The organism is Geomesophilobacter sediminis (assembly GCF_016458275.1).
In the GTDB taxonomy this organism is placed as follows: Bacteria; Desulfobacterota; Desulfuromonadia; order Geobacterales; family Geobacteraceae; genus Geomesophilobacter; species Geomesophilobacter sediminis.
This window is the reverse complement of the sequence record NZ_JAEMHM010000017.1, coordinates 1-56,968: the sequence shown is the minus strand read 5'-3', so window position 1 is coordinate 56,968 and position 56,968 is coordinate 1. Positions and strand designations below refer to the sequence as shown.

At 61.6% G+C, this 56,968-nt stretch carries 52 protein-coding genes, 1 tRNA gene and 1 pseudogene (1 of these 54 cut by a window edge); 22 read left to right on the top strand and 32 right to left on the bottom strand.

The features are described from left to right. Positions 1-45 carry the 5' portion of a cobalamin B12-binding domain-containing protein gene (locus JFN93_RS18925; RefSeq protein ID WP_199385699.1) on the bottom strand. The gene continues 363 nt to the left of window position 1, outside the view, so the window shows 45 of its 408 coding nt (coding positions 1-45); the start codon lies at positions 43-45; its stop codon lies beyond the left edge, outside the window. Positions 46-251: 206 nt separating this feature from the next. Then, positions 252-782 carry a cob(I)yrinic acid a,c-diamide adenosyltransferase gene (gene cobO / locus JFN93_RS18920; protein ID WP_199385698.1) on the bottom strand — a complete coding sequence of 177 codons (531 nt, stop codon included), beginning with the start codon at positions 780-782 and terminating at the stop codon, positions 252-254. Positions 783-1,009: 227 nt separating this feature from the next. Here cobO and JFN93_RS18915 point away from each other — a divergent pair. The 3 genes from JFN93_RS18915 (at position 1,010) to JFN93_RS18905 (ending at position 4,638) form a co-directional block, all read left to right on the top strand. Then, positions 1,010-1,084, top strand: a tRNA-Val gene (locus JFN93_RS18915). A 488-nt stretch (positions 1,085-1,572) separates the two neighbouring features. Beyond that, positions 1,573-4,176, top strand: coding sequence for a hybrid sensor histidine kinase/response regulator (locus JFN93_RS18910; RefSeq protein WP_199385697.1), 2,604 nt, complete (start codon positions 1,573-1,575; stop codon positions 4,174-4,176). Between the two features lie 213 nt (positions 4,177-4,389). Next, positions 4,390-4,638 (top strand): helix-turn-helix transcriptional regulator, encoded by a 249-nt coding sequence (locus JFN93_RS18905; protein WP_199385696.1) that lies wholly within the window; start codon positions 4,390-4,392, stop codon positions 4,636-4,638. Positions 4,639-4,804: 166 nt separating this feature from the next. Here the strand turns inward: JFN93_RS18905 and JFN93_RS18900 are convergent, their stop codons facing one another. From JFN93_RS18900 to JFN93_RS18890, 3 genes are all read right to left on the bottom strand, one after another. Then, complete coding sequence (locus JFN93_RS18900) at positions 4,805-5,365, bottom strand: FlgO family outer membrane protein (RefSeq protein WP_199385695.1); 561 nt, start codon at positions 5,363-5,365, stop codon at positions 4,805-4,807. Next, positions 5,355-6,029: a FlgO family outer membrane protein gene (locus JFN93_RS18895; protein ID WP_199385694.1), complete on the bottom strand. Its 675-nt coding sequence runs from the start codon at positions 6,027-6,029 to the stop codon at positions 5,355-5,357. Before JFN93_RS18895 ends, JFN93_RS18900 begins: the two co-directional genes overlap by 11 nt. 647 nt (positions 6,030-6,676) lie before the next feature. After that, positions 6,677-7,396 carry a ChaN family lipoprotein gene (locus tag JFN93_RS18890; protein WP_236021828.1) on the bottom strand — a complete coding sequence of 240 codons (720 nt, stop codon included), beginning with the start codon at positions 7,394-7,396 and terminating at the stop codon, positions 6,677-6,679. Between the two features lie 322 nt (positions 7,397-7,718). Between JFN93_RS18890 and JFN93_RS18885 the strand changes: the two genes are divergently transcribed. The 3 genes from JFN93_RS18885 to JFN93_RS18875 all read left to right on the top strand — a co-directional run bounded on the left by JFN93_RS18885 (position 7,719) and on the right by JFN93_RS18875 (position 11,092). Further along, entirely contained in the window at positions 7,719-9,773 is a 2,055-nt protein-coding gene (locus tag JFN93_RS18885; protein WP_328754325.1) for a M1 family metallopeptidase, read from the top strand. A gap of 110 nt (positions 9,774-9,883) precedes the next feature. Next, on the top strand, positions 9,884-10,468 hold the full coding sequence (locus tag JFN93_RS18880) for a hypothetical protein (protein ID WP_199385691.1): 585 nt from the start codon (positions 9,884-9,886) through the stop codon (positions 10,466-10,468). A gap of 78 nt (positions 10,469-10,546) precedes the next feature. Beyond that, a complete protein-coding gene (locus JFN93_RS18875) occupies positions 10,547-11,092 on the top strand; it encodes a hypothetical protein (RefSeq protein WP_199385690.1) in 546 nt (181 codons plus the stop codon). Between the two features lie 170 nt (positions 11,093-11,262). Here the strand turns inward: JFN93_RS18875 and JFN93_RS18870 are convergent, their stop codons facing one another. The 4 genes and pseudogenes from JFN93_RS18870 to JFN93_RS18855 form a co-directional block, all read right to left on the bottom strand. Further along, positions 11,263-11,559: an MTH1187 family thiamine-binding protein gene (locus tag JFN93_RS18870; RefSeq protein WP_199385689.1), complete on the bottom strand. Its 297-nt coding sequence runs from the start codon at positions 11,557-11,559 to the stop codon at positions 11,263-11,265. Positions 11,560-11,578: 19 nt separating this feature from the next. Beyond that, a pseudogene (locus JFN93_RS18865) lies at positions 11,579-12,124 on the bottom strand (DsbA family oxidoreductase); the annotation flags it as partial. A 275-nt stretch (positions 12,125-12,399) separates the two neighbouring features. Continuing rightward, positions 12,400-13,566, bottom strand: a complete 1,167-nt coding sequence (locus tag JFN93_RS18860) for a M24 family metallopeptidase (RefSeq protein ID WP_199385687.1) — start codon at positions 13,564-13,566, stop codon at positions 12,400-12,402. Further along, positions 13,560-14,093, bottom strand: a complete 534-nt coding sequence (locus JFN93_RS18855) for a nitroreductase family protein (protein WP_199385686.1) — start codon at positions 14,091-14,093, stop codon at positions 13,560-13,562. Before JFN93_RS18855 ends, JFN93_RS18860 begins: the two co-directional genes overlap by 7 nt. Positions 14,094-14,386: 293 nt before the next feature. Between JFN93_RS18855 and JFN93_RS18850 the strand changes: the two genes are divergently transcribed. The 4 genes from JFN93_RS18850 to JFN93_RS18835 all read left to right on the top strand — a co-directional run bounded on the left by JFN93_RS18850 (position 14,387) and on the right by JFN93_RS18835 (position 18,636). Further along, positions 14,387-14,800 carry a helix-turn-helix domain-containing protein gene (locus tag JFN93_RS18850; RefSeq protein ID WP_199385685.1) on the top strand — a complete coding sequence of 138 codons (414 nt, stop codon included), beginning with the start codon at positions 14,387-14,389 and terminating at the stop codon, positions 14,798-14,800. 288 nt (positions 14,801-15,088) lie between these two features. After that, the gene (locus JFN93_RS18845) at positions 15,089-16,780 is read left to right on the top strand and encodes a methyl-accepting chemotaxis protein (protein ID WP_199385684.1); all 1,692 of its coding nucleotides are present in this window, start codon (positions 15,089-15,091) and stop codon (positions 16,778-16,780) included. Between the two features lie 73 nt (positions 16,781-16,853). Continuing rightward, positions 16,854-17,153 (top strand): PilZ domain-containing protein, encoded by a 300-nt coding sequence (locus JFN93_RS18840; protein WP_199385683.1) that lies wholly within the window; start codon positions 16,854-16,856, stop codon positions 17,151-17,153. A 256-nt stretch (positions 17,154-17,409) separates the two neighbouring features. Continuing rightward, a complete protein-coding gene (locus JFN93_RS18835; protein ID WP_199385682.1) occupies positions 17,410-18,636 on the top strand; it encodes an endonuclease Q family protein in 1,227 nt (408 codons plus the stop codon). Between the two features lie 294 nt (positions 18,637-18,930). Here the strand turns inward: JFN93_RS18835 and JFN93_RS18830 are convergent, their stop codons facing one another. The 3 genes from JFN93_RS18830 to JFN93_RS18820 form a co-directional block, all read right to left on the bottom strand. After that, positions 18,931-19,641 carry a DsbC family protein gene (locus tag JFN93_RS18830; protein ID WP_199385681.1) on the bottom strand — a complete coding sequence of 237 codons (711 nt, stop codon included), beginning with the start codon at positions 19,639-19,641 and terminating at the stop codon, positions 18,931-18,933. Positions 19,642-19,715: 74 nt separating this feature from the next. Continuing rightward, the gene (locus JFN93_RS18825) at positions 19,716-20,657 is read right to left on the bottom strand and encodes an ROK family protein (RefSeq protein WP_199385680.1); all 942 of its coding nucleotides are present in this window, start codon (positions 20,655-20,657) and stop codon (positions 19,716-19,718) included. Next, a complete protein-coding gene (locus JFN93_RS18820) occupies positions 20,654-21,142 on the bottom strand; it encodes an HIT family protein (RefSeq protein WP_199385679.1) in 489 nt (162 codons plus the stop codon). The genes JFN93_RS18825 and JFN93_RS18820 overlap by 4 nt, the downstream gene beginning before the upstream one ends. A gap of 354 nt (positions 21,143-21,496) precedes the next feature. Here JFN93_RS18820 and JFN93_RS18815 point away from each other — a divergent pair, with 354 nt between their 5' ends. Further along, positions 21,497-23,737 carry an NADP-dependent malic enzyme gene (locus tag JFN93_RS18815; RefSeq protein WP_199385678.1) on the top strand — a complete coding sequence of 747 codons (2,241 nt, stop codon included), beginning with the start codon at positions 21,497-21,499 and terminating at the stop codon, positions 23,735-23,737. 508 nt (positions 23,738-24,245) lie between these two features. Then, positions 24,246-24,974 carry an energy transducer TonB gene (locus JFN93_RS18810; protein WP_199385677.1) on the top strand — a complete coding sequence of 243 codons (729 nt, stop codon included), beginning with the start codon at positions 24,246-24,248 and terminating at the stop codon, positions 24,972-24,974. A gap of 121 nt (positions 24,975-25,095) precedes the next feature. On the opposite strand, the gene JFN93_RS18805 is transcribed toward JFN93_RS18810, so the two are convergent. From JFN93_RS18805 to queD, 6 genes are all read right to left on the bottom strand, one after another. Further along, positions 25,096-27,000, bottom strand: a complete 1,905-nt coding sequence (locus JFN93_RS18805; RefSeq protein WP_199385676.1) for a tetratricopeptide repeat protein — start codon at positions 26,998-27,000, stop codon at positions 25,096-25,098. Between the two features lie 53 nt (positions 27,001-27,053). Further along, positions 27,054-28,946, bottom strand: coding sequence for a transglutaminase family protein (locus tag JFN93_RS18800; protein ID WP_199385675.1), 1,893 nt, complete (start codon positions 28,944-28,946; stop codon positions 27,054-27,056). Next, a complete protein-coding gene (locus JFN93_RS18795; protein ID WP_328754319.1) occupies positions 28,933-29,736 on the bottom strand; it encodes a DUF58 domain-containing protein in 804 nt (267 codons plus the stop codon). Before JFN93_RS18795 ends, JFN93_RS18800 begins: the two co-directional genes overlap by 14 nt. A 59-nt stretch (positions 29,737-29,795) precedes the next feature. Then, positions 29,796-30,734 carry an AAA family ATPase gene (locus tag JFN93_RS18790; protein WP_199385674.1) on the bottom strand — a complete coding sequence of 313 codons (939 nt, stop codon included), beginning with the start codon at positions 30,732-30,734 and terminating at the stop codon, positions 29,796-29,798. A 310-nt stretch (positions 30,735-31,044) separates the two neighbouring features. Continuing rightward, the gene (locus tag JFN93_RS18785; RefSeq protein ID WP_199385673.1) at positions 31,045-31,806 is read right to left on the bottom strand and encodes a 7-carboxy-7-deazaguanine synthase QueE; all 762 of its coding nucleotides are present in this window, start codon (positions 31,804-31,806) and stop codon (positions 31,045-31,047) included. Further along, positions 31,799-32,167 carry a 6-carboxytetrahydropterin synthase QueD gene (gene queD, locus JFN93_RS18780; RefSeq protein WP_199385672.1) on the bottom strand — a complete coding sequence of 123 codons (369 nt, stop codon included), beginning with the start codon at positions 32,165-32,167 and terminating at the stop codon, positions 31,799-31,801. Before queD ends, JFN93_RS18785 begins: the two co-directional genes overlap by 8 nt. Positions 32,168-32,586: 419 nt before the next feature. Between queD and JFN93_RS18775 the strand changes: the two genes are divergently transcribed. Further along, positions 32,587-33,426, top strand: a complete 840-nt coding sequence (locus JFN93_RS18775; protein ID WP_199385671.1) for a hypothetical protein — start codon at positions 32,587-32,589, stop codon at positions 33,424-33,426. A 103-nt stretch (positions 33,427-33,529) separates the two neighbouring features. Here JFN93_RS18775 and JFN93_RS18770 read toward each other — a convergent pair whose 3' ends face one another. From JFN93_RS18770 to rimP, 14 genes are all read right to left on the bottom strand, one after another. Then, entirely contained in the window at positions 33,530-33,883 is a 354-nt protein-coding gene (locus JFN93_RS18770; RefSeq protein WP_199385670.1) for a hypothetical protein, read from the bottom strand. A 23-nt stretch (positions 33,884-33,906) separates the two neighbouring features. Beyond that, positions 33,907-34,515 (bottom strand): L-threonylcarbamoyladenylate synthase, encoded by a 609-nt coding sequence (locus JFN93_RS18765; RefSeq protein WP_199385669.1) that lies wholly within the window; start codon positions 34,513-34,515, stop codon positions 33,907-33,909. A 15-nt stretch (positions 34,516-34,530) separates the two neighbouring features. After that, positions 34,531-35,628 (bottom strand): aminopeptidase, encoded by a 1,098-nt coding sequence (locus tag JFN93_RS18760; protein ID WP_199385668.1) that lies wholly within the window; start codon positions 35,626-35,628, stop codon positions 34,531-34,533. 195 nt (positions 35,629-35,823) lie between these two features. Continuing rightward, positions 35,824-36,270, bottom strand: coding sequence for a dUTP diphosphatase (dut, locus tag JFN93_RS18755; protein WP_199385667.1), 447 nt, complete (start codon positions 36,268-36,270; stop codon positions 35,824-35,826). Position 36,271: 1 nt separating this feature from the next. After that, a complete protein-coding gene (locus JFN93_RS18750) occupies positions 36,272-37,528 on the bottom strand; it encodes a M16 family metallopeptidase (RefSeq protein ID WP_199385666.1) in 1,257 nt (418 codons plus the stop codon). Between the two features lie 49 nt (positions 37,529-37,577). Further along, positions 37,578-39,668, bottom strand: coding sequence for a polyribonucleotide nucleotidyltransferase (gene pnp, locus JFN93_RS18745; RefSeq protein ID WP_199385665.1), 2,091 nt, complete (start codon positions 39,666-39,668; stop codon positions 37,578-37,580). A gap of 172 nt (positions 39,669-39,840) precedes the next feature. Next, complete coding sequence (rpsO, locus tag JFN93_RS18740) at positions 39,841-40,107, bottom strand: 30S ribosomal protein S15 (protein WP_199385664.1); 267 nt, start codon at positions 40,105-40,107, stop codon at positions 39,841-39,843. 116 nt (positions 40,108-40,223) lie between these two features. Continuing rightward, entirely contained in the window at positions 40,224-41,102 is an 879-nt protein-coding gene (gene truB / locus JFN93_RS18735; protein WP_199385663.1) for a tRNA pseudouridine(55) synthase TruB, read from the bottom strand. 3 nt (positions 41,103-41,105) lie between these two features. Beyond that, a complete protein-coding gene (locus tag JFN93_RS18730; RefSeq protein ID WP_199385662.1) occupies positions 41,106-42,065 on the bottom strand; it encodes a DHH family phosphoesterase in 960 nt (319 codons plus the stop codon). Beyond that, positions 42,046-42,405: a ribosome-binding factor A gene (locus JFN93_RS18725; RefSeq protein WP_199385661.1), complete on the bottom strand. Its 360-nt coding sequence runs from the start codon at positions 42,403-42,405 to the stop codon at positions 42,046-42,048. Before JFN93_RS18725 ends, JFN93_RS18730 begins: the two co-directional genes overlap by 20 nt. A gap of 106 nt (positions 42,406-42,511) precedes the next feature. Next, a complete protein-coding gene (gene infB / locus JFN93_RS18720) occupies positions 42,512-45,424 on the bottom strand; it encodes a translation initiation factor IF-2 (RefSeq protein ID WP_199385660.1) in 2,913 nt (970 codons plus the stop codon). Further along, complete coding sequence (locus JFN93_RS18715; protein WP_199385659.1) at positions 45,425-46,015, bottom strand: DUF448 domain-containing protein; 591 nt, start codon at positions 46,013-46,015, stop codon at positions 45,425-45,427. A 3-nt stretch (positions 46,016-46,018) separates the two neighbouring features. Continuing rightward, a complete protein-coding gene (nusA, locus tag JFN93_RS18710; protein WP_199385658.1) occupies positions 46,019-47,164 on the bottom strand; it encodes a transcription termination factor NusA in 1,146 nt (381 codons plus the stop codon). A gap of 50 nt (positions 47,165-47,214) precedes the next feature. Beyond that, positions 47,215-47,694: a ribosome maturation factor RimP gene (gene rimP, locus JFN93_RS18705; protein ID WP_199385657.1), complete on the bottom strand. Its 480-nt coding sequence runs from the start codon at positions 47,692-47,694 to the stop codon at positions 47,215-47,217. A gap of 437 nt (positions 47,695-48,131) precedes the next feature. On the opposite strand from rimP, the gene JFN93_RS18700 reads away from it, so the two are divergent. The 9 genes from JFN93_RS18700 to JFN93_RS18660 form a co-directional block, all read left to right on the top strand. Further along, positions 48,132-49,718: a transglutaminase family protein gene (locus JFN93_RS18700; protein WP_236021821.1), complete on the top strand. Its 1,587-nt coding sequence runs from the start codon at positions 48,132-48,134 to the stop codon at positions 49,716-49,718. Continuing rightward, positions 49,715-50,473 (top strand): MBL fold metallo-hydrolase, encoded by a 759-nt coding sequence (locus JFN93_RS18695; protein ID WP_199385656.1) that lies wholly within the window; start codon positions 49,715-49,717, stop codon positions 50,471-50,473. The genes JFN93_RS18700 and JFN93_RS18695 overlap by 4 nt, the downstream gene beginning before the upstream one ends. 49 nt (positions 50,474-50,522) lie before the next feature. After that, complete coding sequence (locus tag JFN93_RS18690; RefSeq protein WP_328754312.1) at positions 50,523-51,251, top strand: ABC transporter permease; 729 nt, start codon at positions 50,523-50,525, stop codon at positions 51,249-51,251. Continuing rightward, positions 51,248-51,919 (top strand): ATP-binding cassette domain-containing protein, encoded by a 672-nt coding sequence (locus JFN93_RS18685; RefSeq protein WP_199385655.1) that lies wholly within the window; start codon positions 51,248-51,250, stop codon positions 51,917-51,919. The genes JFN93_RS18690 and JFN93_RS18685 overlap by 4 nt, the downstream gene beginning before the upstream one ends. Continuing rightward, the gene (locus JFN93_RS18680) at positions 51,916-52,908 is read left to right on the top strand and encodes an MlaD family protein (protein ID WP_199385654.1); all 993 of its coding nucleotides are present in this window, start codon (positions 51,916-51,918) and stop codon (positions 52,906-52,908) included. The genes JFN93_RS18685 and JFN93_RS18680 overlap by 4 nt, the downstream gene beginning before the upstream one ends. Next, the gene (locus JFN93_RS18675; RefSeq protein ID WP_199385653.1) at positions 52,901-53,821 is read left to right on the top strand and encodes a tetratricopeptide repeat protein; all 921 of its coding nucleotides are present in this window, start codon (positions 52,901-52,903) and stop codon (positions 53,819-53,821) included. Before JFN93_RS18680 ends, JFN93_RS18675 begins: the two co-directional genes overlap by 8 nt. Before the next feature lies 1 nt (position 53,822). Then, complete coding sequence (locus tag JFN93_RS18670) at positions 53,823-54,872, top strand: FecR domain-containing protein (RefSeq protein WP_236021820.1); 1,050 nt, start codon at positions 53,823-53,825, stop codon at positions 54,870-54,872. Positions 54,873-55,002: 130 nt separating this feature from the next. Then, a complete protein-coding gene (thrC, locus tag JFN93_RS18665) occupies positions 55,003-56,391 on the top strand; it encodes a threonine synthase (RefSeq protein WP_199385652.1) in 1,389 nt (462 codons plus the stop codon). Then, positions 56,391-56,968: HAD family hydrolase (locus JFN93_RS18660; protein WP_199385651.1), on the top strand; the 578-nt coding region annotated here is incomplete at its 3' end. The genes thrC and JFN93_RS18660, both read left to right, overlap by 1 nt.

Genomic DNA, 56,968 nt, shown 5'->3' with positions numbered 1-56,968 from the left:
CAATCCGGGCTTGCCAACAAGTACACGCAGTCTTCTTTCGGTCATAACATCCTCCTCAGGTATCTTTGATTGGTATCGCGAACCATTTTACGTAAAGGGAATAACGGGGGTCTGGGGTCCGGGGTCCGGGGTCGGGGAAAAATCAATCCCAACGTAGCTCCGTTTTCCCCGAAGAAGAGCAAAGCCGAGCACGATCTTGGGGTAGGCCGAGGACACCGGTTCTATCCGCGACCTCCAGATTCCTGCCTCCCCTACTTCTCTATCCCCACCCGGGCCGGTACGCCCGCTTTGTAGTAGTGTTTGACCTCGCGCATCTCGGTCACGAGATCGGCGGCCTCGATCACCTTTTCATGGGCATTGCGGCCGGTCAGCACCAATTCCACCCGGGCCGGCTTTTCCTGCATCAGCGAAAGCAGGTCTTCGACCGGCAAAAGGCCCATGGATACGGCCCCGTTCGCCTCGTCGAGGATGACCAGGTCGTACTCGCCGCTGGTCAGCTTCTCGCGCGCCAGGGCCAGCGCCTCGCGGGCCAGCTCCTTGTCCTTTTCGTGCGGGTTGTCCTTGTTCACCCAGCCGGGACGCCCGGTCTGAACGATGGTCAGAAGCGGCGCCAGCCGTTCGGCCGCCATCTGCTCGCCGTAAGGGCCGCCGCCTTTCATGAACTGGATCATGCAGACCTTGAGGCCGCGCCCGACCGCACGGAAGGCAAGTCCCAGCGATGCCGTCGTCTTTCCTTTGCCGTTCCCCGTATAGACCTGGATGAGACCCTGTTCCAGCGCCATCATTGCCTCCCTCAAAACTGCCGCACTATAGCAACAGGCCAACAAAAGTGTCAAGGCGAAACCGTATACATTAAAACGGCGTTTACTGAGGATTGACCAAAGGTATGGCACGAATAAACAGGACCTACGGGGACCAAAGTGAAGTCAAAGAGGATGTTGCTCCACCGGCACGAGCCAACAACGTGCTTGACATCGGAAAAGGCATCTGTTATTACTCTTTGACCATTGGGCGATTAACTCAGCGGGAGAGTGCTACCTTCACACGGTAGAAGTCACTGGTTCGATCCCAGTATCGCCCACCAAATAGATCTCTTAGAAGGGCTGCCTCGATTCTCGAGACAGCCCTTTTTCGTTGCTGAGACTTTTCCCGCCCCCACCCTCCCGACTGCAAATACTTTTCTTCACTAGCTGAGCCCTGTCCTCCATTTCTCATTCACAAGAAGTATGTTATAGTCATTCCACTTTCCAGTCTGAGCTTCGCGATGAGTGCAGTGCAGTAGAGAACCAGTGTCAGTGTGGCAACTGAAGTACCAGCCGAGACCCTGCGATCCAGATACTGCAATGACGGAGGGCTCGTTTCAATGCCACAGCTGTACCGACTGCTTCAATTCATCCTTACCCCGTCACTGCCAGGACCGCTCCCCTCCTTCGACCGCGGCATTGCCTGCCCTTGGCCCATCGCTTCCGTTTCCCCCTCCGACCGAAACGCCACTCGCTGCCGATTCGGCACCAAACCCGGCCTTCTGCATCTGACCACCTACCGGGCCGCGCGCCCCCATCGGGATCAACCATGAGCATCCGGCCCCGATCCATATCCAATTACCTGGCGGTGGTGCTCCTCACGGTCATAACCCTGATCCTGCTGGCCTACTGCTACGTGGACTACATCAACGCCCGCGCCCACCACATGTCACACCTGAGAGAGCAGCTGAAGGTCACCGCGGTCCAGGTGACGACCGGACTCGAGGTCCCGCTGGGAAATCGGGACCACCGCCAGGTCGACACCTTTCTGGACGGGATCATGGCAGACCCCACCATCGCCTACATCGACGTGACCGGTGCCGACACGGTTTTCCAGCGCGGCCGCAACGACAAGTGGGAAGTGATCGGCCGGGCGCTACCCATGACGGAGCCGGTGTTGGAGATCCAGCAGCCGATCACCTACTCGGGGAAAAAGGTCGGCGCGGTCCGTATCGGTCTCACGACCAGGTACGTAAAGGAAGAACTGGTCAACGGCGCGGTCACCACCCTGGTCCTGATCCTGTTTCTCGATGCCGCCACCTGCGGCATCTTGTACCTGATCCTCTCCCGGAAACTCCTTTCCCCCCTGGAGCAGCTCAACGAATTCGCCGGCTCGGTGATCCGCGGTGAACCGCAGGAGGCGGCGGTCTCCGAGGCGCCGCTGCTGGACGAGCTGGAAAATCTCCGTTCCTCCCTGGTCACCATGGTCGAGGTCCTCAGCACCCGGATGGAGGAACAGAAAAAGGCCGAGGAGGAATTGCGCCGCAACCGCAACATGCTTTCCACCATCGTGGACACCATTCCCCAGGCGGTCTTCTGGAAGGACCGGGCTTACCGGTATCTCGGCTGCAACCGTAGGTTCGCGGCCGATGCGGGGGTCGGCTCGCCCGAAGAGATCGTCGGCAAGACTGACCTGGACCTGTGGTGGCTCCCCGAGGACGTCGCCACCTACCGCACCGACGACCGGGAGGTGATGTCCCAAAACCGGAGCAAGCTGCACATCATCGAGCCGTTGCAAAAGGGGACCACCCGCGCCTGGCTGGACACCTCCAAGCTGCCGCTGGTCGACGGTTCGGGGCGGGTTTACGCGGTGCTGGGGGTGTACGAGGACATCACGGAGCGGAAGCGTTCCGAGGAGGAGCTAAAAGCGGAAAAGGAGCGGGCCGAGCTCTACCTTGAGATCGTCGAGGTCGTCCTGGTCGCCCTCGACATCAAAGGGCAGGTCACCATGCTCAACCGGAAGGGGTACGAGGTCCTGGGGTACCGGGAGGGGGAACTGCTCGGGAAGGACTGGTTCATGCACTGCGTACCCGCGGACGACTACGACGACGCATCCTCCATGTTCGAGCGGGTCCTTTCCGGCCGGCACGCGGAATACAGCGAAAACCGCATCGTTACCAAAAGCGGCGAACAGCGGCTGATCGCCTGGCACAACACCCTGCTCAGAAATGCCGCGGGAACCGTCATCGGAACCTTGAGCTCAGGGGAGGACATTACCAGCCGGAAGCTGCTGGAAGAACAGCTGCACCACTCGCAAAAGATGGAGTCGATCGGCCGTCTGGCCGGAGGGGTGGCCCACGACTTCAACAACATGCTCAGCGTCATCATCGGCGCGGCCAGCCTGGCCCAGGGTCTCACTCCCACCGATGACCCGATCACCACCCTTTTGGCCCAGATCCTCAAGGCTGCCGAGCGCTCCAGCACCATCACCCGGCAGCTCCTGGCCTTTTCCCGCAAGCAGGTCACGGCGCCGAAGCCGATCAACCTCAACGCACTGCTGCTCGAGTCGGAGAAGGTGCTTTCCCGGCTGATCAGCGAAGACATCAAGCTGACCTTCCAGCCGTCCCTCGGGCTTTGGACGGTGCTGATCGACCCCTCGCAGGTGGACCAGATCCTGATGAACCTCTGCGTCAACGCACGCGACGCGATGCCCCACGGGGGCACCCTCACCATGCACACCGGCAACACCCACATCGACGAGGGATACACCCACACCCACATCGACGCCCGTCCCGGCGATTACGTCATGCTTACCGTGAGCGACACCGGCATCGGCATGACGCGGGAGGTGCAGGAACACATTTTCGAGCCCTTTTTCACCACGAAGCCGATCGGCGAGGGAACCGGCCTGGGCCTGGCCACGGTGTACGGGATCGTCACCCAGAACAACGGGTTCATCAACGTCTACAGCGAGCTGGGCCAGGGAACCGTCTTCCGGATTTACCTGCCCCGCTACCTGGCGGACGCCAAAGCGCCGGAGAGCCAGGGCAGAATTCCACTGGAGGGCACGGGCACCATTCTTCTCGTGGAAGACGAGGAAATGCTCCTCTGGACGACCACGAAGATGCTGGAACAGATCGGCTATACCGTCATCCAGGCGGCCACCCCGGAAGAGGCCATCGCCATCTGCAGCACCGCTGAGCCGGTGGATCTCATCCTCACCGACGTGGTCATGCCCGGGATGAACGGCCGCGAGATGGTGGACGAGGTCAAAAAGATCCGCCGGGGCGTGAAGGTCCTCTTCATGTCGGGGTACACGGCGGAAATCGTAGCCAAACGGGGCGTCGTCGAGGAGGGGATGCACTACATCCAAAAGCCCCTCGACCTGCGGAGCCTCCACGAGAAAATCCGTTCCCTGATCCACCCGCGGTAGCCACCTGTCGCATTTCCTTACAAACGCCCCCCTTCCCTGTCGCCTCCCTTTACATTTTCGCGCTCGATTTCCGACGGCCCGATCCCGATTCGGCAATGGAATGAGGCATATCGGGAAAGGGTATGCTTCTTGCTATATCCATTGGAATAACAGCAACTTAATTCCACTCCGCCAGCGCCGTCCTCCGCGATCCGGCCTAAAGGAGGAGAGATCATGGCAACGACTCCTTCAATACCCCCGCTGCAATCGCCCCTTCCGGTGTATCAGCAGCAACAGAAACCGGCGCAGGCCGCGCCGGCGCCCCAGCCCGCCGCGACCGGCAAGGACACCATCGCCATCTCGCCGCAGGCGCGCGCCATGACCATGAACCTGCAAGGGATGACGGTCGACGAGATCGCCCATTCGCTCGGGATCACGGTGAAAACGGTCGAATCGTATCTGTCCCTAAAGCAGGAGTCCTAACGGCCGAAGCTTGCCCCGTAGCTTGCGGCAGTGGACAGTTTCAACACAAAAGGCTTGGCGATAGACGCCAAGCCTTTTTCTGTTTGGGTTAAACCCCACCCTCCCTTTGAAGGGAAGGGGACAAATGGCTCATCCATCCTTAGCCGGGCCGTAAAAGAACCGCCCCCTACCGGACGCTGTAGTCGGTCCCCCAGTCGGTGCAGCTGAAGACGATTTCCTTGCTGCTCATCTTGGTGATCACGTTGCCGTTGAGATTGAACTTCTTGGCGAACAGGACCAGCTTGTCGGCCGACTGGCTGAAGGTTCCGACCACGATGTCGGCATTTTTCACCTCGTCTTTGCGGATCGCCTCCCCACGTCGGGTCAGGACCGCGAGGCCGTTGGCGCCGAGGGTGAAATACCGGCCGAACTCCGCCTGCTGGATGTCGTACCCGCAGACCGAACTCAGGCTTGAGCGCATCCATTCTCCCATGAGGATTCCGGAGGCGTTGGGGGCCAGCGACTCCAGATCGACGAAGTCGGTAACCAGCACGGTTCCGTAGCTGTCCCGGGAGCCGCAGAGGTCCTGGGCGAGGTCTGCGAATACCTGCTTGGCCTGGATCGCCTTGAGCTGGCTGTCGAGGTCTTTCGGGCATTTCGTGCCGTACCCGGCTCCGGAATGCAGCGAGGAGCATCCGGAAAGAAGGGACACCAGCAGGGACACCGTCACCAGGGCCTTAGCGCGCATTGTAGTCCCCCACGATTTTCATGATGGTCCTCTCCCCGGCGCCGCCGGTCAGGAGATTCTCGGCAAAAGCGTTCATCGGGAGGTGGATCTGGCCGGCCGATACCACCAACCCGGAGTCCAGATTGATCACCCTGGCATTGAGGATGATGCTGGTGCGGTTGACCGAATAGGTTCCGACGACGATCCCGGAGACCTTGTAGCTTTCCCGGATCTTTTTGAGGTCGCGGCTTAAGGAAAACTCGCCGCTGTCGTTGACGATGAGGTCTTTGGTGAGGCGGATGTCGAAGAGCTTCCAGCTGCGGACCTGAAGCTCATGCACCAGGTTCTCGGCAACCAGCCGGCCGAAGGGGGTGGTCTCGCTCAATTTGTCGAGATTGGCAAAGGAAGTGACGATGTAGGTATTGCCGAGGAGTTTCTTGTCCAGGTTCTTTTCCAGCTGCTCGGCAAGGTTGATGACCTGGGAGTTGAAGTGACCGGCGGGGGTATCGGCCGGCGGTGCGGTCGTTGCTGCGGCGTCTTCCCGAGGGGTGAGCGAACTGGCCACGACCGGCGGTTCGGCTGCTGCCACGGGGCGGTCGGCACCGTTTTTCTTGAAGTAGCTGCATCCCGGCAGCGTCAGGCACGCCAGGCCGAGCATCAGCGAGCAAAGCGACTTTCTTTTCATATCTCCCCCCAAATGGCAATTGCACGTCAAAAGCGGCGCCCTCACCGCGCCCCTCTCCCGGAGGGAGAGGGAGATTCGCTGTAACGCAGGGTTTCAAATGCGTGGTTTGCGTTGAACGGCTTCATCGCGCCATCGGCCGGTGGCGCCGTTGACGCAAATTCTCTGATCCTTCAGGATTGTTCGGCAGATAAGGCGAGAACTTTAGAACGGCTCGGCGGATCTGACTCAAGACTCGCCCGATCCATAAATCAAGCTGATGAGCGTCGATCTTCATCCCACCGATACCTCCCTCTCCCTCTGGGAGAGGGGCGGGGTGAGGGGAATTGCCACGAAGCACCTTCCCGCACCCGCCCTTCGGGCACCCTCTCCCAGAGGGAGAGGGATCGTATGAAGATTGACGCTCATCAGGTAAATCAAAGGCCCCGGCAGTATATGCCCGAGGCCTGAACGATACTGATAGGTCTCATGCGTGTGGGAGCGCCATTCCTGGCGCGAATCGCCGGAGGCGGTGGTGGCGGGTGGCGGTGTTCGCGCCTGGAATGGCGCTCCCAATGGGTTGGCGCTACCGTGCTTTTTATGGAGGTTTGGATCGCGACAGGAAGGTCGCTCCTACACGGGGGGCATGGGTTGAGCAGGTCGCTAAATCTTTACTGCACCACGTAGTCCGCTTCCTTGAGCAGGGCATCCTGCGACTCGAACTCGGGGAGCTCCGGGAGGATGACCCGGCAGGTGACATCTCGGTATTGGCTGAGCCGCTGCGGGATCCCGGTCTTCACCGCATGCAGAATCCCGGTGAGGACCACGACGGAGGTATCGGGGTGGGACTGGAGATAACGGGACACGTTGTAGGCCATGCCGTTGTTTCTCAATGACTGCGCCTCGCAGAAGTAGATGAAAAAACGCTCGCTCATGGCGTGGCTTGCGATGTCGGTATAGGTCCTTTTCAAAAATTCGGTGTAGGAGGTGTTGAGGTCGCAACTGACCTCCGGAGGAAGATCCTTCTTGTCGGTGGCCGAAAGGGAGGAGAACCCCTGGTGCGCTACCTTGGAGACCAGTTCCATCGGTATGTTCAGCGCGATCATCGGGATCCGGTTGTCCCGGGCGAAGCGGAATATGTCCCGATAGAGCTGCCAGTCGACCGACCAGTTCCGGGCGTAAACGCGGAGGAACTCCTCCTCGGTCATTTTGCCCGCCACCCACTCGTCCAGCTGTTTCTGACTTGCGGTCTGAAACATCTCTAGACCGATAGCGATGGGCTTCTTTTTTTCTTTCAGATCGCGTATAACCTCAAGCTGAAGTTGGTGGTGAAGTTTTTTGTCGTGCGTCTCGCCAACAACAATCACGCCCGCGTGCTCTGCATCGCTCATCATCTGGGCAAAACCCACATTCTGGCGATCGCTCAACCGGACAATTTCCCAGTCGGCGTGGAAGTTATACATCAGCGAGACGGCGACCAGCATGGCTATAAGTGTTCCCCTGGTCAGGCTCATCACTGCTTCCTCCCGATCCACCTCTAAACGACCATGTTAAACCTAAAACGGCCCCGGCTGTGTCAGCAGTTGATCGGCACGTATTTTTATGGATAATTCCTGGATTCGTTTCCCCCGGAAACGGGCAGGGAAGAAGTATAGCGAAAGGTTAGTTTTTTCCAATTTAACCCGAATGGGGTTTGAAACGGAGGTGCGGCACGTGAAAAGATTGGTGGTTCCGGCGCTTTTTCTTCTATTGCTTGCGCTGCTTTGCGTGGGAGCCTGCGCCGAAGGTATCCCGGCCGTTGAGCGCCAGGAGGTCAGGATTACCCTGGTTCCGGAGCAGCACCTGCTCCGCGGGGAAAGCACCGTCGTGTTCGCATCCGCCGGACCGGCCGACCTCGCCCTGGCACCGACCGCCCGGATCGATTCGGTCACCGCCAATGGCGCCGCGATCCCCTACTCCTTCAAAAACGGCAGGATCACGTTTACGATCCCCGAAGCTTCACCCCGGGCGGTCGCGGTGCAGTACCGGGTGTCCTTCAACGATCCGGTCGCCGACCGTCCCACCACCAGCGAAGACCCCACCTACGGCGTAAGCGCGGCCATTGCCGAGCGGGGCACCTTCCTGGGGAGCGGCTCGGGGTGGTATCCGGTCCCGCGCGAGGCCCCCCGGCACCGGACGGTCCGGGTGAACGCTCCGGCGGGAATCGAGGCGGTGACCTTCGGCAGGCGGGTGAGCCGGTCCACTGCCGCAGGGGTGAGCCGTTCGGAGTGGGAGGAAACCCATCCGGTCGGCGAGCTCTCCCTTTCCGCCGGCAATTACCGGATCGAAGAAAGCAGCGTGGACGGCATCGCTCTTTACACCTATTTCTACCCCGACAACGCCGCCCTCTCGCACAAGTACCTCGAGGCGGCGGCGCGCTACATCAAGTTCTACGCGGCCCTTTTCGGCCCCTACCCGTTCGAGAAATTCGCCGTGGTGGAGAATTTCTTTCCCACCGGATACGGGATGCCTTCCTACACCCTCTTGGGGAGCACGGTGATCCGCCTCCCGTTCATCATCGACACCAGTTTCCCGCACGAGATCGCCCACTCCTGGTGGGGCAACGGCATCGAGATCGACCCGAGGCAAGGCAATTGGTGCGAAGGGCTGGTCTCCTACCTGGCCGACTACTACCTGAAGGAACGCCGTTCTCCCGCGGAGGCGGAGCAGCACCGCCGGCAGCTATTGATCGACTATGCCCAACTGGTCGCGCCGGACCGGGATTTTCCGCTCACCCGCTTCACCAGCCGGGTCGATCCCGCCTCGCGAGCCGTAGGTTACGGGAAAGCGGCGATGCTCTTCCACATGATCCGGACCCGCATCGGCGACGAAGCCTTCTTCGGCGCGCTGCGGGAGATCGTCCGCACCCGCAGGTACGGCAGCGCCTCCTGGACCGACTTCGTCAACGCCTTTTCCAAAAGCGCCGGAACCGATCTGCACTCGTTCATCGAGCAGTGGCTGACCCGAACCGGGGCACCGCGGCTGTCACTCGCCGACGTCACCCTCAAGCAGCAGGACAAGGAATGGAAGATCGCCGGAAAGATCGTTCAAAAGCCGGCGTTCCAGGATTTCTGTGTGCCCCTGGTCGAGGAGGGCGGCCACGGCCCGGTCAAAAGCTGCGTTACCGTCGAGGGGGAAAGCACCCCCTTCCAGCTGACCTCGGAGACCCGCCCGACCTCCCTCGCCCTCGACCCGGGAGCCGATGTATTCCGGCTTTTGGACCCATCCGAAATCCCGGTGACGGTGAACAGCATCAAGGGGTCCCACGACCTGGTCGCGGTGATTACCAAAAACTGCCGGGCCAGCGCCGAATCGGTACGCGATCTGCTGGAGTCGCTGGACCAGAAACAGGCGCCGGTGCTGCGCGAGGAAGAGTTGGGGCAAGGGACGCAAGGAAAGGACCTGGTGTTTTGCGGGGCGCCGGCGAACCGGAGCCTGATCGGCCCGCTTCCTGCGGGTACCGCGCTTTTCGGTGACGGTTTCACCGTGGAGGGGGAAGCATTCCAGGGAGAGGATGCCCTTTTGTTCCTGACGACGCGCGCTCCGGGTTCGCAGCGGATCGTCGCGGTGTTCGAGCCGCTTTCGGAGCGGGCCGCCACGAGCTACGGCTACAAGATCACCCATTACGGCAAATACGGCTACCTTGCCTTTGGAGGCGGAGCAATCCGCCGCAAGGGGACCGTCCGCAGCGCCGCCGGGGATTCCCTGGTCCATTTCCCCGCGCCTTGAGAACACCCAGAGCCGCGACATCGGTATTGCTGGCCTAAGAAGACAAAGCGTGCTATGCAGCTAAAAGCAATTTTCCCGAGCAGGACAACCTACCAAGACAGGGGATCTCCATGAAGCACTTCCGACACCTCATGCTCGCCCTTGCGGTGCTGTTGCCCGTTTCCGCCCACGCCGGCGACGTTGCCAACCTTGCTACCTGCACCACCAAGACCTTCGCCGACATCTTCCACAATCAAGCATGGTCCGGCAAAACCCCCCGGGGATGTTTCGCCAAGATCGCGGTGGCCCAGAAATCGGGAGGCATCGCCGTCTCCGCATGGATTGTCGAGAAGAAAGGAGAAGGGTACCGGCAGCTCTCCTTCACCGCCACCCAGTCGATGGAGGAACTGCAGAACGTAAAATTGGTAGCCACCGCCAACCGCGACATCCTCAACCGGGCCAAGCGCCTGGAGCGTTGTCTCACTCCCGGAAAGGCGACCGCAGCTTGCCAGGTCACCGGCCACCGGGACGTCCAGGTGGACGAGGAAAGCGGCGTGCGGGACTTCAAGGAGATCAGCCTGGGGGACGGCGGACGGGATACCGTGGTGCAGAGCCTGGTGAGCGATACCGATTTGACACCGACCCTCCCCGCGACCATCGCCGACGAGCAGCCGCTTCCTCCGGGAACGGAGTTGAAGGTTCTTACGGTAAGGTAGGCGCATCCGCAGGCGTTTCCCTTGGCTGACGGCTGGACTGACCGGCGGGAGCACCTCCCGCCTTTAGGAGAAGACACCATGTCATGGCACCTGATCCGCACCCTGGTCCTCATCGTGGCGGCCCTTAGCGCCGCGGGCTGCACTACCTATGTCTTCCAGGGCCAGACGACCGGTCCCGATGCCTTCGGCAAGGACCGCACGTTCCAGCTGTACTGGACCAAGACCGAGCCGCTTTTGGGGCTGCCGACCTCGACCCCGGCCATTCTGGTCACCGAATGCACCCCGACCACGATTCATTTCACCAACGAACCCGAAGGGGTCGTCTTTCGCGGGATTCCGGGACAGGACCGGCTCCCCGGCCCCATCACCACCATTGCCAACAACCAGGTCTGCGCCCGGGTCGTCAACTACTCCAACCTGAGCGAGCCGATCCCCGGTCCGCTCCTGGTCGAGTTCTACTGCGAGCCTTTCCAGGGGAGCGAGTTCGCCCCGGTGCCCAGAGACTATCCGGCTCCCCGGAAGGAGCCTTACGTCTTCGCCGTTCAGGAACAGGCCCGGCACTGGCGCTGGTTCCGCGATGAGGTCGCGCCCCCGCCGCCTCCCCCGTGCCGGGAGAAGCGGTAAGAAGCCCCCCCTGGGAAGGTGGTGGCCGGAAGCCGGGTGAGAGATGGTGATCCTTACGGCCGGCTCCCCTCACCCACCCCTTTCCCGGAGGGAGAGGGAGTCGATCAGCCAATAAAAAAGCCCCCGGAGATCTTCCGGGGGCTTTTCCTTTCCCAGGCAAAACTTCCCGCTTACATCTTGGCCTGGACGCTTTTTACCTTGTCTTCCATGCTCTGGGCCCGGTCGGTACGGGTTCCAAGCTTCACCGTCGTCGAGATCCGCGGCGCCCCCATCTCGTGGACCACCTCATGGCAGCGCTTGATCGCGGCAAAGACGGCATCCCACTCCCCTTCGATATTGGTCCCGTAAGCATGCAGCGCTACCTTCAGCCCCGCCTCGGTGAGCACCTTTTCGCACGCCGCAATATAGGGCGAGAGGGAAACCCCAACCCCCAGCGGGACCACGCAAAGATCGACGATAACGTTCATAACAGCCTCCTTTCCGGATTTACCACTTTTCGATGAAGCGGACGAAGTCGGCGTAGTGCTGGAATCCGACCATCATCCTGCCCCGATATACAAAGGCGGGGACGCCGGTGATGCCGAGGTCGCGGGAGCGATCCCAATCGCGGTTGACGGCGGCGCGGAAACGTCCCTCTTCAAGCACCCGCCGCGTCTCGTCGACAGGAAGCCCCACTTTTTCCGCGACCGCGAGGAGTTCCTCCACCCGCGCGATGTTTTTCCCCTCGACGAAGTAGGCATGGTACATCGCCTTCTGATACTCCAGGAACCGCCCGGATTGTTCGGCAAACTTCCCCACTTCCTGGGCCCGGGTTCCGTTGGAGATCCGGGTGCGGGAGCCAAGAGGAAGCCCCTCCTGCTCGGCAACCGTCACCAGTCGGGCCTGCATGGCATCAAGGTCATACCCTTTCCCGCCGAAGAAGTCCCGGATCTCCACCCCTTCCTCGGGAATATCCGGATGCAGCGGGAAGACGGTCCATTGGAACTGGACGCCGTACTCTTTTTGCAATCGGTCAGTACGAACCGTACTGAAATAGCACCACGGTCAAATATAGTCAAAAAAGACTTCGACGACTTGATTCTCTTTCATAGGGAGCCCCCTCTGGGTGCCAGAGTCAGTGTCCGGCAACCGCCCGGTTCAGAATTGATCCGGCGCTGGCTCATTATACAACACAATCGGGTCCGGGAGTGCCGCCGGGAAATGGGCGGCAGGTTCCCGGGAGCGCCGGAAGAACAAAAAAAAGGGGCAACCCGTCGGTTACCCCAAATCCATCGGCCGGCAGAAGAGCCGATTGCAGTGGATCTACATCACAAGTACACGATCTCGTCGGAAGACTGGGTCAGGTTTTCCCCGCCCTGCTCGGTTACCGCGAAGGTGTTCTCGATGCCGAGCACGCCCTCTCCCGGGATCACGAACTTCGGTTCAATGGCAATGGTCTGTCCCGCCTTGAGGGGGACCTTGAAGCCCTGGGCAAGCACGGGGTACTCGTCCAGCTCAAGCCCGACACCGTGCCCCACAAAGCGGGCGTTCTCGCCGGGGGCCCCCATGAAGTTCCTCCCCAGGCCGGCATCCTCGGCCATCGCAGCGGCCGCCTGGAACAGCTCTTCGCAGATCACCCCCGGTTTGAGGTGCTCGGCCAGGTACTGCTGTATCGCCAGGGAGGTCTGGTAGGCGTGGGTGAGGCGTTCGCTGAGTTTGCCGAGGACGAAAATGCGGGTCACGTCGACCACGTAGCCGTCCCAGATCCCGGTGAAATCGAGGATGATCGGGACATCGCGGTCGATGGGGGCGAGGGAGGCGCCGTGCGGGGCGGCGGCGGAAAGGCCGCGTCCGGTGACGGCACCGTCGAAGAAGCCCGGGGCCTCGGCGCGGGAGCCGGATACGGTGAGCCCCATGAAGATTTCCTGGTTGAAGGCGCGCATCCGGGTAAGCCCCTCGGACCCGGCCCGGCGCAGCCGGTATTCGAATTCGGCGGCCAGGTCGACCTCGCGCATTCCGGGCTTCAAAAACTGCGGCACTTCAGCGAAGACCGCACAGGTGCGGCGCCCGCTGGCCCGCATCAGCTCCAGTTCATAGGGAGATTTCACCGAGCGGAGATCGCGGTTGATCGCCGAGATGTCGACGAACTCCTTCCCCGGCAATAGCTTGGCGTAGAAGTTGTACTGCTGCACCGGCAAAACATCGAAGGTGAATCCGATGGTGCGGATACCTTCGGGAAGCTGCTGGGCGAAGTCACGGCTGGACGGGAAGGGAAGAACGGTTACCGCCGATTCCTCCTGGGCACGGGAAAGGCTCTTCCGGACCCAGAGGACCGGCGCCCCGGCCGCAGGGACCAGCAGGGCCGAAGTCTGCCGGGTACCGGAGAAATAGAAGATGTCGATGGGATGCAGGATGAGGGCGGCGTCGATCCCTTGAGCGGAGAGCTCCCCCTGCAACCGTGCGATGCGGGCCTCGGATTCCGAACGGATCAGCATGCCGCACCCCACTTCTCGAAGAAGGCGATCTCGGCCAGGGCCTTGCGCGGGCGCGGCTTGGGCTGCTGATCGGGATATCCCAAGGGGGTCATGCCGACGATCCGGATCCCCTCCGGTATCCCCAGTGCCGCCTTGATGGGTGCTTCGTCGAACCATCCCATCCAGCAGGTGCCCAGGCCCAGGCTGTGGGCAGCCAGGCAGAGGTGCTCGAAGGCGATGGCAGTATCGGCGATGTAGTATTCGATCCCGTTTTCCACCCCGGACTCCGTCGGGTCGGCGCAAACCACGATAACGCAGGGAGCGGCGGCGAGGGCGCCCCTGCCGGGGTTATCGCCGGGGAAGGCTTCCAGGAGCCGGCCCTTTTGCTCCGGATCGGTGAGCACCAGGAACCGCCAGCACTGCAGGTTCTTCCACGAGGGGGCAAGCCGCGCCGCGTTAAGCACCTGTTCTATTTTTTCTTTCTCAACCGGCGCATCGGTATACTTCCGAATGCTGCGCCGATCGGCGATCACCTGCAGGACGTCCAAAATAGCCTCCTTTTCAGTTAGCTGCTTTTGTCTATACAACAAAAACATTGTTTTGTAAATGATTACCTTCGGTCCAAACGAGCCCGACGCCGGGGCCTGGCCGACATCATTGCCGGATCGGCTTTCTCCGCACACCCCGGCGGTCTTTCCTGGTTCATCCCCCCTTTCGCACGTTTTTGAACCGCTGTTTCGGCCCCTGAATCGGCATGAACGGCAAATATAGGCTAAACGCCGTTGACAGGTAAAGGGCTTATGCACTACATTGTTCAAAAATTAACGTAAAAGGAAACAACATGGATTTCGAGAAAGACGGCGACGAGGTCACTCCGATCGGAGAACTTGCCATAAAGTTCGGGCTCACCACCCGCACCATCCGCTACTGGGAGGAGGTGGGTATCCTCGAGTCGGTGCAGCGCAGCGACGGGGCGACCCGCGGCTTCACCCCTTACTATGTGCGGCGCATCAAATTCATCATGAAGCTGAAGGAACTGGGTCTGACCATCAAGGAGATGCAGGACCTCTATGCCGCTTACGGAGAAGCAAAGCTGACCGAACGCATGATTCCGCGCTTGGTCGAGATTCTCGACGAGCACATCGACAAGATCGACGAGAAAATGGCAAAGCTGGCTTCGTTGCGCAAGGACATCGTTTCCTACCGTCAGCGGATGACGGGCCGGATGGCGGAACTGGCGGAGGAAGCGAAGTAAGCTTGGCCCCGAAGACCGGCAGCCGAACGTCCCGCCCCAGAGTAAGTCAACGCACTAGAGCCGCAAGAAAGGACCTGAGTAAATTCAGGTCCTTTTTTTGTTTTTTCTGGTTAAAGTTTTTAGAGCTGCCACCGAAACGGTAAGAATGCAGACGATACACTGTCAAACATTCCCCACAGGCAAAGTCTGCTGCAACATCGCTCCGACCACAATCGATGCACGTGGCCTAAACAAACATAAGTAGCGTCTAATTTATTGTGTTTGTGAGTCCCCAACAGGAGGTCGAGTATGCAATGGTTCTACGACATGAAGATCGGCAAGAAACTGATCGGCAGCTTCCTTCTCATCGCGCTCTTTTCCGTGATTACCGGATACATTTCCGTGAGCAAGCTGAAGCTTCTCAAAGCTGAAGCCGATGACATGTACGAGCTAAATGCAATGCCCCTCTCCTACCTGATCGACGTGGCGAGCGAGTTCCAACTGCAGCGGGTGGCGTTGCGGGACATCATCCTGGCCCACTCCGCCGAGGAAAAAAATGAGCTCCTGGCCCGCATCAAGGAGCTCGACAAGAAGGTCGACGAGGATCTGAAAAAGGCGGCCCAGGCTTCCAACAACGAAGAAGAAAAGCGCCAGGCCCAAAAGGCCCAGGAAGCGCTCAACAAGTACGACCCGATCTGGAACAAGGTCTGTGAATTGGCCATAGCCGGAAGGACCGATGCGGCCTTGGTCGAGCTGAAGAGCCCCGAAGGGACTGCGGCGGCCAAAAACGTTGACGACGCCATCCAAAAACTTTCGGACCTGAAAACCGACGACGCCAAGAAGGCCAACGTCGAAAATGGCGCGATGGCCGTCCGTGCGATCACCCTTACCGTTATCCTGGTTTCTTCGGGGGTGACCTTGGCTATCCTCCTTGGGCTCTTCATCGCCCGCAGCATCGCCGCACCTTTGCGCAAGGGGGTGGAGTTCTCCGAAGCGGTCGCCTCCGGTGACCTGACCCGGCAGATCGACCTGCATCGCAAAGACGAGGTCGGGCAGCTCGCCGCAGCACTCAACGAGATGGTGGCGCGGTTGAAGGAGGTCGTTGCCGAGGTCACCACCGCCGCCGACAACGTTGCGGCAGGAAGCCAGGAACTCTCCGCGAGCGCGGAAACGATGTCGCAGGGGGCCACCGAGCAGGCAGCCAGCGCCGAAGAGGCCTCCTCCTCGATGGAAGAGATGTCGGCCAACATCAAGCAAAACGCCGACAACGCCCTGCAGACCGAGAAGATTTCCCTCAAATCCGCGAAGGATGCCCAGGAGGGGGGCGAGGCGGTGCAGCAGACGGTTGCTGCCATGAAGGAGATCGCCGGCAAGATCAACATCATCGAGGAGATCGCGCGGCAGACCAACCTGCTCGCCCTCAATGCCGCGATCGAGGCGGCCCGCGCCGGAGAACACGGCAAAGGATTTGCCGTCGTGGCGAGCGAAGTCCGCAAACTGGCCGAGCGGAGCCAAAAGGCTGCTGCCGAGATTTCCGATCTTTCTACCTCCTCGGTCAGCATCGCCGAGAAGGCCGGGGGCATGCTGACCCAGATGGTTCCCGACATCCAGCGGACGGCGGAGTTGGTTCAGGAAATCGCCGCCGCGTGCCGCGAACAGGACACCGGTGGCGAGCAGATCAACAAGGCGATGCAGCAGCTCGACCAGGTTATCCAGCAAAACGCTTCGGCGGCCGAAGAGATGTCCTCCACATCCGAGGAGCTTTCCAGCCAGGCCGAACAGCTTCAGTCGGCGGTCGCTTTCTTCAAGACCGACAGCCACGGCGGGATCGCCGGCCGCCGCCAGCACAACGAAGGACACCGGGAGCTGCGCAAGATAGGCCACGCGGCGCCGATCCCGGCCAGACACGTAACGCCGGCACCGAAAAAGGGGATGGACAGTGCCCTCAGCGGCGTTGATGTGAAGATGGGGGAGGATGATGCAGAATTTGAGCGCTACTAACAAACCGGCCACCAGCCGCGCGGCAGCCTTGGCAGACAGCGCACGCAGGATATCGGACGAGGGAGGATCGAACGTGTCCACCTATCGCGAATTCGCGGGGATGCATGAAAGACGGCGTTACATGCGGTTTCCGGTCGACTACCAGGTGAAGGTGACCCACCGGGGCCAGACCACGGAAGCCCAGTTGAGAGACATGAGTATCAACGGCGTCTTCGTAAGCACCACCCTCCGGATTCCCCTGGCCGAGGCGGTGGACATCACCATTTACCACGACGACCACCCTTCCCGGCTCTGCAACCTCAGCGGGATGGTGGTCCGTACCACCGACAGCGGTCTGGCGATCAGGCTGGACCAGACGCTGCTGGAACTGTAACGACAACAGCGCCGGGGACGACTCCTCCGGCGCTGCTTTTTTATCGCAACAGAGGGACCTAAGGGACACCAAGGACACCAAAACCCACCGGTGCCAGCCGCCAGCCTCCAACCGCCCCAGCCTCTAACCGCTCCAACCGCCCCAACCGCCCCAGCCGCCAGCCGCCAGCCGCCAGCCGCCAGCCGCCAGCCGCCAGCCGCCAGCCGCCAGCCCCTAGCCCCTAGCCCCGCTTTTCCAAACATGCTATATCTATGCGATGCGACTTATCGCCGATCTCCACATCCATTCCCCATATTCACTGGCCACCAGCGCCGACCTTACCCCGGCCAATCTCTGGCGCTGGGGACAGCTCAAAGGAATCGCCCTTCTCGGTACCGGCGACTTCACCCACCCCGCCTGGCTGGAACAGCTGAAGTCAGCCCTGGAGCCGGGCCCCGGAAAGCTTCTCTCCCTGCGCTCGAACCCGTGCCCCACCGATGTCCCCGAACGCTGCCGCGCCGAGGTTTCCTTCCTGCTCTCGGCCGAGGTTTGCTGCATCTACCGCAAGGGTGGACGTACCCGCAAGGTCCACGCCCTGATCCACGCCCCCGATTTTGCCGCAGCAGAGCGCCTCAATGCCTCACTTTCCCCTTTCGGCAGCCTGACCGCCAACGGTCGTCCCATTCTGAAACTGGACGCAAAGGACCTGCTCCAGCGGGTGCTCGATGCTTCCCCGGAAGCGCTCCTGATCCCGGCACATGCCTGGACCCCCCATTTCTCCATCTTCGGTGCCGCAACTGGATTCGGCTCCCTGGAGGAGTGCTTCGAGGAGCTAACGCCGCACGTCTACGCCATCGAGACCGGGCTCTCCTCAGATCCTGCGATGAACCGCCGCCTGACCGGGCTGGACGGTATCACCCTGGTCTCCAATTCCGACGCCCACTCACCAATTAAGCTGGGACGCGAGGCTACGGTATTTGAGACGGATCTTTCCTACGCCGCGGTCTACGAGGCGATCCGTACCGGCAACGGGGTGGCTTCCACCCTGGAATTTTTCCCGGAACAAGGTAAGTACCATGCCGACGGCCATCGACCCTGCGGGGTGCGCCTTACGCCGGCAGAGACGGTGGCAAACGGCTACCGCTGCCCCGGTTGCGGCGGCAAGATCACCGTCGGCGTGTTGCACCGGATCGAACTTCTGGCGGACCGGGAAGACGGGAAAACCGCAAAGGGCAACGCGGCGTTTCATTCGGTGATTCCCCTGCTGGATCTGGCAGCGGCCTGTCTGGGGGTCGAATGCAGCAGCCGGAAGGCGCTGCGCTGCTATTTGCACCTTCTGGAACAGGTGGGGAACGAATTTCACGTTCTCTTGGAGGCACCGCTGGAGGAGATTGCCCGCCATTCATCGGAACGGCTGGCGCAGGCGATCGGCAGGATGCGCAGCGGCCAAGTGGATATCGAGGCAGGCTACGACGGGGTGTTCGGGAAGGTTTCGGTACTCTAAGCGGGGTGAACGGGGGATAATGCCGAGAACGCGGCTTGGTGCAACGGGTGCACGCCTTTTTTACTGTGGGAGCGCCTTTCCGGGCGCGATCCGCCGAAGGCGTAACAACGGTTGCCGTCAACCGCACCGGAAAAAGCGCTCGCACCGAGTAGGCAGCTACCTTGTTTGCTCAAAGATGCCGGTGCAAAGAGACTCGATCGCGACAGGAATGTCGCCCCCACAGGGTTGGTCAACCTGCCCCTGGGAGCGCCATTCCTGCCGCGATTTTCTTTTTTAGCACGGGGAGCCGAGAGGCTACTTCAACAGCTGGTCCAGTTTGGGCACGTCGGCACCGACCACGGGCTCGCCGTTGATGAAGAAGGTGGGAGTTCCCTGAATGCCGACCTTCTTCGCCAGGGCAAGGTGCTCCTGGGCCAGCGCCTTGACCGCCTCGGTCGGCTGCGGCGCGTCTTTCGGGATGTCCTGGCCGAGCATCATGGCGTCGAAGGCGGCCGCCTTGTTCTCGGCACCGAGGATGTACTGGATCTTGGGCATGGCACCGGGATGGGCCAGCGGCGCGAAGAAGACGTACTGCGTCACATCGCTGCGCTTGCTGAAATACTCGAACGCCTTGCGGCAGTATGGGCAGTCCGGATCGGTAAACTCGATCACCACCTTCTTGCCGTCCCCGACCTTGACCGCCTTGTCCAGCGGAAGATTCTTCACCTGCGCCGCCGCCAGTGATGCCTTCCGCTCGGAGGTGCGGCTCTTGAGATCCTTCCCGATCATCTCACCGGTCAAGACGATATCTTTTGCCGGATAGTAGTAAAACACGTTCTGACCGGAGACCATCTCGTACAGGCCGGGGATCTCGGTCGGGTAGACCGCATCGATGGGGACCTGGGGGAAAGAGGCACGAAATGCATCCTCGGGCTTGGGAGCGGACGCGGCATAAGATGCAACCGCCATGACAAGGACCAGGACAGCCGCGAACAGAGGGGCAAGAAGGGATTTCCTGCTGAGCATTTTTCCTCCCGAACAACCATGTAATTTCGCCGAATGGGCGTGGGTAAATTGGTAAGCTTTGCCGGCTCCTTCCATCACGGATGCGGCGTTTTTTTCAAGGCCTCGAAAGCAAGCACCGATGCGCCCAAAACGCCGGCATCATCGCCCAGCTCTCCTTTAAGAACCCGGACCCGATGCCCGGGGATGGCAAAAGCACGCGAGGTCAGCTCCAGGCGCAGGGAATCGGCCAGCAAATCGAAGCTCTGCGCCACGCCGCCTCCGATGATCACCGCTTCCAGGTTCAAAAGGTTGACCGCGCCGGCGATGGCAATGCCGAGGTAACTTCCGGCCCGGCCGAAAATGGCGGCCGCGGCGACGTCCCCGCCATGAGCCCGCTGGGCGACGGCGTCTGCCGTGAACGACCCCTCCCCTTTACCGAACTCCCGTGCCGCAGCCGCCGCGATGGCGCTTGCGGAGGCGTACTGTTCGAGGCAGCCGCGGTTGCCGCAGCCGCAGGGGATTCCGGCCGGCTCCACCGTCACATGTCCGAATTCGCCGGCGACCCCGTCGATGCCGGTCCAGAGCTTGCCGTCGAGGATGAGTCCGCTGCCGACCCCGGTCCCGAGGGTGAGAGCGAGAAGCGTTTGATACGGGCGACCGGCGCCGAAATTTTTCTCCCCCACCGCGCAGGCGTTGGCGTCGTTGCCGGCAACTACCGGAATGCCGAGCCCGCTCCCGATGGCGTGGGCAAGGTTGAACCCCTCCAGCGGCAACAGGTTGACCGAGGAGTGGATGCAGCCGTCATTGGCAATGAGCCCCGGAATCCCCAGGCCGACCGCCCCGATAAGGTACCCCAACCGGTCCGCCTCGCGCTTGAGGTCGAACAGCACCGACAGGAGCCTATCCACGAAGGCCTCGCGCCCAAGGGAGATATCGGTCGGGATCCGGTCCTTTTGGATGATCTCGCCCTCGGCGGTAACCATTGCGCACCTGAGGTTGGTACCACCGACATCGACCCCGAGGCAGACCTCTTTCATGGCTCATCCTCCGGCCCTTCGGTAAAAAAGGGGAGCAGTTTGTCGAAGGTCGAGTAAAGCGCCTCCGGCAGGACACGGACATCGGCGTTGACCGCGATGAAGTTGGTGTCGCCATTCCAGCGGGGGACCACATGAAAATGGAGGTGGTCCTCGACTCCGGCGCCGGCGACTTTACCGAGGTTCATGCCGATATTGAACCCTTCGGCAGCGAGGGCGCGGCTCAACACGGACCGGCACCGGGCCATGCCACGGAATAGCTCCAGCATCTCGCAATCGCTCAATTCGTCGAAGGATGCCGTATGCCGCACCGGCGCAACCAGCAGGTGGCCGTTGCAATACGGATACCGGTTCAGCAGGATCCGCACGTGTTCGGTCCGCTGCAGCACCAGTTTTTCTCGATTGTCATCCTTGATGCAGAAGACGCAGCCGGCAGGTTTCTCGCCGGTGATATACTGTATGCGCCAGGGCGCCCAAAGCCTCTCCATCTCTTGCAACCTCCCATCGCCCGGGGGGCCCGGGAAAAACGCTTTCGGGATTATTAACCAATTCCGGTTCATTTACAATACTGGCTTGTCAAAAGAGCGGAAAACAGGTAGGTTGAGCAAAATACGCCTTCGAATACCATAAATAATAAAACACTTGTTCTATAAGGAACGGGAAAAGACTTGACACTTCCAAATAATGGGTTTATTAGTCAGGGACTCCCGGCGACAGCCGCGTAACCCATTGATTTGTCTGCCCAATTTTTTGTTTATTAAGAAGAAACTCGTCAATAAAACACAACGTACGTGTTGTACATGGATGTCAGGAAGGCCTGCATCACAAACCAGGAGGTAAAAATGACAAAGAAAATGGACGCCCTTGAATACCACTCCACCGGCCGCAAGGGCAAAATCGAGGTTATCTCTTCCAAGCCCTGCCTCACTTCCCGCGATCTGTCCCTGGCCTACACCCCCGGGGTCGCGGAGCCGTGCCTGGAAATCGAGAAAAATCCCGAAGACGCCTACAAGTACACGGCCAAAGGGAACCTGGTCGCCGTCGTTTCCAACGGCACCGCGGTCCTCGGCCTCGGCAACATCGGAGCCATCGCCGGCAAGCCGGTCATGGAAGGTAAAGGGGTCCTTTTCAAACGCTTTGCCGACGTCGACGTCTTCGACCTGGAAGTGAAGTCGGAGAACCCGGACGACGTCATCAAGGTGGTCCAGCTCCTGGAGCCGACCTTCGGCGGCATCAACCTCGAGGACATCAAGGCCCCCGAGTGTTTCTACATCGAAGAAGAGCTGAAAAAGACGATGAACATCCCGGTGTTCCACGACGACCAGCACGGCACCGCAATCATCTCTACTGCCGCGCTGATCAACGCCCTGCACCTGGTGGGGAAGAAGATCGAGGAGATCAAGATCGTGGTGAACGGCGCCGGCGCCGCGGGCGTTGCCTGCGCCAACCTCGCCATCTCCATGGGCGCGCAGCAGAAAAACGTGCTGATGTGCGACACCAAGGGGGTCATCTTCAAAGGGCGCACCGAAGGGATGAACGTCTACAAGGAGCGCCTGGCGGTGGATACCGAGGAGCGCACCCTCGACGAGGCCATGCAAAACGCCGACGTCTTCATCGGAGTCTCCGCCAAGGGCGCCGTCACCCCGTCCATGGTCCGGAGCATGGCGAAAGACCCGATTATCATGGCAATGGCCAACCCGGACCCGGAGATCACCCCGGAAGAGGCGCTTGCGGTCCGAAGCGACGTCATCATGGCCACCGGCCGCTCCGACTATCCGAACCAGGTCAACAACGTCCTCGGCTTCCCCTTCATCTTCCGCGGGGCCCTCGACGTTCGGGCCAGCACCATCAACGAGGAGATGAAGCGGGCCGCGGTCATGGCGCTTGCCGAACTGGCACGCGAGGATTGCCCCGACTCGGTCTGCCGCGCCTACGGCAACCAGAAATTCGCCTTCGGCCGTGACTACATCATCCCGAAGCCGTTCGACCCGCGCGCCCTGCTCCGCGTCGCCCCCGCGGTCGCCAAGGCCGCCATGGATTCCGGCGTCGCCCGGCAGCCGATCGAGGACATGGACCGCTACGTCGAGTCCCTTGAAGCCCTCCAGGGCAAGGCCAAGGAGACGATGCGCTTCATCATCAACAAGGCGAAGTGCGATCCGAAGAAGATCGTTTTCCCGGAAGGGGAGAACGAGAAGATCCTCAAGGCGGCCTACATCCTCATCGAGGAAGGGATCGCCGAGCCGGTGGTCATCGGCCACCGCAAGCGGATCGAAAAACTGATGGCCGACCTCGGCCTGGAGGGGATCAACATCATCGATCCCGAGGATTCCGAGCTCACCGACCGCTACGCCCAAGAGTTTTACCGCATGCGCCAGCGCAAAGGGATCACCCTTTCCGAGGCGCACCGCGTCATGCGGCGCAAGTCCCGCAACCATTTCGGTTCCATGATGGTGCACATGGGCGATGCCGACTGCCTCCTCTCCGGTATCGACGCCCACTATCCGGAGACCATCCGCCCGGCGCTCGAGGTGATCGGCCGCCAGCCCCAGCTCTCCGGCGTGCATGGCATGTACATGATGATCTTCAACAAGCGGATCACGTTCATGGCCGACACCACGGTGACCATGGACCCGACCGCTGAGGAACTGGCCGAGACCGCCATCCTCGCGGCCGAGAAGGTGCGCATGCTGGAAATCGAGCCGCGGGTGGCGATGCTCTCCTTCTCCAACTTCGGTTCGGTGAACCATGAGCTCACCAACAAGGTGAAGCGCGCCGTGGAGATCGTAAAGCTGCGCGCACCGAGCCTGGAGATCGACGGCGAGATGCAGGCCGACACCGCAGTGACCCCGGAGCTTCTGGGGAACTACCCGTTCTCCTCGCTCACCGGTCCGGCCAACGTTCTCATCTTCCCCGACCTCAACTCCGGGAACATCGCCTACAAGCTGCTGCACCGCCTGGGCGGCGCCGAAGCCATCGGGCCGATCCTCATGGGGATGAACAAGCCGACCCACGTGCTGCAGCGCGGCGACGACGTTTCCAACATCGTCAACATGGCGGCCATCGCGGTCGTCGACGCCCAGTAACGCCGGCAGCTGCCGGGTAAAAAAGAAACGACCACAAGGGATCCGGAATTTCCGGATCCCTTTTTATTTTTGCCCCACCTCAAGAAGATGGCTGCCCACCCTAGGGAAGCGCCTTTCCAGACGCGATTCCTTTTTCATTTGCCGCCTGCGGCGGTTCGCCCCAGGAATGGCGCTCCCACAGTTGAAGCACCTAAACCTTAACTTTCCCGCCCTTCCAGCCGGGACGCTATCTCATTCTTTCGAAAAGATAATCACACTCGAACTCTTGGTGCCGCCTTTGCATCCTCAGCAGGGTCCGCGGTAAAGATCACTCAAGGGTTCCAGGTCGGATGCCGCGAAACCTGCGCCGGGCCCGGCTTTGCACCGAAATCAAACAAAGCAGGGTCCCCATCGGTCCCGTTTTATTTTTGCGTGATTTGGCTACCCCCTGCCGCCCCCTGGCGTCTTTTGGCTAGGACCAGTTTTTTGCCCCGGCCGAAAGGTGACGGCGGAAACAGAGGTGAATGACATGGATCGTCTAGCATCCCCCCCGCAGTTGGTGCAGAAAAACCAAAACTATTTCCTGTACGGCATTGCCGCATCCGCCCTGCTCCACGTCATCTGCAGCGCGATGCTCCTGGCCGCCCCCAAAGGGGTTCAGACCAGCTCCGCCATTACCTACCTCGATCTTAAGATGGCCCAGTTGCAGGCCCCGATGAGCGCACCACAAGCTCAGCCCGCGGTGACCAAGGCCCCACCGGAACCGGTGAGCGTTGCGAAATCGGAGCCGCAGCCGGTCCAGGCCCCCACTCCGGCGGCCGTCTCCCCTGCCCAGGCAGCGGAACCGCCTGCCATCCAGCCCAAAGCCCCCGCCACCGAGAGCCTTCTTTCCGAAATGGGGCTGGGACTTTCCCGGGGGTTTTTCAAGTCAATCTCCGAGGGAGCTTCGCTTCGGTCCGACATCCGCCCCTACTACATCGACATGCTCCAGGCGATCAATGAAAAGTGGTGGCTCGGCGGCCCCGCCGCGGGCTCGAAGCGGATCGAACCGGTCATCATCGCTATCGTCATCGCCCGCAACGGCGAGATCGTGGACCAAAGGCTCTTGAAGCGCTCCGGCAACGATGCCTACGACCGGACGGTCTTGGAGTCGATTCGGAAGGCAAGCCCCCTCCCCCCGCTCCCGGCCAGCTACGAAGGAGACTTCTTCCAGGCGCCGATCCGCCTGGTCCCCCCCCTGGACCTGATGAGGTCCTAACCTCCAGCAATGCAAAAGGGCTCCCCTCGAGAAAGGGAGCCCCTTTTATTTATTGACGCCGCAGTAGTAACTGTGGGAGCGCCATTCCCGGCACGAATGACCAAAAGCCCCTCTAGGCGATTCAGAGCGAGAACTCGTCTTCCAGCTCGATCTCCTCGATCTCCTCGATCTTCTCTTCGCCGGTCAGCCGGCCCAGCCTAAGTGCCACATCCTGGAACCCGGCGTCCCAAGTGTACACCTCCTGGTAGAGTTCCAGCGCCGCGCCGGTCTTGCCGCTCTGCTCGAAGAGGTCAGCCAGCTCATACCCGAGCCACATTCTTTCCTCGACCGAGACCCCCTGCAGGGAACGCCCCTGGGTAAGAAGCTCCTCCGCCTTTTCATTGTCGCCCAAATCGCGGTAGCACAGTGCCTGAAAGGTCAGCGAATCAAGGCGGCGCCGAGGGTTGCGTCCCGCCTGGAAAAGTTCCTTGATCGCGTCGCGGTACATCCCCATTTCCCGGTAGGCAAGGCCGAGATCGTAATGGGACTGCAGTTCGGCAAGATCACCGTCAGCAGCGGGGATGCTCCATTCAGGGAAGATATCCCCCCAGGTAAGAGCGGCCGGTTCACCACCGGCCGGGGCCGTGTCCGGACCCGGCGCCTGCACCGCAGGTATCGGCGCCACCGGCGCGCCCGGCGCCTTGGCAGCGGGGGCAGACTCCACCGCAGCGGCGGAGTTTGCCGGGGCAGCCGTTTCCTCGAGCGAGACGACCGGCACAGGACCTGCGGCTTCCAAATCCACCAGGTCCAGCCAATCCAGCCCCTCTTCGATGGGCACCTCAGCAGGTTCATCTAATGAAGTCAGCGCGGGGAGTTCGGGGGCCGGCGTGGTTGCCACGCGGGCATCGGCACCAGCGCTAACATCTGCCAGGGGAGCAAGGGGTGCCTCAGCCTCGTCATCTTCATCGGCGGCATCGTCGAAATCGAGCTCAATTTCCACTTCCCAATACGGCTCGGGAGCCGCGGCGGTTTCGGCAGCGTCTCTTTCGACTTCAGGGGAAATGCCCTCCGGGGCCGCGCTGATCGCCACCGGAGCGGCAGCCGGTGCCTCGGCAACCGAGGGAACAGCTGACGGAAGCTCTTCCTGAAGAAAATCGGGAAGTTCAAAGTCGGGAAGGGACTCGGCCGCGCCGACCGGTTCGGAGGGGAGCTCTTCCGGCTCCAATGCCAACCCAAGTTCCGGCCCCTCGGCCGCTCCCGGAAATTCAACGGGAGCAGCGGTGCCGGCGGCGGGTTCCGGCTCCGCTGCATCATCCTCCAGGGATATCGGAAGCTCGGCATGCGGTGCCGGCTGCTTGGGCTCAGCCTCGGCAACGCCGCCCGCAGTTGCCAGAGCGGCATCGCTTTGTTGCCGGTGCAGCGGTGCGGCCGCCGCGGTCAGTTTCGCCTTTTCCGGGTACATGAGGTTCAGGCGCTGTTCGAACTTTTCCGCACCGGCCAGGTCCCCGCGGGTCCTGAGCGTCCGGAGGATTTCGCTGAACGTGTGGTAGGCCGCCTCGTTCTCGCCGACCCGGCGCTGCGTCTCCGCGTATTTCAAACGGGTGGTGAGGTTCTGGCCGTCGATGGAGATCATCTGCTCCAGGACCTCAATTACCTTCTTCAGGTTCCCTTCCCGCTCCAGCGCACCCACCACCTGCCCGTACTCGGCCAGCGCGTTGCCGACCAGCCCCTGCTTCTGGTTGAGTTCTGCCAGGGTCAGCGAAACGTGGGTGTCGGTTGGCACCAGGCGCTGGATCTGCTTGTAGACGGCGATCGCCTTCAGGTAATACGAATTCTGGGCGTAGTTCCGGGCGATATCCTCGAACTGCTCGATCGCCTCTTCCTTGCGGCCGTCGCGCACCAGGAGTTCGGCTAATTTTTGCCGATACCGGTTGTCGCGCGGATCAAGGGCCACGACTTGCTGATAGTCGCGGATGGCACGGTCGATCTGCCCACGGAGCGCAAAACGCTGAGCGCTTTCCAGAAATTTGTCTTTTTGTGACGCCACTTATGCCTCTATAGTAAGGGTTCGGGCCAAATTAAAACAAAGAAGAACCGCTGTCAAGCCTGCTGCCGGGCCTGCTTGAGCAGGTCGCGACAGCGGCGGAGCTCGTCGGTCTGCAGCGGGCGGTCCTGATAAACCGCCGCGCCGTAAATGGCGGCAAATTCCTTCAGGGCGGGGTCCCGAAGGCGCCGGCTCGCTTCGTAGACGCCGCATTTTCGAGAGTTGAGCTCCGGATCACGGCGTGCCGCAATCCGGAGAAATTCCCGCACCAACCGCTCCTCGGGCGAGGCCGGACGCTGCCGGATCCAGAAGAAGACCGCTACGATCCCGCCTGCGGCGAGCAGGACCAGGATAACCTCCCTTTTGGGAACCGAGGGAGCAGAGAAGCCGCGCACTTTCTGCGCCGCGGTGCGGACCAGGGATATCTGCTTTTCGAGATCGTAGGTAACCACCGCCTTGTTCCAATAAAACCCCATCAGGTCGGCGTACAGCCGCACCCGGGCCCCCAGGCTTTCGTTTTGGACGAACCCCTGGGACCACTGGCTCGGGTCGATCTTAACCCATCCCTTGCCGTCGACAAACGCCTCCACCCAGACGTGGGCAGTGTCTTCGGTAATCAGGTAGTACCCCCCCATGTCGCTGTAGATCCCGCCATGGTAACCGCCCACCAGCCGGGCCGGGACCCCGCCCAGCCGAAGCAGAAGCGCGCAGGCGGAGGCGAAATATTCACAGTTGCCGTGACGTTTCACATAGAGGAAGGAGTCGAGCGCGTCTTTGCCGACCGGGAGGTCATGGGTGGTGTAGGAGAGCCGCCGGGAGCGGAAAAAGCTTCGTACCGCGGCAATTTTTCCCTCGGCATCGTCGGACCGGGCCGCGAGCACCTGCCCCTCGGCAAAAAGCCGGGGCGGGATGCTGCGAGGCAGCGCCAGGTAAAAGGAGCGATCCAGGTCGCCGACGTTTTTTAGGGAGTCGGAAAGGACCGACCAGGCGCGATAAGAAACCCGCTTGTTGCCAGGGACCTGCCCGGTGAACACCTGGTCCGGCGATGCGTTGTTCCGCACCCCGACCAGCTTTCGGGGAAGGTTCAGCGCGATCAGGTAGCCGGTCGCCGACGGTTCGGGATAGATTTCCTGTTCCACGGATTCCCCTGCAGGCACCGCGGCGTCCTCCCCTTCCGGGGGAGCCAGGCGCACCCAGGCATCGCCGGCATAACCGTTGAGGACGATGCCCCGCCAATAGAGGCTATCCTCGGGCAATTTGCGGCAGACCGCCCGGAAAGCGACGTTTTTGGGAGTGGTGACGCTCGAGGTCGCACCGGGGCGCACCGTGTCGGTGAAACCGACCTGCCGGGCGCCGCCTCCCTTCAGAAAGGACCAGAGCGGATACGGGGTCCTCGGCAGCAGGAAGAACAGAAAGAGCATCAGCGGCAAGGAGGCCACCGGCATCAGGAGCGCCACAGAGAGGACCCTTTTCAGCTGCAGCCGGGAAAGCATGATCTCCCGCTCCTGTACCTGGAAGGTAAGCACAACGAGCGATACGGCAAGCAGCAGGAGCAGGGCCAGGAGATACACCAGGAAGAGTGCCGACAGGTTGTACAGCGAGGAGGCCGCCAGGCAGAAAAGCGAAAGTCCGAAAATCTGCAGGTAGTTACGGCCGCTCTTTTCCCCCAGCATCCTCACCGCCAGAAGGACGACCAGCAGGTTGGAGGTGACGGCAACCACGGTTTCCAGCGACAGACCCGAGACGTAGTAAAGGAAAAGCAGGATGGAAAGCGGGGTAAGGATCTTGCCGCCGGGGGATTTTTCCCGGCGTTCCAGGGTCACACCGACCACCAAAGCAACGGGGAAAAACCATCGGGCCAGCGGGTCCAGGTAGGGGAAGAGCGGCAGGTATCCGATCGAGGCGATGACGATCGCCAGAGTGGCTACGACCGCCTTAATTTTGACCATAGGTCGCCAATTCTCCGAGCATTTTGAGCCGGTGCGCCCGGCTGGCACCGGGCTGGATGATATCTTCGCCGATCTTCAGCCCCACGGCGCGCCCCCTTTTTATCAGCGCGTTGATGAGATAGGTCCCGACACCAAGCCGCTCCTCCAGGTCCCGTCCCGGGAGGAGATCGACCTCCAGGATGACCGGCTCCTCGGCGGTCGCCGTCAGTTCCTTCACCTTGAAGACCTCGTGCTTGGCGGACAGGCGCCAGTGGATGAGTTTGAGCGACTCTCCACCGCGGTAGTCGCTGATCTTCGCCAGGTCTCCTTCGTAGCCCGGCTGCCGGGAGGCCGCGGCGATGCCGGACTCCTCGGTTCCGGAGGCGAAAAGGCCCGAAGCCGAACGCGGGGCCGGGAATACGGTGAAATCGGCGCTGATGGGAGCACGGGTGAAACGGACGAAGAAATTAACCGGGAATGGCGAGCTGATTAACGGCCGGTCGACGTGGTGGCGCCCCCGCGTGTCGAAAGAGGTGATGAAAGATCCCTCTTCGCTCTTTCCGGCATCCAGCATGGTAAAGACGCTGGTGACGCCGCAGAGCTGGGTGTTGATCAGGAAGGAGGGGAGCCAGCGCTTGCGATTCTGGACGGAGAGCCCGACCAGGGTTTCGCGACCGGCGTAGATTTCGTCCGGGAGCCGGAGCGAGACCGCCAGGTAGCGGATATTCAGCCAGCCGAGCAGCCCCGACATCGCCATGAAGGCCAGCATGGCCGAAACGGTCAGGAAAAGGAGGTTGTTCCCCGTGTTCACCGCGGCAATCCCGAGCAAAAGCGTTGCGGCGACGTAGAAGCCGCCTCCCTTGGTGAGGCTTATGTGACCGGGAGGGGTATTTCTTTCACGATGGCGTTTAATAGTTCCTCCTTGCGGATAGCTTCCTGTTCCGGCTTGAGCATCAACCGGTGCGAGCAGACCACCGCAGCCACGTCTTTGACGTCCTCCGGTATCACGAAGGAACGACCGTCCAGGTAGGCGGCCGCCTTGGCGGCGTCGACCAGGCCGATGGCGCCGCGGGTGGAGATGCCGGCCAGGACCATCGGATGCTCCCGGGTCGCCCGCGCGATGGCATAGACGTAGTCGATGACCTTTTCGCCGACGTAGATGCCGTGCACCGCCCGCATCGCCTCGATCAGATCATCGTGGGTCACCGTGGGGGTTAGATGCTGGATCTCCTCCCGGATCGAGCCGTGCATCAGGATGTTCTTCTCGGTTTCTTCGGGAGGGTAGCCGATCCCCGTTTTCAGGATGAAACGGTCCATCTGTGCTTCCGGGAGCGGAAAGGTGCCGACCTGCTCGATGGGGTTCTGAGTGGCCAGGACCAGGAAAGGCTGGGGAAGGGGGTAGGTCACCCCCTCGACGGTCACCCGCCGCTCCTCCATCGCCTCCAAAAGGGCGCTCTGGGTCTTGGGCATGGCGCGGTTGATCTCGTCGATCAGGACGATGTTGTTGAACACCGGCCCCTTGATGAAGGTGAAACGCCCCGCGTTGCGGTCGTAGATGGAAAGACCGGTGATGTCGGAGGGAAGAAGATCGCTCGTGCACTGCACCCTCCCGAAGGAAAGCCCCATGGAGCCGGCAAAGGCGAGTGCCATGGTCGTTTTGCCGAGCCCCGGAAGGTCTTCGAGAAGGATATGTCCGCCGGTCAGAAGGGCCATCAGGCAGAGACGGACCGCCCTCCCCTTCCCTCGCAGGCGACGACCGGAAAGCTCGTCCAGGACGGCAATCATCTCGTCGCGCTTCGCTAAACTCATGAGAATCTCCCTGTGCCCAAGAATCAACCCAGTATATCAATTCGATGGGAAAAGCTAAAGGTTATCTCCCCCTCCCTTTCTTTGGGGAGAGTTGGGGAGGGCGTTGGGAGCCAACCGGGAGCTGGCCGGCTAGAAAGTCGTGGGCGCGCTGCATGTCGCGCCCGTCAACCCGATTCCAATAGAAAAAGGCAGGTTCCGAAAGAGGAACCCGCCTTAAGAAGCAGTAGTAAAAGGATTATTCGCGCCTGGAAAGTCGCTCCCACAGCTATGGCAGGCCCCAGCTTATCCAGTCCGGCACACCCACCCTGTCCTACAGCTGCCCCATGAACTTGTGGGTCTGGGGGATCACCCGCACCTCTGAGAGCAGCCGGGAGGCGAGTTCCTGGAATTCGAGCATCCGGATCGGGGTCACCGAGACCCGGCCGTCAGGGCGGGTCATCGGCTGCAGAATCAGGGGAATGGCGGGATCAACCTCGGCGGTGAGGGCCACCGAGCGCTCGATTTCCCAGCTCTGGGTCGTCTCGTCGACCACAACCTTGACATATACCTGCCGCTGCGCCGCAAGCCGCAGGAAACGCTCGTGGTCATCCCAGCGCGGCTCCACGCCCGAAGCGGAAGGAAGCTTGAAATCCATCCCCACCCAGTCCAGATGAGGCAGGACCTCCTTAAGCGCTTCCCAGAGGGTTCCGTTGGTCTCCAGGTGGACGGGAAGGATCTTGCGCAGTTCGGGGAGGCAGACCTTCAGGGCATCGACCTGCAGCAGGGGCTCGCCGCCGGTCACGCTGATCGAATGGTGCACGCCGGGCCAGCCATGGATCCATTCCCCGATAAGGGATACGATCCGTTGCATGGAAACCGGGTTCGCGACCTCGATGAAATCGCGGCGTCCCGGGGTTTGCTCCAGAAGGCAATGTTCCGGAAGATTGCTCATGCCGGGGGTGTCGCAGAAGCTGCAGGTGAGGTTGCACCCGGAAAACCGCAGAAAAACCTGCCGCAATCCGACGAGCACCCCTTCTCCCTGCAGCGAGGAGAAGCATTCCACGACACCGGCGGCGGGGGTGGAGCTACTCATAGTAACTCGCAGCAGCGAAATCGGATTCCCAGACGGTTACCATCTCGACCTTCACCCCGCGCCCGGAGAAAATCCGGGTCAGCTCGCCGTAGAGGTGGCGGGCGATGTTCTCCGAGGAAGGAGAGATCTCCTTGAACGGGGTCAGCTCGTTGAGGTACTTGTGGTCCAGGGTTTTCAGAAGGTCGTTGGTCTCCTTCTTGAGGATCTTGAAGTCGATGCCCAGACCGGCCTTGTCGAGGGAATCCGTGGAGACGGAAACCTCCACCTTCCAGTTATGGCCATGGAGATTCTCGCAGTCACCCTGGTAATGGGTGAGATTGTGTGCGGCGGCAAAGGCAGTGTGAATGGTAAGACGGTACATGACGCCCCTCCGATTGTTATTGATAGATCACCGCACTATAGCAGAGGCGTTCTTAATACACAATCCACAAGCCGGCCGTCTTCCGGCGGCAACCAAACAGCATCTTGACGCCCTTCCCTTAATGAAGTAGGTTTACCCCTCCAGACAAACCCGCCAGCTCTCTGAAGGAAGCGTCGCTTTTGAGATCCATTTCCCGGAAGTTGCACCGCTGCATAACCGTCTTTACCGCGGCCGTTAGCACAGGATCCGTGTTCCTGTTGTTGGTTGCCTTTCCGCCGTCCGCAGCGGCGGCAACCGATATTCCCGCACCGCCCCCGCCCCCAACGGCAGCCGATTCCCGCACGCCCCATCTAACCGCTGACGCCGCTTCCGAGGCAACGGGAGAGAAAGCCGAGTTCGCCCCGCAAACGGAAGCCTGGATGTCGAAGGTCGAACTCGTCCCCGACTACGATCTCTACTACACGAGCCTCGGTTTGCACATCCCGCTCACCAAAGCCGCGATCCCCGACCTGGGCACCTCTTCGGAATACAACGTGTACCGGCACCTCTTCCTGAACTCGCTGACGCCACGTTACCTGCTCCTGGAGGCGGGGGTCTTTCCGATGCCGCTCACCGGGGTCGGCATCAGGAAGTACGCTCCGGATTTCTACCAGAAGATGGGCATCGGCGACGATTTCAACCTGATCGAGTCGATCACGACCGGTTTCCCGGAACCCTATGCGGTGTCGGTCTTCGTGGGAGACATCGTCAATTTCAGCAAGCCGGATGAAAAGAAGGTGGGCACCAACAAAGGGTACATGGGGTACCTTTTCAGCTACTCCAACGAGCACATCCGCCGGAACATCCTGATCCAGGACAACAATTACGAGGTGGAATGGAAGATGAAGGGTGAGCGGAACTTCCAGGGGGAGCGCCTGAGCTGGAGTTTCCGGGTGGGGGCGAAGCTGCACGAAAATCCTGACATCACCAACGCGATCTACCTGGGGATCCGGCGCAACAACCTGAGCTTCCGGTCGCCGTTTCTCTCCTGGCTGGACAACACCAACATGCAGATGCGCCTGGATTTTTCCCAGCCCGGAATGGAGCTCCTTCGGCAGGAGTACCTGATCGGGAAGTCATACCCGATCGAAGGCAAGAACTACGCCCTCAAGCTCGACCTGGGTTTTGCCTGGGAAGGCGCCAACCTTTACACCGGCAGGCTCCATTACCTCGAGCACAGCGGTTTCACCGTCATCATCCGGCCCAATATCGACTTCTAACGCCGTAACCAAGGACAGGGAGCGGGTATAAAAAGGTGGCTGGTCGCTGTGGGAGCGCCTTTGCTGGCGCGAATGCAATGGAGCAGGAAAGGAGGTCTTCCGGTCAGATGCTGATGCTTTCCCCGGGGCGGACCGGCTGCGAGACGGGCGTCGTGAAGGAGCGATAGGCGAGGAAAAAGAAGAGGATGACGGCAAGGACGATGTAGGCGAAAATGCGCCCCAGTTTGGCGGGCCGGTCGCCGGCGCCGCTTTGCAGGAAACCGCCGGCGGCGATCAGAACGCCGCAGCCACCGGTCAACCCGCCCAGGAAAAACCCGAGCAGGGTAATTTCGGCATCCCCTCCCCCACCGAGCAGAAGGACGTCCGCAATTTCGGAATGAAAGAAGGTTCCGGCCGTGACGCAGAGGATCCCGGCGAGGATGAGTTTTAGTCCGTAACGTACGGTTGATCGGCGCATGGCGGTTTAGGAAGTGGTGTGGTTCATTCGCACCAGCTCACGTCCCCTACCCCTTTGCGGAGCACGGTCGGGACGTCGCCGATGAGGCTGACGACGGAAGAGACGTCCGCGGAGAGGTCTCCGCCGTCAACGACGATATCGAGCACTTTGCCGAGGTCGCAGTCGACCTGCCAGGGGTTCCCGATCGGGTCCTCCCCGGAAAGGTTTGCGCTGGTGGTGACGATGGGTGCACCGAGCTCGGCTACCAGGGCGAGGCAGATGTTGTTGTCGGGAATCCTGATGCCGACGGTGCGCTGTTTGGTCAGCAGCAGATCGGGAACGATGGAATTCGCCTCGAGGACGAAGGTGTAAGGGCCGGGAAGCTGGCGCCTCAGGACCTTGAAGGCATAGTTGGAGACCCGGGCGTACTTGGCCACCTCGGAGATGTCACGGCAGATGAACGAAAACGGTTTCTTCCGGTCCCGCTGCTTGATCGTGTAGATCCGCTCGACCCCTTTTTTGGAGAAAATGGAGCAGCCGATGCCGTAGGTGGTGTCGGTCGGATAGGCCACCACCCCGTCATTTTTCAGCAGGTCCACCACCCGGGAGATCAGCCTGGGTTGGGGATTATCGGGATTGATCTCGATCAGCATTGCCGTTTCTACTCCCTAAGGATTCAGCCCGAGCAGCGCCTCGTGTACGAAGCGTCCGTCCTTCTGGACCAGTTGGTCGTCGAACCAGAGTTCGCCATCGCCGGTCAGGATCTTCACCATGTCCCAATGCACCGCCGACTTGTTCCCGTTGTCCGCCTCATCGTAGCATTGGCCCGGCGTGAAGTGGATGGAACCGAAGATCTTCTCATCGAAAAGGATGTTCCGCATCGGCACCGTGATGCGCGGATTCACCCCGACCGCGAATTCCCCGACGTAGCGGGCCCCCTCGTCGGTGTCGAGGATCCGGTTCAGCGCGTCGTCCATGCCGGGAGAGGTCGCCTTCACGATCTTCCCCTTCTGGAACTCGAGCCGGATGTTGTTGAATTCCTTCCCCTGGTACACCGTCGGGCAGTTGTAGGTGATGTAACCTTCGACCGACTCCCGCACCGGCGCGGTAAAGACCTCGCCATCGGGGATGTTGAGCCGTCCGTCGCACTTGATGCCGTTCAACCCCTTGATGCTGAAGGTGAGGTCGGTATCGCTCGACTTGATGCGCACCCGGTCTGCGGCATCCATCAGGACCTTCAGGGCGTCCTGTTTGCGCGATTCCTCTTCCCAATCCATGCAGCAGGCGTCGAAGAGGTACTGTTCGTACTCGTCGAGGCTCATGCGGGCTTCCTGGGCGGCGGCCTGGGTCGGGAACCGGGTGATCACCCAGCGGGTGTGCTTGACGCGCTGGTCGATGATGGGACGCACCAGCTTGGACCAGGCAATCATGGTGGCTTGGTTTGCCTGGGCCATGACCATCGAGTTGTCCGAAGCGGTGAGCCCGATGTAGACGTCGACCTGCTTCATGAACTCCAGCTTGTGCTCGGGAAAGTAGGTGAGCTGTTCGCCGGAGGCAATGTTATAGAAGTAGCGGTTGAGGTCCGGAACGTTGAACTCGTACTCGACGTACTTGGCGCCACGCTCCAGGCACAAGGCATAGATCTCTTTCACCAGGGGAAGCGTCTCTAACCCGGCGGAGCTGATCAGAACGACATCTCCAGGTTGCACCCGCGTCGAATAGTCGACCAGAACCTCAGCAAGTTTTCTAACTCGTGGATCCTTCATATCAGTAGCCTTTTCAGTGTCAGTGAACGGTGATCAGAACCAGTGACCACGGTTCAGGAGGACGGCTCGTTGTTTGAATGCTAACGGAAATGGTACTACTTGTTCAGGTGTGCCGACTACTAAAATCATCTGGGAGGGGAACGAAACAGAGCCCGTACTGATAGCTCAACACTGGCTCTGACTACTTATGACTCTTCACTGTTTACCGGTACTACCAAAGCCCCCTGCCCCGCGCCCGGTTTCGTTCAGTTCTTCCACTTCCACGAAGGAGCAGCGCTCTACCTTGGCAAATACCATTTGGGCGACCCGCTCCCCGTTCTCGATCCGGAAAGGTTCGTTGCCGTGGTTGATGACGATGACGCCAATCTCGCCGCGGTAGTCGGCGTCGATGGTCCCGGGGGAATTGACCAGGGCGATGCCGTGCCGCAAGGCAAGCCCGCTGCGCGGACGCACCTGTGCCTCGTATCCGGCCGGAATTTCAATGGCAATACCGGTGGGAACGAGGGCGCGCGCGCCGGGTTCGAGCAGATACGGCTCGTCCAGCGCGGCGTGAAGGTCGACTCCAGCCGCCTGATCCGTCATGTAGCGCGGGATGGAGGAAGCGGAGCGCAACCGCCGGATCTTGATCTCAAGCGGATTCATGTCAAAGGGTGATGTCTTCGGGCCGGAAGGCCGGGGTGCCGACCCTTCCCATCATTACCAGGGTGAGGGTGGCGGGGTCGAGAAGTTCATTGGCAAGCTGCTGGAGACTTTCCGCAGTGACGCGATCGAACCCCCCCATGATCTCGGTGAGGGGCTGCGGCTGGCCGAAGTAGATCTCGTTTTTAGCCAACCGCGACATGCGGTTGTCGCTCGACTCGAGCGACAGGAGGAGGTTTCCTTTGAGCTGTTCACGCGCCCCGTCGAGCTGGGCGGGCGGTACCGGCTCGTGCTTGAACCGGCCGAGCTCGCGGAGCATGATCTCGATGAGTTCGGCGCCGCTGTCCGGGCTGGCTCCGGCATAAACCACCAGGGAGCCGGCATCGGCGTGGGAGGCGATGTAGGAATAGACGGAGTAGGCGAGCCCGCTCTTCTCGCGCACTTCCTGGAACAGCCGGGAACTCATGCTCCCCCCCAGGATGGCGTTCATGATGAAGGCGTCGTAGCGCCGCGGATGGCTCTGCGGCAGCCCCTTCACCCCGAGACAGACGTGGATTTGCTCCAGGTCGCGCTCGATGATCTCGATGCGGCGCCGGTACTCGGGAAGCTCGGTCTCCTGCCGTCCGGTCCCCCCGGGAATCCCGGAAAGGATCGGTCCCACCAGGCTCAAAAGCTCGTCGTGGGAGAGGTTGCCGGCTGCGGAAACGATGATGTCGGCCCCGCGGTACATCTCCTCCTTGTAGGAGACGATGGAGTCGCGGGAGAGCCCGCCGACACTCTGCGCGTCGCCGAGAATCGACATCCCGAGCGGGTGCCCGTCCCAGAAGTGCTGGTGGAACAGATCGTGGATCAGGTCGTCCGGGGTGTCCTCCATCATGCTGATTTCCTGGAGGACGACGCGGCGTTCCTTCTCGATCTCGTCGGGATCGAAGGTGGAGTGCAGGAAGATGTCGGTCAGCAGATCGACGGCGCGCGGCAGGAACTTGTCGAGGACCTTGGCGTAGTAGCAGACGTACTCGCGGCTGGTGAAGGCGTTGAGCACCCCGCCGACCGAGTCGATCTCGCGGGCGATGTCAAGGGCGGTGCGCCGCTCGGTCCCCTTGAACAAAAGGTGCTCGATGAAGTGGGCGACGCCGTTCGACTCCCGCCGTTCGTGGCGGGAGCCGTTGGCGACCCAGATTCCGATGGAGACGGAGCTGGCATACGGTATCCGCTCGGAAATGACGCGGATACCGTTATCGAGGATGGTCTTGTTGAGCATGCGGAGAACTATACCCTCATTTGTGAAAATTGCCAGCCGACCTTTCTAATTATTCGGTGAAGGTGGCCCCGAGGGCTTCCTTGCGGGAGAGCTTGATTTTCCCCTGCTTGTCGATGCCGATGCACTTCACCAGAACCTTGTCCCCTTCGCTGAGGACGTCGGATACGTTCTTCACGCGCTCCTTGTCCAGTTCGGAGACGTGGACCAGGCCGTCGGTGCCCGGGAAGATCTCGACGAAAGCGCCGAATTCCATGATCTTCTTGACGGTGCCCATGTAGAGTTTCCCTTCCTCGGCTTCGGCGGTGAGGTTGCGGATCATCTTGATGGCGAGGTCGCAGGCTTCCTTGTTGGTGGAAGCGATGTTGATACGGCCGGTATCGTCGATGTCGATGCTGACGCCGGTCGCCTCGGTGACGGAGCGGATGTTCTTGCCGCCGGAACCGATGACGTCGCGGATCTTCTCGGTCTTGACGAAGATGGTGGTGATGCGCGGCGCAAACGGGGAGAGGTCTTCCCGCGGCGCGCCGAGGGATTTGGCCATCTCGCCGAGGATGTGCAGACGCCCGTCTTTGGCCTGGTTGAGCGCGATCTGCATGATCTCGCGGGTCACCCCGCCGATCTTGATGTCCATCTGCAGCGCGGTAACACCGGCGGAGGTCCCGGCGACCTTGAAGTCCATGTCGCCCAGGTGGTCCTCATCGCCGAGGATGTCGGAGAGGATGGCGAAATCTTCGCCCTCCTTGATGAGCCCCATGGCGATACCGGCAACCGGTGCCTTGACCGGGATACCGGCGTCCATCAGCGACATGGAGCCGCCGCAGACGGTGGCCATGGAGGAGGAACCGTTGCTCTCGGTGATATCGGAGACGATGCGGATGGTGTAGGGGAAGTCATCGTGCTTGGGGAGCACCTTCTGCAGGGCGCGCTCGGCGAGCATGCCGTGGCCGATTTCGCGGCGCCCCGGGGCAAGGCGGAAGCTGGTCTCGCCGACGGAGTACGGCGGGAAGTTGTAGTGCAGCATGAAACGCTTGCGGGAGTCGCCGTAGAGCGAGTCGATGCGCTGCTCGTCGACCGAGGTGCCCAGCGTTGCGGCGACGATCGCCTGGGTCTCGCCGCGGGTAAACAGGGCGGAGCCGTGGGCGCGGGGGAGGATGCCGACTTCGGTCGAGATGGCGCGGATGGTCTTGGTGTCGCGGCCGTCGATGCGCTGGCCGTCCTTGATGATGTGTTCGCGGACCAGGTCGTACTCGAGGTCTTCCATGAAGCCGCGGATCTCTTTCTCGCTCTCCGGGAAGGCTTCGGCAAGCGCTGCGATGGTCTCGTCGGTGATGGCGTCGATCGCGTCGTGACGCTCCCCTTTGCTCTTGATGCGGACCGCCTCTTTCATGCGGTCGGCGGCGAGGGCGCGGACTTTCTCTTTGAGTTCGACGTTGACCACCGGCGGCGGTACGTCGCGCTTGACCGGGTTCACCAGGGCGACCAGTTTCTCCTGGGCCTCGAGAACCGGCTGGATCGCCTTGTGGCCGAAGAAGATCGCTTCGAGGAGGTCGGATTCGGAGACCTCGTCGGCACACCCTTCAACCATGATGATGGCGTCCTTGCTGGCGGCGACGACGATCTCGAGGTCGCTCTTCTCGACTTCTTCGATGGACGGGTTAGCGATGAAGGTGCCGTCCACGCGGGCGACTTTCACGCCGGCGATCGGGCCGGCAAACGGGACGTCGGAGACCATGAGGGCCGACGAAGCGCCGATCATGGCGAGGATGCCCGGGTCGTTTTCCTTGTCCGCGGACATGACGGTCGCCATGACCTGGGTGTCGTTCATGAAGTTTTCCGGGAACAGCGGGCGGATCGGGCGGTCGATGAGACGCGAGGTAAGGGTCTCGTTGTCGGAGGGACGCCCTTCACGCTTGAAGAAGCTCCCCGGGATGCGGCCGCCGGCGTATGCCTTCTCCTGATAGTTGACGGTCAGCGGGAAGAACCCCTGCCCTTCCTTGGCGGTCTTCATGGCAACGGCGGTGACGAGCACCACGGTGTCCCCGCTGGAGATCATGACTGCGCCGCTCGCCTGCTTGGCGATCTTGCCGGTCGCGATGGTGATGGTCTTGCCGGCTACTTCTACTTGTACTTTGTGTTCCATTATTTTGGGCCTCCTGGTCCAGCTACGGTTGGTGTTGGGGCCGCCGAGAAAAGAGCTATGCCGCGAATGCAGCAGAGCTTTTTTATCCACGTCCCCAACAAAAGAAAAGGGCACTAGGCCCTGTTAAGAAAGTGGAAAGGCAATATACCCTGTTAAGGTATACTGCCTTTTCTTACCTTCTGATTCCGAGTTTAGCGATGATGGACTTGTATCTCTCAACATCCTTTTTCTTCAGGTAGTCGAGAAGCCCTCTTCTCTGACCGACGATCTTCAAAAGGCCGCGACGGCTGTGGTGATCCTTCTTGTGCGTTTTGAAGTGCTCGGTCAGGTACGTAATCCGCTCGGAAAGAATTGCGATCTGCACTTCCGGAGATCCCGTATCGGAATCGTGCAGTTTGTGAGCGGAAATGATTTCCTGTTTTTTATCGGTTGCCAGCATGGTACACCTCCTTCCCCATCCAATGTCTATCCCTGTCCGCGTTATGACTTCACGGCAAAGTTTTCCGAAACATCACGCAGTATTATCACAAAACAGTTTGCGTGTAAAGAACAATGCTAATTGAACACCCGCGCCAGCCGCATCCCTTTCTCCGGATCGAGGTAGGCAACGGCGGCCAGCCGTTCACCGAGGGAAAGGCGCACTTTCTCCCCGGCTCCAAGGCTGCCGTCATCCAGGTCGGTCACCGCGGGGGGAACCCCGTTGGCGACCTTCACCGCGCCGGCCTCGGACAGGTGGAACTCGCGCAGGTGGCAAAGGGCCTCCTGCAGCGGCACCAGCAGCGAGGCGGGATCGGCCGCAGCCTCCAGCTCCTCCAGGGTGATCGCCTGGGCTTCGGTGAAAGGCCCGCTGGCGGTGCGCCGCAACTCAAGCAGATGCGCCCCGCAGCCGAGCCGGTCGCCGAGGTCGCTGGCGAGCGTCCTTACGTAGGTCCCCCGCGAGCAGCGGACCGTGAAGCAGGCCTCCGGAAGCCGGATCCAATCGAAGCTCAGCCGGTGGATCTCCACCGCGCGCGCCTCGCGCTCGACCTCGACCCCCTTGCGCGCCAAGGTGTAGAGCGGCACCCCACCCTTTTTTATCGCGGAGAACATGGGAGGGAGCTGGGAGAGCCGGCCGAAAAATTCCCGGGCCGCCTCGAGGAGCCCCTCCTCGGTGATCGCGCCGGTATCGGCCTCGGCGATGACCTTGCCGGTCAAATCCTGGGTGTCGGTGCTCACCCCGAGCCTGAGGACGGCCCGGTACTCCTTCTCCGATTCGTCCAGAAACTGGATCGCCTTGGTGGCCTCCCCCACTGCTACCGGGAGGACCCCGGTGGCGAAGGGGTCGAGCGTCCCGGTGTGTCCCGCCTTTTTCTGGCCCAGGATCCGCCGCACCCGAGCCACTACGGCATGCGAGGAGAGCCCCGGGCCCTTGTCGATTACCAGAAAACCGTCCATGTACTAGCGGGTCTGCCGCAACTTGGCAAAGACCAGGTCCTTGACCTCGTCGAGGGTCCCGTTCACCTTGCAGCCGGCGGCGTTGTGGTGCCCCCCGCCGCCGAAGTGCGCCGAGATGGCGCCGACGTCGACCTTACCCTTGGAACGGAAGCCGACCTTGAATTCCCGCGGAGCGAGTTCCCGGAAGAAGATCGCCACCTCGACCCCCCGAATGGAGCGGGGGTAGTTGACGAACCCGTCGGTGAGCTCGGCGGTCCCCCCGGTCTTCTCGTACATGTCGAGGGTGACCGACAGCGAGCCGTACTCCCCGCAGGGGGAGACGGTCAGATCGGCCAGGGCCAGGGCGAGCAGGTCGAGCCGCGCCTTGGGCTGGCTTTCGAAGAGCTTCTCGGTCACGTCCCAGGTGTTGACCCCCTGGGTGACCAGTTCCCCGGTAATGGCAAAGGCCTCGGGATTGGCGTTGGAATAGCTGAACCGCCCGGTGTCGGTGACGATCGCGGTGTAGATGCAAAGCGAGGTCGCGTAGTCGGGGGTGGCGCCGGATTCCTTGATCAGCCGGTAGATGATGGCACCGGTGGCGCAGGCCTGCGGGTCGATCAGGTTCAGCGCGCCGAACTGGGGGCAGTCGGGGTGGTGATCGATGTTGACGAAGCTGCCGATCCGGGTGCTGGAGGTGATCTCCTTGCCGGTACGCTTGAACTCTCCGACGTCGAGGACGAAGCAGACCTCGTAGTCCCGGTCGGGGAGCGTCCCGAGCACCTGGTCCGCCATCGGCAGCCAGGCGTACGCGTCGGGAACCGGATCGCAGATGTAAACCGAGGCGTCCTTGCCCAAAGACTTCAGGTAGTGGGCCAGTGCCAGGGACGAGCCGACGGCGTCGCCGTCGGGCCCTTCGTGGGTGGTGACGAGAAAGGTCGTGTGGCGGTCGATGACCGTCCGGATCTCACTGAGTGTCGCCATCATCGGTGGTACCTATCTCCTTGAGGAGGCTGTCGATTCGGTGGCCGTAGTCTACCGAGGTGTCGTATTTGAAGATGATCTCGGGAGTGAAGCGGATCTGGAGCGCGGCGCCCACTTCCTTGCGGATGAAACCGCGTGCGCTGGAAAGCCCGGCGGCGCAATCCTTCTTCTCCTGCTCGCTCCCCACTACCGAGTAGTAAATGGTGGCCTGGCGGCTGTCCTGGGTCACCTTGACGCCGGTGATGGTGACGAAGCCGATACGGGGATCTTTGAGTCCCCTGATCATGAGTTCGGAGACGATCTTGTGAATCGCCTCCGCTACCTTGTCGCTGCGTTTGAACATGCTTTCTTTCCTGACTTCATCCCGCGTCGCACCGGAGGTTCCCGGTCGGCGCTGGGTAAAAAAAGGGCGCGGCCATCCCGTTCAGGAGCGGCCCCGCCCGTGATTGTTACAGTTTGCCGGCTACCTTCTCGAGTTCGAACGCCTCGATGATGTCGCCGACCTTGATGTCGTTGTAGTTCTCCAGCGACATCCCGCACTCGTAGCCGGTCGACACTTCCTTGACGTCGTCTTTGAAGCGGCGCAGGCTGCCGAGCTTACCTTCGTAGACCACCACGTTGTCGCGCAGCAGGCGGACCTGCGAGCCGCGCAGGATCTTGCCGTCGGTGATGTAGCAGCCGGCGACCATGCCGTGCTTGGGCACCGAGAAGGTCTCGCGGATCTCGGCGCGCCCCAGGTATTTCTCCTGGAAGGTCGGCTCGAGGAGCCCTTCCATCGCCTTTTTGATGTCGTCGACCGCATCGTAGATGATGTTGTAGAGGCGGACGTCGACCCCTTCCTTCTCGGCAAGCGCCGCCGCCTTGACCTCGGGACGGACGTTGAAGCCGAGGATGATAGCGTTGGAGGCGCTGGCCAGGTTGACGTCGGTCTCGGTGATGGCACCAACCGAGGCGTGCAGCACGTTGAGCCGGATGGCGTCGGTGGTGAGTTTTCTGAGCGACTCGGCCACCGCCTCGACCGAACCCTGCACGTCGCCTTTGACGATCGTGTTGAGGTCCTTGACCTCTCCCTTCTGGATCTTCTCGTAAAGCTGCTCCAGGGAGAGCTTGCTGCTCTTGGCGAGTTCGGCCTCGCGCAGCTTGATCTGGCGGTGGGTGGAGATCTCCTTGGCCTGCTTTTCATCGGCCATCGACACGAAGATGTCGCCGGCGTCGGGGACCCCGGTGAAACCGATGACCTCGACCGGCATGGCCGGGCCGGCGGTCAGGACCTTGTCGCCGCGGTCGTTCTGCATGGCGCGGACCCTGCCGAAATGTACCCCGGCTACGAAGTAGTCGCCGACCTTGAGGGTACCTTCCTGAACCAGGACGGTGGCCACCGGGCCACGCCCCTTGTCGAGTTTCGCCTCGACGATGGTGCCACGGGCAGACTTGTTCGGGTTCGCCTTGAGCTCGAGGACGTCGGCCTGCAGAAGGACCATTTCCAAAAGCCCTTCCAGGTTGATCTTCTTCTTCGCCGACACCTCGACGAAGATGGTTTCGCCCCCCCACTCCTCGGAGACCAGCCCGAACTCCATGAGTTCCTGCTTCACCTTGCTGGGGTTGGCTTCCGGCTTGTCGATCTTGTTGATGGCGACGATGATCGGAACGCCGGCGGCCTTGGAGTGGTTCACCGCCTCGCGGGTCTGGGGCATGACGCCGTCGTCGGCTGCGACCACCAGGATGACGATGTCGGTGACCTTCGCGCCGCGGGCACGCATCGCGGTGAACGCCTCGTGGCCCGGGGTGTCGAGGAAGGTGATCTTGCGGCCGTCGAGTTCGACGTCGTACGCACCGATGTGCTGGGTGATCCCGCCGGCCTCGCCGGCGATGACGTTGGCCTCGCGGATGGCGTCGAGCAGCGAGGTCTTGCCGTGGTCGACGTGACCCATGATGGTGACGACCGGCGGACGCTTGACGAGATCCTCGGGCGCATCCGGTTCCGACTCCAGCATCTCGTCGACGTCGAGCGCCACGTTCTCGATTTCATAGCCGAAATCGGTGGCGAGGATGGTCGCGGTGTCGAAGTCGAGCGGATGGTTGATGGTCGCCATGACCCCCATCTTCATCAGGGCGCGGATCAGATCGGTCGCCTTGATCCCCATGCGCTTGGCGAGCTCGCCCACGGTGATCGATTCGGAGATCTTGATGATGCGCTTGATTGCCTTGGGCACCGTGATCTCGGTCTTCTTGCCGATCTGGACCTTCTCGACGCCCCGTTTCTTCCCTTTGGAGCGCGGTCCGGGCTCGAAGACCCGCTCGCGCTTGTCGAGCATGTCCGGCTTTTTGAAGGCTTCCTTCTTCTTGGCGGGAGGACCGCCCTTTTTGGCGTTTTTGCCGAAGTCGCTGGCACCGCCACCAGGGGCAGCGGGCTTGCGCGCCCCTTTGCGCCGGTCGTCGCCGGCCACAATGCCGGGCTCGACCGGAGCCAGCGGAGCCGGACGATCGGGACGGCCACCCCCCATGGGACGCTCACCGGGACGCCCCGTGCCGGGGCGTTCGGTACCGGGGCGCTCGACACCGCGCGGACCGCCGGGACGCTGTCCCTGGCGCGGCTCGGTACCGGGACGCTCGACCCGCCGCTCGGGGCGCTGCTGGGGCTGGGTGATGCCCGGGATCTCGACGCGGCCCAGGATGCGGGCGCGGGTCGGGGTTGCCTTTTCCGGTTCCGGTTGCGGCTCGGCAGCCTTGGGCGCCGCAGCGGCCTCGGCAGCGGGCGCCATCGGTGCCGCTGCGGCAGCAGGTGCGGCCGGAGCCGCCGCTTCGGGAGCAGGTGCCGGTGTTTCGGCCGCAGGTGTTGCGGCGGCCGGAGCAGGAGCGGACTCGGCAGCCGGCTTCGGTGCCTGGGTCGCGGCGGCGGCCTTCTTGGGCGCCTCCTCGACCTTCTTCGGCTCGGCAGCGGCAGCAGGGGCAGGCTTGGGCGGAGCGGCCTCGATGATCACGGCCCGGTGCACCTCGCGAGCGGGTGCTGCCGGAGCGGCCGGTTCGGGCTTCGCGGCAACCGGAGCCTCGACCGCGGCCTCGGCTTCCGGCGCGCGGGTCGGCTCGGCAGGGGCCGCCTCGGCGGGGGCCTCGGCCGCAGGGGCCGGCTCGGGCGTTTTCGCGGCGCGGCGGCGGATCAGAGTAGGTTTAACCCGGACCTCTTCCTGGGCGACCTCCTTGGCGGGGGCCTGCGCCGGGGCGGAGAGGGCCTTGACGTCGGCATCTTCTATGACGGCCATATGATTTTTGACCGACACGCCTCGTTCGGCGAGCCGTGCCATTACCTCCTTATTATCGATCCCCAACTGCTGCGCTAGTTCATATACGCGGGTTTTGCTCATCTACTGTCGCTCCTCCTCAAGGAAGTTCCTGTACCTGTCCATTTCTAAGGTCATCGGTCCGATGAAGCCGCTGTCCAGGACGGCCAGGACACTCCTTAGTTCCTTTCCGATCAGTCCGCCGAGCCGCTCCTTGTCAAAAAGGACCGCCACGGGGACGTGGTGGGCCTGGGCGGCCCCCTGGAACTTATCGGCACTATCCGGGGAGATGTCGGCGGCCATGATCAAAAGCCCCGTATTCCCCTTCTTCAACTGTTCCAGCACCCGGTCCGAGCCCGAGACCAGCTTCCCCCCCTTGTTGGCCAGGGAGATGTATCCCGCGATCCTTTCCTCGAACCGCTCCCGCACCCGGCTTACCAGCCGGACGGCGTCAATTTCCCCCGTCGCCCCGAGCGCCCGTGCCAGCTGGCGCTTTTTCACCGCCTGGGTCAGGCATCCCGCCTTGAGGCAGGTGTAGGCCCCCCTTCCGGGAAGCTTCTGCTGCAGGTCGGGGACCACCTCCCCATCCGGGGAGAGGACGTAGCGGAGCAGCTCTCCCTTTACCAGGTTCGTCCGGCAGGCGACGCAGCTGCGCAGGGGTACTGCCTTGGGCATCGATTACTCCTCTTCGCCCACCGCCTCCGGTGCGACTTCCGGCTCGGCCGGCGCTTCTTCGGGTTCCGTTTCGGTCCCGTCATATGAGGCGAACTGCTGCAGTTCTGCCTCGGCCATGCGGGTCTCGCTCTTGATATCGATCTTCCACCCGGTGAGCTTGGCAGCCAGGCGCACGTTCTGGCCCCGCTTGCCGATCGCCAGGGAGAGCTGGTCGTCGGCCACGATGACCTCCATGGCCATATCCTCGTCGTCGACGTAGACCTTGGAGACCACCGCCGGTGCCAGCGCATTGCAGGCGAAGCGGGCGACGTCCTCGGACCAGGGTATGATGTCGATCTTCTCGCCGCGCAGCTCGGAGACCACGTTCTGGACGCGGCTGCCGCGCATGCCGACGCAGGCGCCCACCGGGTCGACGTCGCCGTCGTGGGAGTAGACGGCGATCTTGGCCCGCCCGCCCGGCTCGCGCACCACGCTCTTGATCTCGACGATCCCTTCTGCGATCTCGGGAACCTCGGCCTCGAAGAGCTTGGCGAGCATCTGGGGATGGGTGCGGGAAAGCATGATCTGCGGCCCCTTGGTAGTCATCCGGATCTCGGTGATGAGCGCCTTCACGCGGTCACCCTGGCGGTAGACTTCGCGGGGAGCCTGCTCCTTGTGCGGCAAAAGCGCCTCGGCGCGCCCCAGGTCGACGATGAGGTCCCCTTTCTCGAAGCGGCGCACCACGCCGTTGACGATCTCGCCCTGGCGCTCCTGGAACTCGTTGAAGATGGTCTCGCGCTCGGCCTCGCGCACCCGCTGGATGATGACCTGCTTGGCGGTCTGGGCCGCGATCCGGGAGAAACCGCTCGCGTCCATCTTCATCCCGATGGAGTCGCCGATCTCGACGTCCGGGTCCTCTTCGCGCGCCTCATCCAGCTCGATCTCACGGTAGGAATCCTGAACTTCCTCGACGACGGTAACGAACTCGAACAGCTCCACTTCGCCGATCTCCGGGTTGTAATGGGCCTCGAGGTCCCGGGTGTTGCGGAACTTCTTATTGGCGGCGGTCAGGACGGCCTGTTCCAGCGCCTCCACCACCACATCCTTATCGATGCCCTTTTCCTTCACGATCTGGTCGATAGTGTGTTTGAGGTTAAAGCTCGTTTCCACGATTACGGTCTCCTTCGACTATGCTGAAATCTTTAAATATCAGTTCGGTATTAGAATTCGAACTCGAGGTTGGCCTTGGCCACCTTCTCCAGGGGAATGGAGGCGTTGGGTCCCTCGTTCAGATGAATTTTGACGGCGCCGGCCTCGACCCCGAGGAGTTTTCCGAGGAAGGTCTTGCGTTTATGACCCGCCTCATCCTCCAACAGTTCAAAGGTGCGCACCTTGACCAGCTTCCCGGCGTAGCGCTGGTAGTCCTCGATCTTCTTGAGCGGCCGACAGATGCCGGGGGAGGAAACCTCAAGGGTGTAGTGGCCGGAAATGAGGTCCTCGACGTCGAGCAGGTCCGAGAGTTCGCGGGAGACCGTCGAGCAGTCGTCCAGGGAAACCCCGCCCTCCTTGTCGATGAAGAGGCGCAGCACCATGTCGCGCCCCTCCCGCTTGTATTCCAGATCGACCAGCTCCATCCCGAGCGGCAGGAGGATTTGGCCGGCGATTTCGGTCACCCGCTCCGCTACGTCAACCTTTGGCATCTTGGCATTTCCCATAAAAAAAAGCGAGCCTGAGGAGCTCACTTTTGAGTGAACATTAACGTGTGTCGGTTTTTTACCACGGGAACACTCATTATGCAAGCGATTTTTTTAAAAAGCAAGGGGGTTTCCCGCGCTTTGACAGCGGGTTTAGCAGTTGTTTTTTTCACCCTATGGTGAGCAACGATTCATCCTCGTCAGAACTGCACCGCAATACCTGAAGATTTCTTACTCTTTACCCCCACCGCCGTCTCAATTTAGATGCACTCATCGAAGGATTCTGCTAAACTCCCGAGATCATCTTTGAGTATAGGAGGATCACAGTGCGCTCTCTCCTGGCTGCCCTGCTCACCGGTATACTATTAGTTTCCTCCCAGGCCATGGCTAAGACTCTGGTGCTCGAGGGATCACTGGCAAGCCGCATCTCTCTTGAGCAAAGGATGTCCTTTTCGGTACAGCAGGAGGTCGCGCAGCTGACCTTTACCTTCGCGCTCCCCGCCAATTTCTCCAATCGCGGCGTCGACCAGCAGGTCGACAACTTCCATCTCTCGGTCTCGCCGCGCCCGGCTTCTGTCAAAGACAAGACCGACGAGTTCGGCAACCGCTTCAAGGTGGTCACCTGGCAGGGACTCACCCAGGACGCCTCGGTGGCGCTCACCTTCGAGCCGCGCCTGAAGGCCCAGCTTTCCGCGATGGAAAGCAGCGCCCCCTTCCCCCTTTCCGGGGTTCCGGCCGGGGAGCAGATCTTCCTGAAGCCGACGCCCCTGGTCCAGGCCGACGACCCGGAAATGGCGGCCACGGCTCGATCCCTCACCGCACGCGCCACCAACGAATTCGAGGCGGTGAACGCGGTGCTGAACTACGTCGCGGACAAGGTGAAGTACACCTACAACCCCAAAAGCTACGACGCCCTCTACACTCTGAAGACCGGCAGCGGCAACTGCCAAAACTACGCCCACCTTTCCATGGCGCTCTTGCGCAGCGTCGGGATCCCGGCCCGTATCGTCGGGGGCATCAGTCTGAAAGAGCCGTGGAAGGTCCCCCTGGACAAGGGGAGTTCCCTGGTCCAGAGCATGGGCCAGGGGGGACACGCCTGGATGGAAATCTACTTCCCCGACCTGGGGTGGCTCTCCTACGACCCGCAGCAGTCCAAGCAGTTCACCTCGACCCGCCATGTCAAACAGACCCACGGGCTCGACTCCCATGACATCAACGACAGTTGGTCGGCGTCGCCCTATCTCCCCCAATATTCCGAGTCGGTGGACGCGAAGTTCCTCGACGACCAGATCGCGCTCAAACCGATGGGCTCGACCTCGCTCCCCCGCCCCTACCTGATGAGCAACGCCGTCAAGGCTGAGGCTCCCCAGGGGGCCGTTACGCCGCGCCCGGCCGAACCGCTGCCGCTCCCCTTGCCGGAAAAGCCGACCCCGCCCCCCCCGCCACCCGCCGCGGGCCAGACCGTGGAGTTCGGCAACATGGAGTTTCCCAACATGGTGGAAAACTTCCGGGTGGAAGGAAACCAGGGGGTAAGGGTCCTGGACAAGGAGACCTCGGCCTATGCCACCTCGGTGAACGTCTACGCCCAGGCGTTCCAGGTGGATCATCCGCTCGCCCTGTCCAGCATCGCCCTTGCCATGCACAAGTTCGGCGGCGACGGCTCAGTCTTCATCGACATCGTCACCGACGACCACGGCAAGCCGAGCCTGCCGACCGTAGGCGCCGGGTTCCGCTCCCGGCCGGTGCAGCTGGACGACATTTCCCGGCGCCCCGGCTACTACTGGGTCGAGTTTCCCTTCGAGCGGGGCGAAGTCTCCCTCAAGAAGGGGAAATACTGGGTCATCCTGCGCAAATCCGGCGAGGCGATCATGAACTGGTTCTATCTCCCCGGCAAGCCGTACAGTACCGGGGAGGACACCCGCTCCACCGCCAAGGGTTACCGCTGGGAGGACGTCCTCAACTGGGACTTCGTCTTCAAGGTGAAGGGGCAGATAATCGACAAGAAAAAGAAAAAGGGGGGTGACGTATGAGGTTGCGCGTCCTGGGGTGCTCCGGCGCCGAATTTCCGGGATTCCTGAGCTCGGCGTTTCTGCTCGACGATGCCATCCTGCTCGATGCGGGAACCATCGGGGCGGTCCTCACCGAGGAGGAGCAGTGGCGCATCCGGGACATCTTCGTGACCCATGCCCATCTGGACCACATCAAGGGGATACCGCTTCTGGCCGACAACGTGATCATCCGCAACCTGCAGCACCAGGTGACCGTCCACGCGATCCCCGAGGTCATCAAGGCGCTGCGCGAGCATCTGATGAACAACGTCATCTGGCCCGATTTCAGCACGATCCCCACCGCCGAGGCTCCGGTGATCCGCTACCAGGAGATCCACCCGGGCCAGGAGTTTGATTTTGGCGCCTACCGGTTCCGGGCGACCCCGGTGAACCACTCCGTTCCGGCCGTCGCCTACACCGTCGAGAAAGACGGCGCCCGGCTGACCTATACCGGCGACACCGGTCCGACCTACGAGCTTTGGACCATGGCCGGAGCGCTGGACGCCCTGATCGTGGAGGTCTCCTTTCCCAACGCGCTCGAGGAACTGGCCCTGCTGACCGGCCATCTCACCTGCAAGCTCTTGGAGATCGAACTCAAGAAGATGAAGAAGCTCCCCCGGCGGATCCTGGTCACCCACCCAAAACCGCAGTACCACGAAACGATCCGCGAGGAGGTCGCCCTCCTCCCGTTCGAGGGTTTGGAGTTGCTCAAGGAGGGCAACGTCTACGACTTCTAGAAATTCCAACCTGCTGAGCATCGTCGGCGACTTCACGCTGCACAAGCTGGTGACCCTCACCGAGCTGGTCACCCTTATCGCGCTCGCGTTCAAAAACGTCCTCCCCGGACGCCGGCCCGTTTTCCGGGTCCTTTTGAAGCAGATCTACTTCACCGGGCTGGAGACCCTGAAGGTCATCATGGTAATCTCGATCCTCCTCGGCACGGTGATCATCACCGAGGTGATCAGCCTGGTCGGGGTGGGGAACGAGGGGCTGACCGGCAAGGTCCTGGTCTGGGTTGTGGTCCGGGAACTGGGTCCGCTTCTGACCGCGATCATCGTCATCGCCCGCAGCGGCGCGGCAATCGCCACCGAACTCGGTTACATGAAGATCAACGGCGAGATCGACAGCATCGCCTCGCTGGGGATCTCGCCGGACCAGTATCTCATCATGCCCCGGATTTTCGGGGTGACTGCGGCGGTGGTGGTGCTGACCGTCTACTTCGAGATCCTCGCGGTCGCCGGTGGCTTCCTGGTGGCATCGCTTGGGTGGCACGTGCAGTACGAAACCTTTTCGCAGGGACTTTTCTCGGTGATGACGCTGACCGAACTGGGGCTGAGCCTTTTGAAGAGCATCGCCTTCGGGCTTTTCCTGTCCGCCGCCTGCTGCCGGCAGGGGCTCTACGTCGGCAAAAGCGCCACCCAGATCCCCCAGGCCGCGACCAAAGGGGTCATGCAGAGCCTGTTCCTGGTCTTCATCCTCGATGGTCTGATCACGGTCCCGGTGCTCTTTTTATGACGTCGCTCGCCGCCGCGTCGGAGACCGCAGTCGAGCTCAAGGAGGTCCCGCTCCCGGGCCTGGCACCGGTGAGTTTTTCCCTGAAGCCCGGGGAGATGGGGCTTTTCCTGACCGCGAAGGAAGAGGCGAGCGCCCTGCTCGCCCGGCTGGTCCTCGGGCTGGAACGTCATTCCGGGGGAAGCATCGTTCTTTTGGACGCCGACACCGCCGCGTTGAGCTACCGCGACTGGCAGCAGCTCCGGCAGCGGATCGGTTTTTCCCAAGGGAGCGGCGGTCTGGTCTCGAACCTCAAGGCATGGGAGAACCTCACCCTCCCCTTGTATTACCATCGGCAAGCGTCCCACCAGGAGGTCGAATCACTCGGGTTGGCGCTTTTGGAGCGGATCGGGTACACCGCGCGCTACATGGAACTCCCCGGGCATCTCACCCTGTTCCAGAAAAAGCAGGTCGGCCTGGCCCGGGCCCTGATCATGGACCCGGAGCTTGTCGTGTACGAATCGCCCGAGCAGGGCATCAACCAGCAGGAGAAGGAGCTTTTTTACCGGCTGATCCAAGAATTCCACCGGGAGCGCCCGGGCCGGGCCTCCCTCATCGTTTCCTGCCAGCCCGACAGCGTCGCCGCATTTGCCGAGGCGCGCCTGCTGGCACCGAAGGGGCAGCACGCATGATTCGAGAAGAGGATCCCCGCTTCATCAACCTGGAAAAGACGGTCGGCGCCTTCGTGATCATCGCCATCCTCGGCCTGGTCGCCGTCGCCGTCTCGATCGGGATCGACAAGGACCTTTTCGCCAAGAAGTACACCCTCACTTTCACGGCGGAAAAGGGTACCGGCTTTGCCCGCGGGATGCCGGTCAAGCTCTCCGGCTTCCGCATCGGCCGGATCAAGAGCATCGCCCTCAACGAACAGGCCCAGGTCGACATCGGGATCGAAATCGACAGCAAATACCAGAAATGGATCAAGCGGGACTCGACCGTGAAGCTCGTCAAGGAGGGGCTGGTCGGGGACAACATCATCGAGGTCTCGGTCGGCTCCACCAAGCAGGCGATGCTCAAAAACGGCGACTACATCGCCTACCAGAAGACCAAGGGGCTCGAAGAGGTGGCAAACGACGTCGCCGACCAGCTGAAACCGGTCCTTTACGAGGTGAAGGAAATCATCAGCTACGTCAACAACCCCAACGGGGATATCAAGCAGTCCCTGGCCAACATCCGGCAGTTGACCGGCGGGCTCAACCAGACGCGGACCCAGGTCGACGCCCTTCTGCTCGACTCGCGCCACCAGTTGGGCAAAATCGGCGGCAACGCGCAAACCCTCCTGGCCGAGGCGAAAAACCGCGTCGACGAGGTGGGGCCGGTCCTGGAGAAGGTGGACAGCTCGCTCGCCACCGTCGACGGCACCCTGGCGGGAATCCAGCTGGCGCTCCCGCCGCTGGTGGAAAAGCTCGACGCGACCTTAGGGCACGTGGAGAAGACGACCAAGGTCCTGGAGACCCACAGCGCCCGGTTCCTCCCCCAGGTAGCTCCGCTTCTGGGCAGGACGAGCGACCTGGTCCAGGATACCGACGACGTCGCCAAGGCGCTGAAGCAGACCTGGCCGTTGAAAAGTCACGTCCCGGTTTCGGATAAGGCGCTCGTGCCGGGGGACAGCTATGAATAGGGCGCTCCTTTTCCTGGTGCCGCTGGTCCTTTTCGGGTGCGCCGCGTCGGAGAAGGTCCCGGTCTCCCGGGCCCGGCTGGAGGCCGACGCGCACAACCGCCGCGGCATCCGGGCCGCCGCAACGGGAGAGACCGAGCTGGCCCTGGGGGAATTCGCCGCGGCGCAGCGCTCCAGTGCGTCGGTGGAAGATTCGGAGGGCGCGGCACTGGCGCTGCTTAACGGGGCGCGGGTAGCCCGTTTCGCCAACCGGACCACCCATTCGCGGACCTTGCTGAGCCAGGCGCTCCCGCTGGTTTCGGAACGCTCCGAGCTCTACCCCGAACTCGCCTTCGAACAGGCCAAGCTCGCCTTGGTCGGCGGCGACTTTGCGCCGGCCCGCCAGTGGGCCCAGCGTTCGGTGGATGCAGAAAAGGGAGGGCGGCTCAAGGCACGCCTGAACCTGCTGGGGAGGATCGAAGCCGCCGCCGGCCGATATCCGGAGGCGGAAAGTACCGCACTCAAGGGACGTGCGGTGCAGGGGGAGCCTGAGGAAACGGCCAATACCGACCGTCTCCTCGCCGAGATTTACCTGGCCACCGCGCGTCTGCCCCAAGCCCGGCAGGCTTACCTAGCTGCGCTCTCCGCCGACACGGAAGCCGGCCGGAGCGCACGGATCGCCGCCGATCTCACCGGCCTGGCACAGGTCGCGGCCAAGGAAGGTGCCCTTCCGGAGGCGATCACCTATTACCGCCGCGCGGCCGCGGTGCATCTTGCCCGTGGCGAGCGAAATCTCGCCGCACAAAGAATGAAAGCAGCCGGCCGTCTCCTGGAAGCATCAGGCAAAAAGGATGAGGGCGTCCAGGCTTATCTGCTGGGGGAGTCGTACCTTAAAGAAGCGCCTGCCGGGAATGTCATGCAAAAGGGGGGAGATTAACATGAAGAGAACGTTCGCAGCCGCCATCGTGATGGCAATCCTTTGCCTCGTCGGCTCCAGCGCCTTTGCCGCCACCATCGCCAAGGTCACCAACTGCAGCGGTTCCATATTTTTCCGCGACCGCAACAACGTTCCCTATCAGAAGCTGGACAAGGGGAAATCCCTTGCCGAGGGGGGATGGGTAAAAACCGGGGCCAACGGCTGGATCGAACTTACCCTGATCGACAATTCCCGGTTCACCATCGCCAACAACTCGGAGCTGGAGCTCGCTTCGCTCCACGTCGACCGGAACAAAAAGGAGGGGGTCTTCAACCTGACCCAGGGGAAGCTCCGCTCCTCGGTCACCAAGCTCTCCGGCCAGCAGACCTCCTACCAGGTGCGCAGCAAAACCGCGGTTGCCGGTATCAAAGGGACCGAGTTCCTCATGCTCTCGGAGGGGCCGGCGAACGTCTTTTTCGGCAACGAAGGGACGGTGAAGGTAAGCGGGCAGCAGGAAGGGAGCGAACCGCTCCCCCCGGGTTCGATGACCCAGACGACGCGGGGCTACCGCCCGATCGAAAGCGTCCAGGTGGAACCGGGGACCCCGATCGCCGAGGCGAAATCCGCTTTCGAGGCGGCTACCGCGGCGGCACCGCCCGAGGACTGGCTGGCGTCGGACAACCTCCCCAACATCCTTGCCCGCTGGAACGTCAATTACGGCCACTACCTCGCCGATTCGGGCAAGTACGAGCAGGCACTGCAGGTCTTCCAGATCGCCCTCGACCTGAGCAAGCTCGCCGACATCCGCTGCGACGCCCGCCTGGAGCGCGGCGCCGTCCAGGGGCGTTTCCTCTCCAACCCGGAAGCGGCCCTGGCGGAGTACGAGCTGATCATCGAGGAGTATCCCTCCGCCCCGCAAGCCGAGACCGCGCTTTTCTACATCGGGCAGGTACTCTACGAGCTCTCGTTCAAGGAGCGGGCGACGGCACGCTTCAAGGAGTACCGCAGCAAATACCCGCAAGGGAAACACCGCGGCAACGTCGACACCCTGCTGAACCTTTTGGACAAGTAACCTGGGCTGAGTTTTTCTCCGGCCCCAAGGGCCCGGGGGCCCCGATCCCGAATTATTCATTCACTTTAGCGGCGTTACCTGCTATATAGGGGTGCTGCCGTAAAATTCACCACCGGAAGAGAACCTGCCTATGAAATACATCAGCACCCGGGGGAACATCGCCCCCATCAACTTCAAAGAAGCCGTGATGATGGGACTTGCCACCGACGGAGGGCTCCTCCTGCCGGAATCGATCCCCCAGGTCTCCCCGGAGACCCTTAAAGAGTGGCGCACCCTCTCCTACCCCGAGCTTGCTTTTGCCGTCATCTCGCTGTACGCCGACGACATTCCGGCTGCGGATCTGCGCGGGCTCATCGACCGCTCCTACGCGACCTTTTCCCATCCCGAAATCACCCCGCTGGTCGCGGTGAACGGGGTGCAGATCCTGGAACTCTTCCATGGGCCGACTCTCGCCTTCAAAGACGTCGCCCTCCAGCTCCTGGGGAACCTCTTCGAATACCTCCTCAAGGAGCGCGGCGAGAAGATGAACATCATCGGCGCCACCTCCGGCGACACGGGAAGTGCCGCCATCGCCGGGGTGCGCGGTAAAGAGAACATCAACATCTTCATCCTGCACCCGCACCTGAAGACCTCTCCGATCCAGGCCCTGCAGATGACCACGGTCCTCGACGCCAACGTCCACAACATCGCGGTCAAGGGGACGTTCGACGACTGCCAGCAGATCGTGAAGGAGCTCTTCAACGACCTCACCTTCAAGAAGGAGTACGCCCTCGGCGCGGTCAACTCGATCAACTGGGCCCGGGTCCTCGCGCAGGTGGTTTACTACTTCTACGCCTGGTGCCGCCTTCCGGAGGGTGCCGAGGTCACCTTTGCCGTACCTACCGGCAACTTCGGGGACATCTTCGCCGGCTACCTTGCCAAAAGGATGGGGCTTCCGGTGCGCAAGCTCCTTCTCGCCACCAACGAGAACAACATCCTCAGCCGTTTCGTCGAGGCCGGTGATTATTCCCTGGGCCAGGTGGTGCAGACCGTCTCCCCGTCCATGGATATCCAGCTCGCTTCCAATTTCGAACGTTATCTGTTCTACCTCTACGGCGAGGACCCGGCTCACGTACGGGCGGCGTTCGCCACCCTGGCGGAAACCGGAAGAATTCCGTTCACCCAGGAAGAGATGGAGCAGGTCCGGACGGAATTTCTCTCCTGCAGCGTCGGTGAAGAGCAGACGCTTGCCACTATTGCCTCTTTCCATAAGGAAACCGGCTACATCCTCGATCCGCACACCGCGGTCGGCGTCTGCGGCGCCTTGGAGAAGGTCAAGGATGGTTCCATTCCCGTCTGCCTCGCTACCGCGCATCCAGCGAAATTCGGAGATGCTGTACAGCAGGCGATCAGCACCCCCACTCCCCTTCCGCCGCAGCTGGCGGCCCTGGAAGGACTCCCTTCCCGCTGCGAGGTGATGGATGCCGACCGCTCTGCGGTGAAACGTTTCGTGGAGGAAAAGGCGGGCCAGCGGCACTGATGGGTAAAGAAGTACGCATCGACTGGAACGAGATCGACACCGTGCTCCTCGACATGGACGGCACCATCCTGGACCGCCATTTCGACGACCATTTCTGGTTGGAGCACGTCCCCAAAAGGTATGCGGAAAAAGCCGGTATCTCTCACGATGCAGCCAAGGAAAAGCTCTACCGGCTCTTCCACTCCCAGGAAAACACCCTGAACTGGACTGACCTGGATTACTGGTCGGCGCAGTTGGACCTCGACATCCCGCTTCTGAAGCGGGAGCTGCGCCACCTCATCGCGGTGCACCCCTCCGTAACCGATTTTCTCCTCTTCCTCGAGCGTCACGGTAAAGGTGCCTACCTGGTCACCAACGCCCATTTCAAGACGCTTGATCTCAAACTCGCCACCGTCCCCATCGCGCAGCACTTTGCCGGCATCTTCTCAGCCCATGAGATCGGCCTCCCCAAGGAAGACCCCGCCTTCTGGAAAAAACTCCAGGAGCGGATCCCGTACGCGCCCAGTGTTGTCCGGTTAGCTTTTTGCTTTAAAAAAGTTGTTCAGTACAGTCATTTTTTTCTTGACGTCTGCGTAGA

Bases quoted from the DNA above. Each gene is read 5' to 3' on its own strand.
- rpsO (WP_199385664.1), bottom strand. From the start codon at position 40,107: ATGCTGGCAACCGATAAAAAACAGGAAATCATTTCCGCTCACAAACTG.
- JFN93_RS18910 (WP_199385697.1), top strand. From the start codon at position 1,573: ATGAGCATCCGGCCCCGATCCATATCCAATTACCTGGCGGTGGTGCTC.
- rimP (WP_199385657.1), bottom strand. From the start codon at position 47,694: ATGCCAAAGGTTGACGTAGCGGAGCGGGTGACCGAAATCGCCGGCCAA.
- truB (WP_199385663.1), bottom strand. From the start codon at position 41,102: ATGGACGGTTTTCTGGTAATCGACAAGGGCCCGGGGCTCTCCTCGCAT.
- JFN93_RS18850 (WP_199385685.1), top strand. From the start codon at position 14,387: ATGGATTTCGAGAAAGACGGCGACGAGGTCACTCCGATCGGAGAACTT.
- JFN93_RS18890 (WP_236021828.1), bottom strand. From the start codon at position 7,396: ATGAGCGATGCAGAGCACGCGGGCGTGATTGTTGTTGGCGAGACGCAC.
- JFN93_RS18830 (WP_199385681.1), bottom strand. From the start codon at position 19,641: ATGCTCAGCAGGAAATCCCTTCTTGCCCCTCTGTTCGCGGCTGTCCTG.
- JFN93_RS18700 (WP_236021821.1), top strand. From the start codon at position 48,132: ATGTCCTTTTCGGTACAGCAGGAGGTCGCGCAGCTGACCTTTACCTTC.
- JFN93_RS18675 (WP_199385653.1), top strand. From the start codon at position 52,901: ATGAATAGGGCGCTCCTTTTCCTGGTGCCGCTGGTCCTTTTCGGGTGC.
- JFN93_RS18810 (WP_199385677.1), top strand. From the start codon at position 24,246: ATGGATCGTCTAGCATCCCCCCCGCAGTTGGTGCAGAAAAACCAAAAC.
- thrC (WP_199385652.1), top strand. From the start codon at position 55,003: ATGAAATACATCAGCACCCGGGGGAACATCGCCCCCATCAACTTCAAA.
- JFN93_RS18750 (WP_199385666.1), bottom strand. From the start codon at position 37,528: ATGCTCAACAAGACCATCCTCGATAACGGTATCCGCGTCATTTCCGAG.
- JFN93_RS18900 (WP_199385695.1), bottom strand. From the start codon at position 5,365: ATGCGCGCTAAGGCCCTGGTGACGGTGTCCCTGCTGGTGTCCCTTCTT.
- infB (WP_199385660.1), bottom strand. From the start codon at position 45,424: ATGAGCAAAACCCGCGTATATGAACTAGCGCAGCAGTTGGGGATCGAT.
- JFN93_RS18785 (WP_199385673.1), bottom strand. From the start codon at position 31,806: ATGAGTAGCTCCACCCCCGCCGCCGGTGTCGTGGAATGCTTCTCCTCG.
- JFN93_RS18685 (WP_199385655.1), top strand. From the start codon at position 51,248: ATGACGTCGCTCGCCGCCGCGTCGGAGACCGCAGTCGAGCTCAAGGAG.
- JFN93_RS18730 (WP_199385662.1), bottom strand. From the start codon at position 42,065: ATGATGGCGACACTCAGTGAGATCCGGACGGTCATCGACCGCCACACG.
- JFN93_RS18815 (WP_199385678.1), top strand. From the start codon at position 21,497: ATGACAAAGAAAATGGACGCCCTTGAATACCACTCCACCGGCCGCAAG.
- JFN93_RS18835 (WP_199385682.1), top strand. From the start codon at position 17,410: ATGCGACTTATCGCCGATCTCCACATCCATTCCCCATATTCACTGGCC.
- JFN93_RS18765 (WP_199385669.1), bottom strand. From the start codon at position 34,515: ATGCTGATCGAGATCAATCCCGATAATCCCCAACCCAGGCTGATCTCC.
- JFN93_RS18760 (WP_199385668.1), bottom strand. From the start codon at position 35,628: ATGAAGGATCCACGAGTTAGAAAACTTGCTGAGGTTCTGGTCGACTAT.
- JFN93_RS18715 (WP_199385659.1), bottom strand. From the start codon at position 46,015: ATGCCCAAGGCAGTACCCCTGCGCAGCTGCGTCGCCTGCCGGACGAAC.
- queD (WP_199385672.1), bottom strand. From the start codon at position 32,167: ATGTACCGTCTTACCATTCACACTGCCTTTGCCGCCGCACACAATCTC.
- JFN93_RS18905 (WP_199385696.1), top strand. From the start codon at position 4,390: ATGGCAACGACTCCTTCAATACCCCCGCTGCAATCGCCCCTTCCGGTG.
- JFN93_RS18725 (WP_199385661.1), bottom strand. From the start codon at position 42,405: ATGTTCAAACGCAGCGACAAGGTAGCGGAGGCGATTCACAAGATCGTC.
- JFN93_RS18820 (WP_199385679.1), bottom strand. From the start codon at position 21,142: ATGGAGAGGCTTTGGGCGCCCTGGCGCATACAGTATATCACCGGCGAG.
- JFN93_RS18880 (WP_199385691.1), top strand. From the start codon at position 9,884: ATGAAGCACTTCCGACACCTCATGCTCGCCCTTGCGGTGCTGTTGCCC.
- JFN93_RS18770 (WP_199385670.1), bottom strand. From the start codon at position 33,883: ATGCGCCGATCAACCGTACGTTACGGACTAAAACTCATCCTCGCCGGG.
- pnp (WP_199385665.1), bottom strand. From the start codon at position 39,668: ATGGAACACAAAGTACAAGTAGAAGTAGCCGGCAAGACCATCACCATC.
- dut (WP_199385667.1), bottom strand. From the start codon at position 36,270: ATGAATCCGCTTGAGATCAAGATCCGGCGGTTGCGCTCCGCTTCCTCC.
- JFN93_RS18860 (WP_199385687.1), bottom strand. From the start codon at position 13,566: ATGCTGATCCGTTCGGAATCCGAGGCCCGCATCGCACGGTTGCAGGGG.
- JFN93_RS18800 (WP_199385675.1), bottom strand. From the start codon at position 28,946: ATGGTCAAAATTAAGGCGGTCGTAGCCACTCTGGCGATCGTCATCGCC.
- JFN93_RS18680 (WP_199385654.1), top strand. From the start codon at position 51,916: ATGATTCGAGAAGAGGATCCCCGCTTCATCAACCTGGAAAAGACGGTC.
- JFN93_RS18845 (WP_199385684.1), top strand. From the start codon at position 15,089: ATGCAATGGTTCTACGACATGAAGATCGGCAAGAAACTGATCGGCAGC.
- JFN93_RS18870 (WP_199385689.1), bottom strand. From the start codon at position 11,559: ATGAACGTTATCGTCGATCTTTGCGTGGTCCCGCTGGGGGTTGGGGTT.
- JFN93_RS18790 (WP_199385674.1), bottom strand. From the start codon at position 30,734: ATGAGTTTAGCGAAGCGCGACGAGATGATTGCCGTCCTGGACGAGCTT.
- JFN93_RS18695 (WP_199385656.1), top strand. From the start codon at position 49,715: ATGAGGTTGCGCGTCCTGGGGTGCTCCGGCGCCGAATTTCCGGGATTC.
- cobO (WP_199385698.1), bottom strand. From the start codon at position 782: ATGGCGCTGGAACAGGGTCTCATCCAGGTCTATACGGGGAACGGCAAA.
- JFN93_RS18775 (WP_199385671.1), top strand. From the start codon at position 32,587: ATGTCGAAGGTCGAACTCGTCCCCGACTACGATCTCTACTACACGAGC.
- JFN93_RS18895 (WP_199385694.1), bottom strand. From the start codon at position 6,029: ATGAAAAGAAAGTCGCTTTGCTCGCTGATGCTCGGCCTGGCGTGCCTG.
- JFN93_RS18670 (WP_236021820.1), top strand. From the start codon at position 53,823: ATGAAGAGAACGTTCGCAGCCGCCATCGTGATGGCAATCCTTTGCCTC.
- JFN93_RS18875 (WP_199385690.1), top strand. From the start codon at position 10,547: ATGTCATGGCACCTGATCCGCACCCTGGTCCTCATCGTGGCGGCCCTT.
- JFN93_RS18825 (WP_199385680.1), bottom strand. From the start codon at position 20,657: ATGAAAGAGGTCTGCCTCGGGGTCGATGTCGGTGGTACCAACCTCAGG.